Annotated in this window: 40 protein-coding genes and 1 tRNA gene (1 of these 41 only partly in view); 10 read left to right on the forward strand and 31 right to left on the reverse strand. The window is 36.6% G+C overall.

The window, feature by feature from the left end:
* Positions 1-503 precede the first annotated feature (503 nt).
* Entirely contained in the window at positions 504-1,814 is a 1,311-nt protein-coding gene (locus tag ACUN8G_RS12870) for a TrpB-like pyridoxal phosphate-dependent enzyme (protein WP_437345346.1), read from the reverse strand.
* A gap of 244 nt (positions 1,815-2,058) precedes the next feature.
* Entirely contained in the window at positions 2,059-3,999 is a 1,941-nt protein-coding gene (locus ACUN8G_RS12875; protein ID WP_437345347.1) for a chemotaxis protein CheW, read from the reverse strand.
* Between the two features lie 225 nt (positions 4,000-4,224).
* Here ACUN8G_RS12875 and ACUN8G_RS12880 point away from each other — a divergent pair, with 225 nt between their 5' ends.
* Together ACUN8G_RS12880 and ACUN8G_RS12885 are read left to right on the forward strand one after the other, a co-directional pair.
* The gene (locus tag ACUN8G_RS12880; protein WP_437345348.1) at positions 4,225-6,513 is read left to right on the forward strand and encodes a glycosyltransferase family 4 protein; all 2,289 of its coding nucleotides are present in this window, start codon (positions 4,225-4,227) and stop codon (positions 6,511-6,513) included.
* Between the two features lie 15 nt (positions 6,514-6,528).
* Positions 6,529-7,497 carry a glycoside hydrolase family 130 protein gene (locus ACUN8G_RS12885; protein ID WP_437345349.1) on the forward strand — a complete coding sequence of 323 codons (969 nt, stop codon included), beginning with the start codon at positions 6,529-6,531 and terminating at the stop codon, positions 7,495-7,497.
* A 107-nt stretch (positions 7,498-7,604) separates the two neighbouring features.
* On the opposite strand, the gene ACUN8G_RS12890 is transcribed toward ACUN8G_RS12885, so the two are convergent.
* Entirely contained in the window at positions 7,605-8,024 is a 420-nt protein-coding gene (locus tag ACUN8G_RS12890) for an archease (protein ID WP_437345350.1), read from the reverse strand.
* Position 8,025: 1 nt separating this feature from the next.
* Positions 8,026-8,481 (reverse strand): hypothetical protein, encoded by a 456-nt coding sequence (locus ACUN8G_RS12895; RefSeq protein WP_437345351.1) that lies wholly within the window; start codon positions 8,479-8,481, stop codon positions 8,026-8,028.
* 122 nt (positions 8,482-8,603) lie between these two features.
* On the opposite strand from ACUN8G_RS12895, the gene ACUN8G_RS12900 reads away from it, so the two are divergent.
* Entirely contained in the window at positions 8,604-10,112 is a 1,509-nt protein-coding gene (locus tag ACUN8G_RS12900) for an NTP transferase domain-containing protein (protein ID WP_437345352.1), read from the forward strand.
* Between the two features lie 39 nt (positions 10,113-10,151).
* Here the strand turns inward: ACUN8G_RS12900 and rpsT are convergent, their stop codons facing one another.
* Positions 10,152-10,418 carry a 30S ribosomal protein S20 gene (gene rpsT, locus ACUN8G_RS12905; protein ID WP_437345353.1) on the reverse strand — a complete coding sequence of 89 codons (267 nt, stop codon included), beginning with the start codon at positions 10,416-10,418 and terminating at the stop codon, positions 10,152-10,154.
* 133 nt (positions 10,419-10,551) lie between these two features.
* Between rpsT and queE the strand changes: the two genes are divergently transcribed.
* Both queE and ACUN8G_RS12915 read left to right on the forward strand, forming a co-directional pair.
* A complete protein-coding gene (queE, locus tag ACUN8G_RS12910) occupies positions 10,552-11,190 on the forward strand; it encodes a 7-carboxy-7-deazaguanine synthase QueE (protein ID WP_437345354.1) in 639 nt (212 codons plus the stop codon).
* Positions 11,190-11,606, forward strand: a complete 417-nt coding sequence (locus ACUN8G_RS12915; RefSeq protein ID WP_437345355.1) for a 6-pyruvoyl trahydropterin synthase family protein — start codon at positions 11,190-11,192, stop codon at positions 11,604-11,606. The genes queE and ACUN8G_RS12915 overlap by 1 nt, the downstream gene beginning before the upstream one ends.
* On the opposite strand, the gene ACUN8G_RS12920 is transcribed toward ACUN8G_RS12915, so the two are convergent.
* From ACUN8G_RS12920 to ACUN8G_RS12940, 5 genes are read right to left on the reverse strand one after another with little or no spacing between them, the layout of a single operon-like run.
* Positions 11,592-12,335 (reverse strand): SIR2 family NAD-dependent protein deacylase, encoded by a 744-nt coding sequence (locus tag ACUN8G_RS12920; RefSeq protein ID WP_437345786.1) that lies wholly within the window; start codon positions 12,333-12,335, stop codon positions 11,592-11,594. The genes ACUN8G_RS12915 and ACUN8G_RS12920 overlap by 15 nt on opposite strands.
* A 16-nt stretch (positions 12,336-12,351) precedes the next feature.
* Positions 12,352-13,125: a tetratricopeptide repeat protein gene (locus tag ACUN8G_RS12925; protein ID WP_437345356.1), complete on the reverse strand. Its 774-nt coding sequence runs from the start codon at positions 13,123-13,125 to the stop codon at positions 12,352-12,354.
* 15 nt (positions 13,126-13,140) lie between these two features.
* The gene (locus tag ACUN8G_RS12930; protein ID WP_437345357.1) at positions 13,141-14,145 is read right to left on the reverse strand and encodes a 3'-5' exoribonuclease YhaM family protein; all 1,005 of its coding nucleotides are present in this window, start codon (positions 14,143-14,145) and stop codon (positions 13,141-13,143) included.
* 5 nt (positions 14,146-14,150) lie between these two features.
* Positions 14,151-14,663: a UpxY family transcription antiterminator gene (locus ACUN8G_RS12935; protein ID WP_437345358.1), complete on the reverse strand. Its 513-nt coding sequence runs from the start codon at positions 14,661-14,663 to the stop codon at positions 14,151-14,153.
* A gap of 9 nt (positions 14,664-14,672) precedes the next feature.
* A complete protein-coding gene (locus tag ACUN8G_RS12940) occupies positions 14,673-16,157 on the reverse strand; it encodes a hybrid sensor histidine kinase/response regulator (protein ID WP_437345359.1) in 1,485 nt (494 codons plus the stop codon).
* A 114-nt stretch (positions 16,158-16,271) separates the two neighbouring features.
* Between ACUN8G_RS12940 and ACUN8G_RS12945 the strand changes: the two genes are divergently transcribed.
* Together ACUN8G_RS12945 and ACUN8G_RS12950 are read left to right on the forward strand one after the other, a co-directional pair.
* The gene (locus ACUN8G_RS12945) at positions 16,272-18,536 is read left to right on the forward strand and encodes a TonB-dependent receptor (protein WP_445480947.1); all 2,265 of its coding nucleotides are present in this window, start codon (positions 16,272-16,274) and stop codon (positions 18,534-18,536) included.
* 61 nt (positions 18,537-18,597) lie between these two features.
* On the forward strand, positions 18,598-20,469 hold the full coding sequence (locus ACUN8G_RS12950; RefSeq protein WP_437345361.1) for a pectate lyase family protein: 1,872 nt from the start codon (positions 18,598-18,600) through the stop codon (positions 20,467-20,469).
* Between the two features lie 25 nt (positions 20,470-20,494).
* Here the strand turns inward: ACUN8G_RS12950 and ACUN8G_RS12955 are convergent, their stop codons facing one another.
* From ACUN8G_RS12955 to ACUN8G_RS12995, 9 genes are all read right to left on the reverse strand, one after another.
* On the reverse strand, positions 20,495-21,148 hold the full coding sequence (locus ACUN8G_RS12955; protein ID WP_437345362.1) for a hypothetical protein: 654 nt from the start codon (positions 21,146-21,148) through the stop codon (positions 20,495-20,497).
* Between the two features lie 89 nt (positions 21,149-21,237).
* On the reverse strand, positions 21,238-22,353 hold the full coding sequence (locus ACUN8G_RS12960; RefSeq protein ID WP_437345363.1) for a DUF6544 family protein: 1,116 nt from the start codon (positions 22,351-22,353) through the stop codon (positions 21,238-21,240).
* A 157-nt stretch (positions 22,354-22,510) separates the two neighbouring features.
* Entirely contained in the window at positions 22,511-24,349 is a 1,839-nt protein-coding gene (locus tag ACUN8G_RS12965; protein ID WP_437345364.1) for a glycoside hydrolase family 2 protein, read from the reverse strand.
* 255 nt (positions 24,350-24,604) lie between these two features.
* Positions 24,605-27,382, reverse strand: a complete 2,778-nt coding sequence (locus ACUN8G_RS12970; protein WP_437345365.1) for a DUF8487 domain-containing protein — start codon at positions 27,380-27,382, stop codon at positions 24,605-24,607.
* 40 nt (positions 27,383-27,422) lie between these two features.
* Positions 27,423-28,646, reverse strand: coding sequence for a dicarboxylate/amino acid:cation symporter (locus tag ACUN8G_RS12975; protein WP_437345366.1), 1,224 nt, complete (start codon positions 28,644-28,646; stop codon positions 27,423-27,425).
* A 551-nt stretch (positions 28,647-29,197) separates the two neighbouring features.
* Positions 29,198-29,488, reverse strand: coding sequence for a GIY-YIG nuclease family protein (locus ACUN8G_RS12980; RefSeq protein ID WP_437345367.1), 291 nt, complete (start codon positions 29,486-29,488; stop codon positions 29,198-29,200).
* Positions 29,489-29,841: 353 nt separating this feature from the next.
* Complete coding sequence (locus ACUN8G_RS12985; protein WP_437345368.1) at positions 29,842-30,582, reverse strand: DUF5131 family protein; 741 nt, start codon at positions 30,580-30,582, stop codon at positions 29,842-29,844.
* A 111-nt stretch (positions 30,583-30,693) separates the two neighbouring features.
* Positions 30,694-31,476 carry a three-Cys-motif partner protein TcmP gene (tcmP, locus tag ACUN8G_RS12990; protein WP_437345369.1) on the reverse strand — a complete coding sequence of 261 codons (783 nt, stop codon included), beginning with the start codon at positions 31,474-31,476 and terminating at the stop codon, positions 30,694-30,696.
* 366 nt (positions 31,477-31,842) lie between these two features.
* Positions 31,843-33,492, reverse strand: a complete 1,650-nt coding sequence (locus ACUN8G_RS12995) for an ATP-binding protein (RefSeq protein WP_437345370.1) — start codon at positions 33,490-33,492, stop codon at positions 31,843-31,845.
* Positions 33,493-33,852: 360 nt separating this feature from the next.
* Between ACUN8G_RS12995 and ACUN8G_RS13000 the strand changes: the two genes are divergently transcribed.
* Positions 33,853-34,059: a hypothetical protein gene (locus tag ACUN8G_RS13000; RefSeq protein ID WP_445480948.1), complete on the forward strand. Its 207-nt coding sequence runs from the start codon at positions 33,853-33,855 to the stop codon at positions 34,057-34,059.
* Positions 34,060-34,337: 278 nt separating this feature from the next.
* On the opposite strand, the gene ACUN8G_RS13005 is transcribed toward ACUN8G_RS13000, so the two are convergent.
* The 7 genes from ACUN8G_RS13005 to ACUN8G_RS13035 all read right to left on the reverse strand — a co-directional run bounded on the left by ACUN8G_RS13005 (position 34,338) and on the right by ACUN8G_RS13035 (position 47,337).
* Positions 34,338-35,465 (reverse strand): hypothetical protein, encoded by a 1,128-nt coding sequence (locus ACUN8G_RS13005; RefSeq protein ID WP_445480949.1) that lies wholly within the window; start codon positions 35,463-35,465, stop codon positions 34,338-34,340.
* Positions 35,466-35,478: 13 nt separating this feature from the next.
* Positions 35,479-39,117 carry an Eco57I restriction-modification methylase domain-containing protein gene (locus ACUN8G_RS13010; protein ID WP_437345372.1) on the reverse strand — a complete coding sequence of 1,213 codons (3,639 nt, stop codon included), beginning with the start codon at positions 39,115-39,117 and terminating at the stop codon, positions 35,479-35,481.
* Between the two features lie 386 nt (positions 39,118-39,503).
* A complete protein-coding gene (locus ACUN8G_RS13015) occupies positions 39,504-40,805 on the reverse strand; it encodes a helicase-related protein (RefSeq protein ID WP_437345373.1) in 1,302 nt (433 codons plus the stop codon).
* Positions 40,806-41,045: 240 nt separating this feature from the next.
* Positions 41,046-42,884: an SNF2-related protein gene (locus ACUN8G_RS13020; protein WP_437345374.1), complete on the reverse strand. Its 1,839-nt coding sequence runs from the start codon at positions 42,882-42,884 to the stop codon at positions 41,046-41,048.
* Between the two features lie 391 nt (positions 42,885-43,275).
* Positions 43,276-43,347: transfer RNA gene (locus ACUN8G_RS13025), tRNA-Lys, on the reverse strand.
* A gap of 183 nt (positions 43,348-43,530) precedes the next feature.
* Entirely contained in the window at positions 43,531-44,565 is a 1,035-nt protein-coding gene (locus tag ACUN8G_RS13030) for an NHL repeat-containing protein (protein WP_437345375.1), read from the reverse strand.
* A 30-nt stretch (positions 44,566-44,595) separates the two neighbouring features.
* The gene (locus ACUN8G_RS13035; protein WP_437345376.1) at positions 44,596-47,337 is read right to left on the reverse strand and encodes a TonB-dependent receptor; all 2,742 of its coding nucleotides are present in this window, start codon (positions 47,335-47,337) and stop codon (positions 44,596-44,598) included.
* A gap of 429 nt (positions 47,338-47,766) precedes the next feature.
* Between ACUN8G_RS13035 and ACUN8G_RS13040 the strand changes: the two genes are divergently transcribed.
* Positions 47,767-49,110: a sigma-54-dependent transcriptional regulator gene (locus tag ACUN8G_RS13040; protein ID WP_437345377.1), complete on the forward strand. Its 1,344-nt coding sequence runs from the start codon at positions 47,767-47,769 to the stop codon at positions 49,108-49,110.
* A gap of 1 nt (position 49,111) precedes the next feature.
* Positions 49,112-50,194, forward strand: coding sequence for an ATP-binding protein (locus ACUN8G_RS13045; RefSeq protein ID WP_437345378.1), 1,083 nt, complete (start codon positions 49,112-49,114; stop codon positions 50,192-50,194).
* On the opposite strand, the gene ACUN8G_RS13050 is transcribed toward ACUN8G_RS13045, so the two are convergent.
* The 5 genes in view from ACUN8G_RS13050 to ACUN8G_RS13070 are tightly spaced (at most 31 nt apart) and all read right to left on the reverse strand, a layout consistent with a single transcriptional unit that may run on beyond the window.
* Positions 50,191-50,865, reverse strand: coding sequence for a response regulator transcription factor (locus tag ACUN8G_RS13050; RefSeq protein WP_437345379.1), 675 nt, complete (start codon positions 50,863-50,865; stop codon positions 50,191-50,193). The genes ACUN8G_RS13045 and ACUN8G_RS13050 overlap by 4 nt on opposite strands.
* A complete protein-coding gene (locus ACUN8G_RS13055; RefSeq protein ID WP_437345380.1) occupies positions 50,866-54,315 on the reverse strand; it encodes a response regulator in 3,450 nt (1,149 codons plus the stop codon).
* 31 nt (positions 54,316-54,346) lie between these two features.
* The gene (locus ACUN8G_RS13060; RefSeq protein ID WP_437345381.1) at positions 54,347-55,594 is read right to left on the reverse strand and encodes a type II secretion system protein GspD; all 1,248 of its coding nucleotides are present in this window, start codon (positions 55,592-55,594) and stop codon (positions 54,347-54,349) included.
* A 1-nt stretch (position 55,595) separates the two neighbouring features.
* Positions 55,596-56,483, reverse strand: a complete 888-nt coding sequence (locus ACUN8G_RS13065; protein WP_437345382.1) for a hypothetical protein — start codon at positions 56,481-56,483, stop codon at positions 55,596-55,598.
* Positions 56,480-57,671: the 3' portion of a hypothetical protein gene (locus ACUN8G_RS13070; RefSeq protein WP_437345383.1), read on the reverse strand. Its footprint extends 362 nt past the window's final position; 1,192 of the gene's 1,554 nt are visible here — the last part of the coding sequence; its start codon lies off the right edge, out of view; the stop codon is at positions 56,480-56,482. The genes ACUN8G_RS13065 and ACUN8G_RS13070 overlap by 4 nt, the downstream gene beginning before the upstream one ends.

A 57,671-nucleotide genomic window follows, 5' to 3' on the forward strand; every position in this document is an offset into this window, starting at 1 on the left:
TTCGACAGGCTCAGCAACCGCAGATTTCTAAACTCGTTGAGTAGAACGAAGTTCGTATCGAAACGAGCTCAGGCGGTCGTTTCGATATGTTCTTCTATTGAAGAACACTCAACGACCGCAGGATGCAGCTGCTCGTCGAGTAACACGAAGTGCATATCGTAACGAGTTCGTAGCGGTTGCTTCGACAAGCTCAGCAACCGCTGCGTGAGTCAAATTGCACTTTATTAAAACTACATGAGATTGCTTCGTCCGCCTTCAGCGGGATTCGCAATGACAGAATGAGTCATCCAGTCTTTGCGAGCGAACGGAGTGAGCGAAGCAAACTCAAACAAATGCTTCTTTAGATTACTTTGTCATCCCCCCGCCTATGGCGGGGGGACTCCTCGTAATGACATTTACTGAATTGTCTTTGTGAGACAATGATGTAAACTATTTAAATCCCTCGTCTTTGCAAATTAACAATTCAACTAATTCGTTTTGCGTTCATAAACGAAATTAATTCCTCAGGCACCGTTCAATTTATTTTCCAGATACAGCTCGTATGCGCCGAGATCAAGAAATCCATGACCAGATAAATTGAACAATATTGTTTTAGCCTCGCCTGTTTCTTTACATCTTAACGCCTGTTCAACAACTTCTTTGACGGCATGAGAACTTTCGGGAGCCGGTACAATTCCTTCTGTTTGTGCAAAGATTTGTGCAGCTTTGAACACTTCGAGCTGTTCGTAAGCAGAAGCTGAAATAATTCCTTGATTATAAAGTAGGGAAATCGAAGGTGCCATGCCGTGATATCTAAGTCCGCCTGCATGAATTTTAGGTGGTATAAAATCATGACCCAGAGTATACATTTTCAACAAAGGTGTCATTCCCGCTTCGTCACCGAAGTCGTACTCGTACTTGCCTTTCGTTAAAGATGGGCACGATGCAGGTTCAACTGCAATAACTTCGAGATTCTTTTTAGCACCACTGAGTTTATCCTTAACAAACGGGAATGCTATACCGGCAAAGTTACTACCACCACCGGCACATCCAATAACGATATCGGGATAGTCGTCAACCATTTCCATTTGTAATTTGGCTTCTTCACCGATAATGGTTTGATGCAACAAAACATGATTCAATACGCTGCCCAGACTGTAATTAGTATCGTCACGCTGCACTGCAACTTCAATTGCTTCGCTTATTGCAATACCAAGCGATCCTGGTGAATCAGGGTCGGCTTCGAGCACTTTTCTACCGGCGTTTGTTAAATTTGTCGGACTTGCATGAACAGTAGCACCGAACAATTTCATGAATGTTCTTCGATACGGCTTTTGGTTATAACTAACTTTCACCATAAAGACCTCACATTCCAGTCCAAAGTGTTTACAAGCCATCGAAAGAGCGCTGCCCCATTGTCCAGCACCAGTTTCAGTTACCAGCTTTTTAATACCTGCTTTCTTATTGTAATAAGCCTGCGCATAAGAAGTATTTGTTTTATGACTGCCAGTCGGATTTGCACCTTCATACTTAAAGTAAATCTTTGCAGGCGTGTCAAGTACTTTTTCGAGATTTGCCGCACGAATTAAAGGCGTAGGTCTACTAATTCGATATAAATCTCTCACTTCATCGGGAATTTCGATATACCTTTCGGTAGATACTTCCTGCATAATTAAGTCCATTGGGAAAATAGCCGATAAATCCTCCGGTCCGGCAGGTTGTTTTGTAACAGGATTTAAAGGTGGATCCATTGGCACTGGTAAATCTGCAAGAATATTGTAATAATGGGTGGGCATTTTCGATTGCTCGAGAAAAACAATTTTGTTGTCCGACATTTTTTAACCTCCGTTTAATTTAGTGTAGAATAAAAATCCATATAACAAAAAAGCCGTGAACGGTTCTACCATCCACGGCTTTAATGACATAAAAATATTTAAAGTCCTAGGACGGCAGAGAAGAATATCTCCACCACCACCAGAACAAATTAACAAAAGCGATATTTAAATTTAGTTTCATTTGACTGCAAAGATAAATTTTAACCGATCAATAGTCAATAAAAAATAAAGCGTGTGAACTTCTTCATCCTGCCTTCTGATATTTCTCTGGCTTTAGGATTATTCCCATGTTGAGAAGTATAAAGATTGCTGACTCAGTTTTAGCCAGCGCCATTATATACTCGTCGCTGTTGCCATTGCCAAAGTCGGGAGCATTTTCGATTTCTGAAGCTTTTACATCGTAGACCGCCTCTACTTCGTCGACTATCAAACCGACTCTTATCAATAAGCCATCGACTTCATCTTCGACAATTATAATTCGTGTTTTATCGTCGTATTCTTTTTCAGGCATGTTAAGTTTTAATCTCAAATCGATTACAGGAACTATATTTCCTCTTAAATTAATTACGCCTTTTACATAAGACGATGTATTTGGGACAGGAGTAATCGGGAAAAGGCGAATTATTTCGATAATTTTCAGAATCTCAATACCGTAATGTTCATTTCCAAGTGTGAAACGGAGATATTTACCTTCCATATTAAGTACCGCTTTGGTTTTACTATCTCTTTGGCCTGAATTGCCCTTAACGAGGAGGGCTTTTGCTTTCGATGCCAGGTCGATTTCGCTTACATAACTTCTTGCCGCTGCCTTGTCGCTACCGTTGCATACTTGATCGGCAAACCGTTTATCGACAAATTTATTCAAGTCGATAATCGACCCGATTCCCATTTTATCGTGCATGTAATGTTGAATAAAATCGAGGTCCTGAACAACCGGATATAAATTATTTGTTTTGATCCCTTTCGGCTCGGTCAGTACATTTTTGAGAATGGGCACTTTCAAGCCGAGTTCTTTTTTCGGATCCAGGAATTCAACCGCAATTTCTGCTGCCGTCGAAGGTTTTTGTTCGATAAACTTGCCGCTGTAGACGAGCATTTCAGTAAACTCTTTCACAGCTTCCGGATAATTATTGATCAATTCTTCCTGAAATGTAACCACGCAGCAGGGGTGATTTTCCCACAGTTCGCTCGATAGAAATTGAAGTTCGGCAATTCCAGAAGCAATGGCTTTTGTACCGAGCGGCTCGGCAACTAAATAACCACTTGCATCGGGATTGCCTGCCAGAAATTCGGGCATCTTAATGGGTGCCACTACTTCGAATTCCACATCAACACCTTTTTGTCCCGTCACGCCCGGATTCAGTCCAATATTCTTGAAGAAAATATGCCCCAGCATATTATGAATCGACATAGTATGAGGAATATAGAAAGACTTTCCACGAAAGAAATCCGCACCGTGACTTTCCTCTTCTCCCGTCTTATTCCTTACACAGCAACTTCCGTTTTTATGTGCGAATAATACTAATTTTAATGGCACACCGTAATTATATAGATCCATTGCAAGCGGCGCCAGTATGAAGGCAACATCAGCAGAACCTTCTTCGAGCGCTTTTGCAACTGCATTCCACGAGGGCATACATTCTGTTTCCAGCTCAAAATGCTTTGGATTTAATTCCCCCTTCTTAATTAAATGCTTCATTACCCCGAGTGTGAGATGGTCTGTAATCTGAATATGGATTGCTTTAATTCTCACCTTTCCATTGCTTGTCAGGCGGGACTCTTTCTTTTTATTTTTATCTTCGGTTTTTATTCCGAAGGCTTCGTTTATCTTTTCCTGAAGTTCATCCTTATTAAAAGGTTTAGAGATAAAACTGCTAACTCCAGCTTCGTTGGCTTTTTCGACCTCTTTTTTTTCGCCTCTTCCTGTAGCCATCAAAAATGGGATTTTTGAAGTAGATTGGTTTTCTCTAACCCACTTCAGCAATTCAAAACCATCCATCTGTGGCATATTCCAGTCGCTTATAATCAAGTCGACTTCCGGATTATCCTTGAGATACTCAACGGCATGGACACCGTTTTCTGCTTCTACAATATTTACATATCCGAGTGAATTTAATGTTTTGATTTCCATTTGCCGCATAACGCCGGCATCTTCGACAAGGAGGATTCTGATATTTTTATCCATAGACTACCCTAAATTGAGAATTTTCCGCATTTAACTCTTATAACTAATTCAATCTGCTTTTATTATCGGATGGCTGGCAATTTTTTTTAATCGATTGATCTCAGCAGTCATTTAAATTTTATCAGAGATTTTTCAGGAACCTAAAATTATACTCAATTTTAAAAAAAACCGACATTTCATTTTTATTTACCGACAGGAATTATTTCACAAACGAAGGGGTACTCTATGTTAGGACAGCATAATATCAACAAAATTGCATTTGTCGGTAATTATCTCCCCCGACAATGCGGCATTGCCACTTTTACTTATGACCTGTACAATTCTATTTCTGAACAACACCTTTATGCTGGTAGATTTGTGGTAGCTATTAGTGATCGAGATAAGAAATTTGATTATCCACCTGAAGTTCGCTTTGAAATAATTAAACAGGACATCGATACCTACAGGAAGGCAGCAGACTTTTTAAATTACAACAATGTTGATGTCGTTTCTGTCCAGCATGAATTTGGTATTTTTGGAGGCAACGCCGGCAGTCATGTTCTTGCATTGATTCGCGATCTTAAGATGCCGGTTGTAACCACTCTTCATACAATACTTTCAGAACCAAGTGTCGAACAGCGGCGTGTAATGGAAGAGTTGATTGCTTATTCCTCTCGTCTCGTTACTATGACAGAAAAGGGTAAAAAGTTTTTAGAAGAAATTTATAATGTGCCTGTAGATAAAATTGATTTGATTCCACACGGTATACCCGACATGCCATTTGTAGACCCGAATTTCTATAAAGATCGTTTTGGAGTTGAAGGTAAATACGTACTTCTGACATTTGGACTTCTTTCGCCTGGCAAAGGTATCGAATACGTCCTGAAAGCATTGCCTAAAGTAATTTCGAAATTTCCCAATCTCGTTTATATTATTCTCGGTGCAACTCATCCAAACATTATAAAAGAACAGGGTGAATCGTATAGAATGAGTCTTGAAAGATTGGCTTACGACCTGGGTATAAAAAATCATGTTATTTTCTATAATCGTTTTGTCGACGCCGAAGAACTTAAAGAATTTATTGGTGCCGCCGACATTTATATTACACCTTACTTAAATAAAAATCAGATTACTTCCGGTACTTTATCCTATTCTTTTGGCTGCGGCAAAGCTGTAATCTCAACTCCATACTGGCATGCGGAGGAATTGCTGGCAGACAATCGCGGTATACTTGTACCTTTTGCTGATGACGAAGCAATTGCCAGTGAAATAATTAAATTACTCGAGGACGAACCACTTCGGCATTCGATTCGCAAAAGGGCTTATATGCTGGGTCGCGAAATGGTATGGAGCAATATCGCACATTATTATTTGAATTCTTTCCAGAAAGCAAGAAGACAAAGGGCAATAAAATCGAACGGATATTTCCCCGTAAAAACCTTGAGTGAAAAACGAATGGAATTGCCCTCATTTAATTTTAATCATCTAATAAATCTATCTGACAGTACAGGAATTTTTCAGCATGCTTATTATACGTTCCCGCGCTTTGAAGATGGATATTGCCTCGATGACAATTCGCGCGCATATTTATTGACAGTTCTACTCGATGAACTCGGCATAGCTGACGAACAGATTTATAGACTTGCTTCAAGTTATGCTTCTTTCATCAATTTCGCTTACAACCCGGATAAAAAACGCTTTCGAAATTTTATGGACTTCAGTCGCAAATGGCTTGAAGAAATAGGTTCTGACGACGCACAGGGAAGAACCATCTGGGCTTTGGGCGCAAGTGTTGGTAGATCCACTAAAAATTATTTCAAGGTTTGGGCGCACCAATTATTTAACGAATCGATCAATTCAATTACAGAGCTTACTTCGCCGCGAGCATGGGCTTTTGCTCTACTTGGAATCAACGATTATTTGAATAAAATGAGCGGCGATAGACTGGTTTTAAATATTCGTGAAATACTGGTAGATAAACTCGTCACTCTCTATAAAAACTGCGCCGACGAAAACTGGAAATGGTTTGAAAATATACTCGCTTATGACAATGCACGACTATCACAAGCTTTAATATTGAGTGGACATGCAATGAACAATTCCGAGACGAAAAATATCGGTCTTGAATCTCTAAGGTGGCTGATGGAAATTCAAACCAGGGAGAAAGGATATTTAAGACCGATTGGCTCAGAAGGCTGGTACACAAAGAATGGCAAGAAAGCCAATTTTGATCAGCAGCCTGTTTCAGCTTACGATGCAGTTTCGGCTTGTGCCGATGCGTATCGTATAACCGGTGATGAATACTGGTACAATATGGCAAAAACAAGTTTTGAATGGTTTCTCGGAAGGAATGACCTGGGTTTGCCACTATATGACCCAAATTCCGGCGGATGCTACGACGCCCTTCATGTAGATCGTATTAATCTTAATCAAGGTGCTGAATCTACATTGTCGTTTCTTTTATCTCTTACGGAAATTTACAGAATTGAAAACATGATAAAAACATTTGAAAGCATTAATTCTTTTCATAAATAAAAAAGGGAGCTCGTTATGAGAAAGTCCAGAAAAGAATTATTTAAACGTTTTCCCGATAACCCAATTATTACAGTTAATGATTTGCCGTATGAAGCAAATTCAGTTTTTAATTGTGGTGTTACAAAAGCAGGCGACGAAATTATTCTTTTAATGCGAGTTGAAGACAGAAGGGGAATTTCGCATTTGACTGTAGCCCGCAGTAAAGATGGGATATCGAACTGGAAAATTGATGATAAACCGTCAATTGCACCTGAACCCGAAAAATTTCCAGAAGAAATATGGGGCATCGAAGACCCACGAATAACATACATCGACGAATTGAAAAAATACGCCATTACATACACAGCATATTCAAATGGGGGACCGTTAGTTTCGCTGGCAATGACGGAAGATTTCAAAACCTTTGAAAAATACGGTGCAATTCTTCCGCCCGAAGATAAAGACGCCGCTTTATTTCCCATAAAATTCAACAACAGATGGATTATGATTCATCGCCCCATAATTTCAACACCTCAGTCGGCTGCGCATATGTGGATATCGTATTCTCCCGATTTAATTCACTGGGGCGAGCATCGAATATTAATCAAAGCCCGTGAAGGCGCCTGGTGGGATGCAAATAAAATTGGACTTTCGCCCCCGCCACTTTTGATCCCCGAAGGATGGCTGGTTATGTATCACGGCGTAAAGAAAAATGCCAGCGGGTCACTTTATAGATTAGGCCTTTTATTACTCGATAAAGATAATCCCACAAAAGTTCTTAAACGAAGCGACGAATGGATTTTTGGTCCGCTTGAACCATACGAAACTAAAGGAGATGTGGACAATGTTGTGTTTCCCTGCGGATGGTATTCCGATGGAAAGACTCTCTATATCTATTACGGCGCTGCAGACACTTCAATTGCCCTTGCTACTGCCGATATGAACGAAGTGCGCGAATACGTTTCAAAACTTCCTGAAGCTGAATCGCCAAAGAGGTGGGGATAATTACCCCCCCCTCCTTAATTTCTTCTTTTAATTCTGAATTTTCTTTTCAAATTTTTCGATCGATATCTTTTGGTGAAAGCCTATCATTTATCCGTGTAAACAAATTTTTAGATGTCGAAAACTATAATCGTTCTAAAAATGTCTCCCGCTTTTTCGATTTTAAGATTATGAAAAGTTACGGCTTTAATTTCAATTTTAATCCGTTCAGGTTCAATCGGTCCACCTTTCAGAGAAGCTATCAGTTTAATTCCACTATCTTCTTCGATTATATCCAGAAACGGAATATCCCGACAAAACCATTTTTTTGTAAAGAGAAAATAATTCAGTTCACTTAAGAATTCGACGAGTAAAACTTCATTGGATTGTGCAGAAAGTCGAATTTCTTTTTCCTGATCGGTCGATACTCCATACGATTCAACTACAGTTTCTTTCCATACTTCGTAAGCTGTCAGGAAAATTTCTGTAATAGAATTTCCCGAAACTTCCGCAGCTATATCAGCCGTATGTTCAATAAATTTATACGGCATATCAATTCAGATAGTAACGTCCGCCGATAGCCAGATCGAGTCCCAAACTCGTAGATGGGAAAAGATTAAATACGGGTACAAATTCGAAGAAAAGATCGATTGGAATTTTATCGCTCTGGAATACCAATCCTGCCACTCCTCTTGCGCCGAATGAATTATCAGCCCCATCGACAAATCTCATTCTCAATCCAAAACCGTAATAGAAAGGAATTGAGTATCTCGACTCGAAAACGTCGTTAATATGATACAAATAATCTGCATGGAGCGAAACGGCTGTTTTTTCTCTGGCGAATGAATAAGCAATTCCTCCGTCAACTGCAGTCGACTGGGTAAGCCAGTATTTTCCATTTATCCCTGTCGGTTCCCCAATCATAATTCCAATTCCAAATCCCTCTTTCTGTGCATGAGAATTAGATATCATGAAACAGAGAAGCAGAATTGCCAGTAATTTTTTCATATAAACCCCACTGATGATTTGCAAAATTTAATACAAAAATAGTAAAAGAAATTAATTCCTTCGATAGTTTTTACTATTTTCATTAATCGAAAATTACAAAATTAACCAGTCAGAGGTTTTAGATGTCCGTCAATAATAATTTCAAGGAATTAACAGATGAATATTCGGATTCATTTGACAATACAAAAAAAGAAACAGCAATTATACTTGCTGCAGGGCATGGAAAAAGAATCAAATCGAAAGTCTCCAAAATGTTACATAAAATATGGGAAGTTCCTACAGTAGAGCGGGTTTACAATGCCTGTCAGCGCGGACTTCAAAATGCTAACACAATTCTTGTAGTCGGCATAAAAGCTGACGACGTAATTAAAACAATAGGGAAAAAAGAATCTTTAATTTATGCATATCAGGAACAGCAGCTGGGCACAGGCCACGCTGTCCAAATTGCGCTTGAAAAAATCGATGCCACTCAATACAATGGAAATGTTTTTATCTTTCCCGGCGACATGGGATTAATCGACGCTGAGACTGTTGAATTTTTCAGGAATAAATTCCTCGAATCCTCATCGGATATGATGGTATTAACTGGAATCTACGAAGGAGACATTGAGAAAAATTATTACGGCAGAATTGTGCGCGTTAAAGATAAAGATGCCGACGGCAATTCTTCTGTTAACGATAGAGGCAATGTTATTGAAATAATCGAATATAAAGATATTCTGAACTTAAGCGACACGGAACCTTATTTCACTTATTACAAAGGGAAAAAATATTCATTTACAAAACAAGAGCTCCTCGAAATAAGGGAATTCAATAGTGGTGTGTTCGCTTTTCGATTCAAACCGCTCTCGGAATTAATAAATAAAATATCGAGCGACAACGCCCAGAAAGAGATCTACCTGACAGACCTGATATCATTATTTAACCGGAATGGATACAGAGTTTCTGCCGTAACTCCAGAATCTCAGTATGTTCTTATGGGCTTCAACAATAAATCTGTTTTACGTGAGATGGACAATATTGCAAGAGAGCTGGCTTACAATAAACTGAAAGACATCGTAATGATTCACGACCCTGAAGACTTTTTTATCGACGATGCGGTTATCGATTATATACTCGAAATGGACAGGCAAGGAGAACCTCTCGATATTGAAATAGGAAAAGGTGCATATATTGGTAAAGGTGTAAAACCGAATTACAATGTTAAGTTCAACAAAAATTGTTTTTTGCTCGGCTCGATTGAACTCGGTAGGAATATTATTATTCACGATGGAGCGCATTTATCCTGTTTTGAAAATCAAAAGATAACAATCGGGGACAACACACAAATATTCTGGAACGACGTTATAAAAGGTCGGGTTAAAATCGGGAACAATTGTGCAATCGAATCTGGCGTTCGAATTACAGGCAGCGACGATTCTCCTGTCGTTATCGGGAACGATGTTACGATAAAAGGAACTACTTATATTTTTGGCACTGAAATCGGGGAGAATTTACTGATAGAACATTCCGTCTTAATAAACAAAACTGTAAAGAATCCCAATACCGATGGCTCGCTCTTTAAAGTGCGATTTTATATTCCAGAGGCGGAGGGGGTTAATGCGATTGAAGATAAAAAAGCCCACCTGTAGTGGAGGGCTTTAATCTGAAAATTCAAATTAAATAAGATTTTATTCGGCTTTGGCAGTCAATTTGTTAACAAATTTTGTCAAAGCGGCCTTTTTACGCGCAGCATTGTTTTTATGAATTCTTCCTCTGGCAGATTCTTTGTCGAGAGTCGAAACAGCTTCTTTCAAATTCTTTTCAGCTACTTCTACATTCTCGGAAGAATAGACTTTCTTAATCAACGTTTTTACTTTAGAAAGCGCGGCTTTATTCCTTTTTGTTCTTTTTTCTGTCTGACGTATTCTCTTAATTGCCGACTTATGATGAGCCATTAATCTGATTTCCTGATTTTATTAAAAAAAACGTTCGTAAATATATTTTCTTTTTCATTCTAAATCAACTCCAGAGTCCAGCTTTAATCTGACACGGGATATTATTATTTTGAGCAGTTAAAAAAAAAAGATTATGCTGAAGGTAAACGAAATATATTTTTCGATACAGGGCGAAAGCTCGCGGGCTGGAATTCCCTGCGTTTTTGTGCGTCTTACTTATTGTAATTTAAGATGTACATACTGCGATACCGAGTATGCTTTTTATGAAGGCGTTGAAATGAGTATCGAAGAAATTATCGAAAAAGTGAGTCAGTACAGCTGCAAATTAGTGGAAATCACAGGCGGGGAACCCCTCGTTCAGAAAGAATCACTCGATCTAATGAAAATATTATGCGATAAAGGTTACGAAGTAATGCTCGAAACCAGTGGCAGCTTACCCATCGACAAAGTAGACAGACGTGTTATGATTATCATGGATTTAAAATGCCCTTCGAGTAAAATGGAAAAGAAAAACCGTTATGAAAATATCAAATACCTCAAACCTGGCGACGAAGTTAAATTTGTCATCGGCGATCGAGAAGATTATGAATGGAGTCTGAAAAAAATTAAAGAATTTGAACTCGACCAGAAATGCGGCATTCTCTTTTCGGTCGTATTTGGAAAACTGGAGCCGGTCACGCTGGTAAACTGGATTCTGGAGGACAAGCTTAATGTCCGTTTTCAGCTTCAAATGCATAAATATATCTGGAAACCAGAAACTAAAGGTGTATAATGAAAATAGCAAAAGAATTCAAATGGGAAATGGGTCATCGTCTTCCTTTTCATAAAGGGAAATGCAGAAATCTACACGGTCACACATATCGCTGCATGGTTGAAATTGACGGCACAACGGATCAAAACGGCATGGTACTCGACTACTATGAATTAAAAAGAATAATCGACCCGATAATTGAAGAAATGGATCATTCTTTTATGGTCTGTTCAAAAGACACTGAATTAATGAATCTTTTAAGGTCTCTCGATAGCAAAACCGTGATTGTCGATTTTGATTCGACTGCCGAAAATATTTGTATTTATTTATTAGACAGAATAAAAAAAGCCGGACTTCCAGAGAATATTAATAAAGTGAAAGTCCGTGTGCTTGAAACCGAAAACAGTTATGCTGAAGAAGAATTAAGTTTGAGGTGATTTAATTTCGCTAACTGCTTCGACAATCAGCGGCAAAACAGTGCCTGCTTTTTCGAAAATCGAATAGTTCACCACGCTACTGATTTCTGTGGGTTCAATATTAATCTCAACAAGATATGAACCCGATTCTCTGGCGGTAAATGGTATATAAGCTGCAGGATAGACGACTGCGGAGGTACCCACAACAAAACAGATATCGCTCAAAGCTGCCGCCTCTTCGCCGCCTTTAAATTGATCCTGAGGTAGCATTTCGCCGAACCAGACAACATCTGGACGAATTAACCCACCGCATTTTTCGCACTTCGGAATACCACCCCGAAATTCTAATTCAGGCGAATTGTAAAAAGTCCTGCATTCGATACAGTAATTACGTTCGATATTTCCATGTAGTTCGAATATCTTCGATGAACCTGCTCTTCTGTGAAGATTATCGATATTTTGAGTAACTACAGTTACGTCGTAGTATTTTTCCAGCTGAGCAATAGCCAGATGAGCCGGATTCGGCTTTGTGCTGGATATAATTTCTTGACGGTGTTTGTACCAATCCCAAACTAATTTTGGATTTCTCAGAAAAGCGTCGAAGTTTGCCAGTTCTTCGGGTTTCATCTTATTCCAGATACCGTCCTGTCCGCGAAAAGTAGCGATGCCGCTTTCGGCAGAAATTCCAGCACCTGTAAAAAAAACTAACTTTTCGGCACTCCTTAGTTTCTCAATAAATTCTTCTTTCAATTCCTCGCGTTTCATATCATTTGTTTTTGATTTTGTTTAACAATTCTCTGGCTTCCTGCTTTCTGATAGCATCGTCTTCGTCTTCAATTGGACTTTCGAGAGCTTTATTTAACACTTTCCGAGCAGTTTCATAGTCATCTTCACGAATTAATGAGTGCGCATAATCGACATAAAACATTACGAAATTCGGTTTAAGTTCGATCGCCTTTTTATATTCTTTAATGGCAATTTCATTATCTGCCCAGCCGAGTCCGAGAACTGATCGGGCGGGTTTCCATTTTTCACTGGTTTTGGCATGCGTACGAGCCAGTACATAATGGGCAATTGCTTGAATGTCGTTGCCGCCGTTGCCCAATTGAATTGCTTTTTCGAGGTCAGCTTTGACGGAATTTACTACTGAGGCTACCGAAAATACTCCTTTATAAAGGGCAATTCTACCATTGGCAATAGCTCTTCTCAAGTAATTAACTGATTTATTAGGAGCAGCTTTAACAGCTTTCTCGGCATATTCGAGAGCTTTCTGAAACATTTTAAGTTGTTCGTCCTTTTGTTCATCTGTACTCGATGGCATGTGTTCCCCGATGTCCACATAAGCACGACTGATGCGCCAGAGTATTTCATAATTACCTGGCTCCAGCTTCTCGGCTCTATTGTAGAGCTCAAGTGCTTTTTGATTGTCAAACGATTTGTAATAAGAATCGCCTTTCGAAATCAGTTCATCGACAGTTTGAGCCATCTGGGCATAGAGAGGTAATAATAATAGAAGTAAAACGACATTTAGCTTTTTCATAACAACCCCGCCTTTTTATGGATGGTTACCTTCCTCGTTAATTTTGCCCTCGTCTGTTTCGTTTTTTTGGAGACCATCGGGAATATAGAGATTAGTTTCTGCCAGGTAAATATATTTAGTCCATTTTTTATCGCTCTCGCTTTCGGCAAGAATTGCATGCTTGTATGCATTAGCTTTTGCACTCAGTTCGTCAGACTGGTAGAGAACAATAGCTTCGAGTGTTTTGGGAACAACAGGCGATGCAAATTCGAGTTTGCCCTGATGACTCAAAATCAAATGGAGTATTTGATTCTTCAATTCTTCAGGGAAACCTTCAATTTTATCGATTGCTTTTTCCACCTCGATTGCTGCAATTGTTATATGCCCAAGCAGACTACCTTTATCCGTATATCCGAAAGCTTTTCGATAATCCAGCTCTTCTGTCTTGCCAATATCATGCAACAAAGCACCCGTAATCAAAAGGTCGCGATTTATTTCGGGATGAAAAGTTGCCATCAGATCACAAATTTTTACTATTTCAAGTGTATGTTCAAGCAGACCATGTAGATATGCATGATGCCACGATTTACCTGCCGGTGTCATTAAAAATCGTTCTTTGAGCTGGCCGTCGAAAATCGAATCAATTAATTTCTTCAAAAATTCATTTTGAATTGAGTCTGTCACGCGGTTAAATTCGTCGAGCATTTCATCGAGCGGCCTCTTAGATGCGGGCAAAAAATCTTCGAGCTGAACTTCGTCGGTTTCATTTGCAACCCTCAATCTCGTAATTTTTATTTGTTGTTCGCCGTTGTATTCTGAAATTGTACCCTGAATTTTAATAATTCTCCCCGGCTCAAGTTCATTTTTGATTTCGTCGAAATTTTCCCACATCACCGCTGGAAAAGTCATCGTTTTATCTTTGAGTTCCAGCGATAAATACGGTTGACCATTTTTCTTGGTTTTAAGTTCGACCTTCGAAATCAACAAAAAAGCAATAAATTCTTCATTGGGACTTACTTCGTTTATCCTTTTAATTTCCATAACTGTTACACCTGTTTAACCACGCAGTTTGCAGGAAGCTTTAAGAGTATTGAGCGTTTGAGAAGATCGACACTAACAGAAAGCCACTTTTCGTTGTTGTATTGAGTTACCTGCCCAATAATTCCTGTAAAAGGTCCTTCGATTATTTTAACTTTTGTGCCGATCTCAATTTTGTTGGACACAAAGACTTGTGGTTTTTCCTGCAGTAAAATTTTGATGTTATCGATTTGCCATTCAGGAATAATCGACGGCTTACCTTCGCTGCAAATTGTTCTGACGATAGAAGGTTGATGCAGCGCAATAAGTCGTTCTTTTTCATCGGCTTTAATAAAAATATAACTACGGAAGAGTGGTTCTTTAATAACCTTTTTACGGTCACTCCATTTACGAACAACTTCAATTACGGGAAGGTAATGCTCGATAAAGAGTTCATGAAGTTGTTGCTGGGCTTTAAATTCGTGCCTCGGTTTTGTATAGAGCGCAAACCAGTTTCGTTTGTGCGCGTCTCTTTCAATCATTTTATACCCTCATAAAAATAAAGAATCTTTAATTGTATTTTTAAACTCTTCTGGTTCAAGCGGTTTTATAAGAACCTTAAATACTCCCTGGCGTGTATATTTCCTGGCATTTTCATCGTCTTGTCCATTCATCATAATAATAAATGGAATATTTTTGTGTGCATCGTGTTTATAAACGGCTTCCACCAGTTGAAACCCTTTCATCAAAGGCATTTCGTGATTTGCAATAATAACGGCAGGAATTTCTTCCTTTAAAAACTTAATAACGTCGTAGCCATTTTTGACAAGTTTGATTTCGAATTGCGGAAGATTTTCATTAATCAACTTTGTAATGCAACTGATATCATCTGGATTGTTTTCAACAAGTAAAATTATATATTTGGCTTCGGGCACTGTAAAATGGAATTCGCTTCCTTTTCCTTCTTCAGAATAGAGCCAGACTTTTCCGTTGTGTTTATCGATTATTTCTTTCATGAGAGTAAGTCCAAGACCGCTCCCTTTTTCACCTTCGGTTCCGGCCAAAACAAATTTCTGATCGATACGGAACAATTTTGTCTGATTCTCTTCCGAGATGCCAAGTCCTTCGTCCTTAACAACAATTTCGATAATACCTTCTTTAAAACGCTGCGCCGTAATTTGAACTTCTTTACCTTTGTGAGAATATTTAATTGCATTACTAACCAGAATAACTACAGCCTGCGAGATTAACCGCTCGTCGGCGAACATATACAAACTGGGAGGTATATCAATATGTATTGAAATGTTCTTGCGTACGGCTTCGCCAGTAAGCGTTGCTATTGCGTTTGCAATTGTAGTTCTCACATTTAATCTCGAAGCTTCCACTTTTACTCTTCCGGTTTGAAGTCGCGACCAGTCGAGCAGGCAATTAATTAAATTCAATTCGCTCTTAGAAGCTTCGTAGATGTAACGAATATATTCGTTTCTTTCTTCTTCAGATAAATCCCTCTCGTTCAGAAGAATTTCAGAAAATCCCAGCAGGGTTGTAAATGGTGATTTCAAGTCGTGCGATATAATCGATATAAATTTGTCCTTATTCTCATTTATTTCTTTTAATCTCCTGTTTTCCGACAGTAGTTCTACTTCCTGCTTTTTAATTTCAGTAAGGTTGAACACGATAGAATCACGCCTGACTATATTGCCCTCGTTATCTCTTACCGAGCTGACAATTTCTTTCAGATAAAGTGTCGTACTGTTTTTGCTGAGGCAATGGTATTCGATTTCAAGTTTGTTCAATGAAGAATCGCCATCAAACTCGAGGAACCGATTTCTCAGGTACTCTGAATCTTCTTCGGCAACAAGTGATAGATGCCCTTCTTTCATTCTTTTCAATTCTTCAACTGTATAGCCTAAAATCAAATTTACGTTATCCGAATAAAATTCAATTTCGCCCTCTTTCCAGATGCAGATAAAAAAATCACGCGAATTTTTACTAATGTAATTGAGTGTCTCTATGTCCAGAGTGTCGCCTGTCATAAAAGTAATGCTTAATTTTGAAGCAAATATAAAAAATAATTGCAATTACTTCATTAAGTAACGGAACCTATTTTAATTTGAATGCGTTTATCAAAAAAAAAATTTAACGAAGTTATGAAAAATCTAATAATTATTTTATTCGTATTATCGTGTGGAATATTTGCACAAAACGGAAAAATTACCGGACGGGTTGTTGATAGAGACACAAAAGAACCTTTACCTGGAGTAAATATTGTATTAATCGGTACAAATAAAGGAGCTGCCAGCGATGCTGATGGTAATTTTGAGATAGGAAATCTCGAACCTGGCAGATATCAAATAAAAGCTTCTTTCATAGGCTATGAACCTATAACTAAGTCCGAAATAATCGTAACAAATGTCCGTCCTGCAGAATTATTGATTGAATTGAAACAAAAGGTAATCGAGATAGAAAGCGTTACAGTAAGCTCAGGTTACTTCAATTCAGATCCGTACGAATTAAATAGCACTGCAAATTTCAGTTACGAAGAAATTCGTCGGGCGCCGGGTGGTTTTGAAGATGTAATTCGAGCACTTTCTGTACTACCTGGAATTGCACAAGCAAGTCCGGGACGCAACGACCTGATAGTACGCGGTGGAGCTCCATCGGAAAATTTATATCTTGTAAACGGATATCCTGTTCAAAACATAAATCATTTCGGAAGTCAGGGCGCCACAGGTGGTCCTTTAAGTTATGTTAATCTTGATTTCGTCAGAGAAACAAACTTTTCGACAGGAGGCTTTTCTGTAGCATATGGCGACAAAATTTCATCTGTTTTGAGAATCGATTTAAGAGAGGGACGTACTGACCGTCTCGGTGGTAAAGCTACGATCTCTGCCACTCAGTTCGGACTCGACTTCGAAGGTCCTGTATCGGGAAATTCCAGTTTTATAATATCAGCCAGAAGAAGTTATCTCGACTTCATTTTCGACGCTGCGGGATTTAATTTTGTACCGGAGTACTATGACGCACTCGCTAAATACGACCATAAGATCGACAGCAAAAACTCGCTCAGTTTTTTGTTCTTAGGTGCTTTCGACAAAGTTAAATACAACAACAATAACTCCGACGATCTCTACGAAAACTCTCGTATACTCGGTTCGAATCAGAATGAGTATTTAACAGGGCTGTCTTACCGTCACATTTACGACAGAGGTTTTTACGATATATCTCTGAGCAGAAATTTTTTTGAGATCAACGCTTCTCAAAAGGATACGAACTTAACCCCAATTTTTCTAAACAACTCTATTGAAGGCGAAAACACGCTTAAGTTCGATGCTGTTTACAAATTGAACAATCGGTCTGAAATTAATCTCGGAGTTATATTAAAGTCGGTTAAATTCAAAACGGATATTTTTTTCCCGCAATTTGTAACTTCATACGGCGACACATTAAATGTGGGCGAACTGAAATTAAATGAACGTTATAGTAAGTACGCTGGTTACGTACAATATTCTACTACGGCGGGGATGTTTTTATTTAATGTCGGATTGAGAGCAGATTATTACAGCTTTTTAACCTCACGATTTTATCTTGCACCCCGCGTCTCTGTTTCTTACATGCTCGACCCAAGTCAGGCAATATCAATATCCGGTGGAGTTTACTATCAAAGCCCTTCGTATATATGGCTGGCAGGTTCAGAAGAAAACAAGAGCTTACGTGCAATCAGAGCAAACCAGTTGATTGCCGGTTACGAATTAAAATTAAGAGATGACATGCGATTAAAAGCAGAAGCATATTATAAATATTATAACGACTACCCGGTCAGTAAACTGCGACCTTATTTGATACTTACAAACACAGGAGCTGGCTTTGGTGGTAGTACCGATAATTTTTCTTCATTTGCTTTAGAAACGCTTGTCAGTTCAGGAAAAGGATTTGCAAGAGGCATCGAAGTCTCTATACAGAAGAAATCTTCCGATATTCCTCACTATGGTATATTAAGCGTAACGTGGAACGAATCTATTTTTACTGCACTCGATGGAGTTGAAAGACCCGGCAAATACGACCAGAAATGGATAATAAATCTAAGTGGTGGATATATCTTTAACTCAACTTTAGAAGGCTCGTTGAAATTCCGATTTGCCACTGGAAATCCTTATACGCCTTTTGAACCAGACGGCAAACAGTTAGTTGAAAAATATAATTCACTCAGATTCAAACCTTTTCACTCTCTCGATATAAGAGTCGACAAAAGATGGTATTTCGAAAACTTTGCATTAATTACTTATATCGACATTCAAAATATCTATAACAACAAAAGTTCAAATGAAATTAGCTGGGACGATAGAAAAAAGGAAGTCGATGTACAATCTTCTATTGGAATTTTACCCTCGATCGGTATCAGTCTTGAATTTTAAGTACTTGTTATAGTGATTTCTGCGAATTAAATTTAATCGTCCAATTAAATTTAATTCAGCAATGAAAAAGTTAATCCCGATATTTTTATTTCTAAGTTTTCAGTTGATATTTTCTCAGGAAACAATAATTCAGGAAAATGAAATCGGTTTTTGTTCAGTAGATGGTAAAATCGACAGTAGCGTTTCGGGTTATACAGGAGAAGGCTATGCAGATACGGACTTTGGCATTGGTAAAAGCATCAGCTGGCAAATTTATGTTTCGGAGAATAAAGAATATTCTTTCATCTGGCGTTATGCAGTTGGTGGCACCGACGATCGGAATGCTCGACTTGTAATCGATGGCAACGTAATTATTGATACAGTCTACTTCCCCACCACGGTCGACTGGAAAAACTGGCGGGAATCTGATACTCTAAAAGTTTTTCTCCTAAGCGGAAGTCACAAAATTCGAATTGAAGCATTAGCCGAAAAAGGGCTTGGCAATTACGATTATTTTAAGATCTTAGGTGGTGAAATTTTACCAGACAACTGTACGCCATCTTACACAGTAAACATAAATACAAATAACTTAGAGTGGGGAACTGTTTCGTATACACCCGTAAAAGACTATTACGATGCCGGTACAGAAATTACACTCACGGCACATCCAAACCCGGGCTATTTTCTCGATTGCTGGATGGGAACTCACACATCTAATGACTCGATATTTACATTTAAAATTGAGCAGAATGTCGAAGTTACTGCACGTTTCCTGCCTTCGGGAATTCAACAGGACACTAACTTAATCGGCTATGCCGGTATTCTGGACGACAGAGGAACCACGTTTACGTTAATCGGCGGGGCACTCGGGGATACAGTAACAGCTCGTTCGCTCGACGACCTGAAAAAATATCTTGGAAGCCCACAACCTTATTATGTCCAATTTGAAGGTATGCTCGAAGGAGAAGATGTTGTCACTGTTACTTCCGATAAAACATTAATTGGTACTGGAGTGGTAAATTATCTGAAAGGGATTGAACTTTCAATCAACAACGCGCGGAATGTTATTGTGAAGAATATTACAATTTCGCATGTAAAACCTCAGGATGCGCTGGAAATAAACGGGAAATCGCAAAATATATGGATTGACCATTGCGAATTTTTCTCCGATAGAAATCACGGTATCGATTATTACGATGGATTGCTCGACATTAAAAACGAATCTTCATTTATTACCGTCTCCTGGTCACACTTTCACGACCATTATAAAACCATACTTATTAGTTCGGGAGATGAACAATATGCCGACACAGTTATACGCGTGACCTTCCACCACAATTTATTTGATAATTGCGAGTCGAGACTTCCAAGTATTCGATTCGGTAGAGCTCATATTTTCAATAATTATTATAAGAATTGTAATACTGCAATCAATACAAGAATGGGTGCCTGGGTTAGAGTAGAAAACAATTATTTTGAAAATGTCGGCAAAGCAGTTATGTCCGATTACAGTGTAGAAAAAGGCTATGCATTACTTTTTAACAATTACCTCGTAAATTCAAGTATCCTTGCAGTCGATGGTTGCAACTATGAAGTACCATATAATTATACACCTGACGACCCCGAAATATTACCAGCTATAATTCAGAATTCTGTTATCACTGATATCGTTATGGAAAATCCATCTAATTTTGATATTGAATGTTATCCCAATCCATTTAATCCCTCAACGACAATAAAGTATTACCTGCCAGAAAATTCGTTTGTCGAATTAAAAGTTTATGATTTACTTGGTAGAGAGTTGAAAACGTTAATTAGCGAGCACCAAATCAAAGGGAATCACACCTATAGATTGTCGATGAACGAATTTGGTAAATCAGCTTCGTCACTTTATTTATGCAGACTTAATGCCGGCAAGTATTCAAAGACAATAAAACTCCTTTTGCTGAAATGATAGTTCGTTTAGCTTTTTCTACGCATTAATATTCGATGTAGTATGCAAGCAATCCAACAATAATTAATATAAGCCCAGTAAACAATTTATCGTGGTGTTCGAGGAATTCCCATTTAAGTTTATTCATTCCTTTTCCAACCAGATAAACGAGTAGCATCATAAAGAAGACAGTTACAAAAAAGTAGACTACCGATACGATAGCAATCCCGCTCCAGCCCATCCTTCCGGCACTTAAATAATATATTTCAATTTCAAGGCACGGCGAAAAGAACATGGCAATCATTAAAGTAAGCACAATTGATCTTTTATTCTTTTTCTTATCGATTATATGATCGATATCAATGTGATGATGTTTGTGAGGATGTTTGATAAATTTATGGCGATATTCGAGTGATAAGTAAATTAGTCCGAGAAATATCAACACAGCAGGAGCAAAAAAATGTGTAATCAGATGATACGATTCCGAAAGCTTGTATCCAACAATTCCCACAACAATACCGATGATTACAGTACTTAAAGTGTGGGAGAAACCCGTTACTGCAGTAATTTTAAGAGTTTCCTTCTGTGACCATTTTTCAGCTTTTCCTATTGTTACCAGTGGCAACCAGTGGCTCGGAATCAAAGCATGAGCCAGACTCAACAACAGACTTCCCAGAAAAATTTGTATGTAAGGATTCATCAATCACTATTTTTTTTGAACGTAATAATACACAATTAAATATTAACTCCGTCGGATTAGATGCAATGGACAGAATAAATATTCAAAAACTATTTTTCGGATGAGAATGATTTCACATTATAATCGACATTTTTAACATACATCTTAGCATAAATAAATTTTCCATCGGGTTCATGCCAGACAGCCTCGCCGTAGGACGCAAGTTTTACATCCCCAAAATTGCGATAATTTTTGACAGGAGTACTCCATTTGTAATTCCTGTATGTTTTACCATCACTCGATTCGTATCTGTCGCTGGATTCGAAATTAACGAGTTCACCTTTTGCATTGAAATAGAGTCGGGCTTTTATTTTACTACCAGCATTTTCAAAAACCGCATCTACAGTAAGCGAATCAATGGGAAACCATTTAATTTTTCTATCGATTAAAGCGCCCGGTGCAAGAAGGCAAAGGTCGTTGAACATAGTTACGGTTTCGCTTTTATTCATAATATCACCTTTTGCTTCGGCAACATTAAAAAATGACGCAAGCCTGATCCTCATAATAGCATTTGAATCGATATAAGTATGCAGGCCTTCGAAAGGAATGCCATAAAGTGAAGACCGAATTAAATAAATACGTGCCGGACTATCAATAAAATTGTATTGTACAGAAGTGTATTTAAGAAATTTCGAATCGGGTGAAGTTTTTATTTCCCCTTCGGTTACGGCTTTGAAATTGTAAACGCGCGGTTTTCCAACTACGCCCGTATATAACAAATATTTCTTTACAGGCAAAGGCAAATGTTCAATGTTGGAAGAAGTCACAATCAACTTTTGTCCGCTTGAAGAAATTCTTTTGAGTGCTTCTGTCTTGAATTCGGCTTTAAAACCGACTGGCAAACTATCTGCAGCAATCACAATTACTGGAACAATCAAAATAAGATTGACTAACGTGCCGTATTTTGCATCCCGCCAGTACTTGAAAATTAGAAACTGCGAAATTGCAATGCCCGCTGAACACACCACCCACCATAAATAAAAATCTTGCGAATATAATATCGCTGCAGACAGAAACAGAATTGTTGCTATTAACCATAACAATCCGTCCCGCTTCGAAATGTGACTCTTTAACTGCTCAACTTTTGCAAGATTAAAGGCTTTTATAAAACCGAATAGATGAATTATACCGTGGAAACTCAATATTATCAATACAAATGTGCGCATGTGATTTTTGTTCGTTGTTCTTAGTTCTTTGTTCGTTGTTCTTTGTTCTTTGTTCGTAGTTCGTTGTTCGTTGTTCTTTGTTCTTTGTTCTTTGTTCGTTGTTCGTTGTTCGTTGTTCGTTGTTCTTTGTTCTTTGTTCGTTGTTCTTGGTTTTTGGTTATTGGTTTTGAATTTTGTCGTAAAAGTTTTTCAGTATGAAAAAAGCTTTCTTTTTAATACCGGAGCTGGAAACCAGACCTTTTCTGTTCCAGAAATTCTGGTAAACTGGATGTTGTCTTCTCGGCGAGCGAAAATCCACAAGAATCCATGGAGTCATTCCTTTTATTTGTTTTTGTTTACTGATCATTTCAATTTGTTTTTTGTAGAAATAGGCTTGATGTTCTTCCGACCAGACAGTAAGGTTATCAGCGTTGTAACCCTGCAATGCGCCCGCACCTGTTTCGCTTATTAATACGGGTTTATCGTAACCGAATACCCAATTAATTTTGCTGCACTTGTCGGGTTTGCCGTCGTACCATCCAATATATTCATTGAACGACAACACGTCGAGATATTTTCCAAGTGGATCGTCAACAACGTAAGTAAATGGTTCGTTATCTCGACGATGAACTTCGAGCGCGGCAGATATCAATCTACTGCCGTCGAGTTCTCTGGCTCTTTCTGCAAGTTTACTCATAAATCGAATTCGCTCTTCAGTTACGGGCGTTTCGTTACCCATCGACCAGATGATTACATTTGCGCGGTTTCTATCCCTGACGATCATCTCTTCGAGCTGGCTCATTGCATTCTGGAAAGTAGATTCGTTTTCCCATTGAATTGTCCAGTAGACCGGAATTTCTTCCCATACGAGGAGTCCTAACTTTTCAGCTGTTCTAACCATATACTCGTTATGAGGATAGTGAGCCAGGCGTACGTAATTACAATTGAGCTCCTTTGCCCAGTTGAGCAGCATCAGGGCTTCGGCTTCGCTATATGCCCTGCCAGTTTTTAACGGATTCTCTTCGTGTATACATATGCCTCGTAAAAATATCGACTTGCCGTTCAACAATATGTCAGTACCTTTAACGGCAATTGTACGGAATCCAATTTTATCTTTCAGCGTATCAGTTTCCGTCTCGATTTTCACATCATAAATAAATGGATTTTCGGGACTCCATAAATTCAGGTTTTTTACGCGTATCTTAAATTCAGCATATCCATTTTCATCGGTTTTGAATTTATGCTTAACACTTGCCTCTGCGATTGTGATAATTCCGTTTTGCTCAAATTTGCTTCCGTCGAGTTGTACAAAACCTTCAATCAGTTCGGGATCGCTATTATTCAATTGCAATTTGAAATCACGAATAAACGTATCGTTGGTTTCTATCAGATAAACGTCACGAGTTATTCCTCCGTAGTTCCACCAGTCGGTATTGACTGTTGGCACTCCGTCCATTCTCCTTTTATTATCAACTTTTACAACGACAAAATTACTGCCTTCATTTAACAGTTCGGTCACTTCAAAATTAAACGGGGTAAAACCACCGATATGAACGCCGAGTTTTTTGCCGTTTAAATAAACGTGCGCTTCATAATTGACAGCACAAAAGTAGAGAAAATATCGTTTGCCAGCTTTTTTCTTTATTTGAAAATCTCTTTTGAACCAGACCGTTCCTTCATAAAGTTTAAGTTCGTTTACCTGAGAATTCCAGTCGCCGGGGATTGTCATCGCAGGAGCTAAATCGAAATCATATTCGACCCGATCAGTTTTATCGACTGGTTTTCTGTTCGAATAAAATCCGCCTGTACGATCGCCTATTTCATCGTACGGCTGACGCCTGTAATTATAAAAGCCGTTTTCATACGGGTCGATAATATAATTCCATCTTCCATTCAGTGAAGTCAATTCTCTGTTGATTACATTCGTAATTAGATCGGTTTTGCAGGTATTTTTATTCTGTGAATGCATCGAAGAAAATAAAAGGAAAACAAGCAGAAGGGTTGCAAAGCGCTTCATCTAATCCTCTTTTCTTTTTATGTAAAAATGACGAATGTTAATATAACCAATTTATCTTTTAATTAAGTTAATATGAGTCGGATTGACCCTCGTTCTTTTCAAGGAATAGAAGACAATAGCAATTGATTGATTAATCATTTTTATCTTAAAGAAGAAGTCAATGAATAATTGACTTATCTTCTGTCCTCGAGTGAATTTATAACAAATCAACAATATAAAACAACGCAGAAAGTATGTTGCTCCAGATAATATTTTTCAGAATAATTCTTTCAATTGTCTTTCATCAATACGATACGATGGATTGAACTTATCCGACTGCATATAATTCAGAATCGATTTGTAAAGATTGTACGCTTCGGGATAATCTTTAATTTTATTTAGATTCGACATGCACACAAGCAATGAACCATTGCCAACTTTAAATTCGAAAATAAGTCCAAGCCTGTAGTTCCGTTCGAGGTTATCAATCATACTAACAATTGGTTTATAATCCGTAAGTTTATTCAAAATCAAAGGACGAGAGGCTTTTATTATCGAGAACCACTGCCAGTTGGTGTGAAAATCTGTCGGGAAGTTATTGAATAATGGATGATCTGGATCGGTAAGAATTCCGAGAGTGCCAGGGGATACAGGTCGTTTGTTCATTTCGCTAATTTGTTTAAACATGCCGTAATTCCAGAAATCGGGGATGAATAAACCTTCAACGCTTTTTTCTTTGATCAATTTATGATCTGGAAAGAGAAGTACTTTTTTTCCTCTTCGAAGTTCTGCACTAATTTTATCGTCGATCCTATCAGTAACTATAATATCTTTTAAATTTAGTTCGACTTTATCTGATGGATAAACCCACAGGGGATATTCATTTTTGTAATGACCGTAATTCAATTTCAGATTCAGTTTTACTGGTGTTTCTGAAAATAATTTTGTTTTGATTTTTCCAGCGTCTGAAAGTTTACCCGGAGTTGTTTTGTAATTTTTTACTTTGCCCGATGCAATGACTTCTTTTCCATTTGTCAATTCCCACTCAACATTTTCGATAATTTCCTTATTCGAATAGTTTGCAATTTTTATATTTGCCAGGAAACTTTCATTCGATCGCCAGCAATATTTCGGGAATTCAGCCAGCAGCACAACATCGTTACAGGATTGTTTCCAGTTATCGATTGACACCACATTTTTGCTTTCCATAAATGCATCAAGGATTCCAACAAGAGCAGTTCCCTGTCCAGGAAAATCCTGTAAATCGAGCAACTGGAAACCCGCAAGATCTTTAGTTCTCAATGCAGCTTCAATTTCTGCTTTGTAACAGATAGCTGACCATGCACCCGAGGCTTTTTGAAAATCTTTATCCATGCCCGCCAATCCATTTTGAATCATTCTCTTGCGGAAAACTTCTAAATTCCACGGCTTTAACACACCTGTATATTTTATTATCTCATTGTAATCAGGATAAATTTGATACTGCCCAACTTCGTGACTTATTACAGGAATACTGATTTGACTTACGGGATAGTCAAAATTAATTTGTGTTGATGGATAAAAACTATTGAGAATTCCGCCGTCTTTAGAATCGGCAAATGCCTGTGATAGTCGTAAGTGTGTAAGAGTAGTATCATGCAAATAAGGAGTCCTGGCGCCGATATAATAGTCGGAAATTTCATCTGGTGCTCGATATCCTATATTGTTATTTGCTCCCGTTGTGTAGAGCAAGCTGGAGTTAATAGATTTTAATTCAGAAATAATCATTGCAATGCGGTCGTGACCCGCCCAGATTTCATTACCGGCTCCTAACATAACAAAAGATGGGTGATTGGCGTAACTTCTGAGTATTCCGATCCCTTCAGCTTTAAGTTTTGATGCAATCGAATCCGACTCGAGCCCTCCCCAGAATGGAAGTTCAGCTTGAAGATAAATTCCGATGCGGTCGGCTGCTTCGAATGCCGCTTCAGGCGGGCAGTAGCTGTGAAATCTGTAATGATTGATACCGTAGGCTTTTGCAATCTTGAATACTCTCATCCAGCTTTCGACATCTGTCGGAGTAAAACCTGTCAACGGAAATACAGCCGCTTCATGTTTTCCCCTCAAAAATGTTTTCCGTCCATTTATCGAAAATTGTTTTCTTTCAGCCCTAAATTCACGCATGCCAAACTTCACAGTTTTACTATCGATTATTTTTTTACTCTTAATCAAAACAGTCAATTCATAAAGCGGCTGATTATATTCATCCCATAATAATGGAGCATCTTCAAAAATATATTCAAGGCGAATTACTGAATCTGCAGGCATTTTATATTCAACTGATTTTTGTCCATCTTTAACTCCATTATTAACTATAGCAACATTCAATTCAATATCGACTGTTGATAGTTTTAAACCATTTTCGAGTCCAATAATAACCTCTGCTTTGTTTTTATTAATTTCAGGTTGAACGCGTAATTCCTTTATAAAAGTTTTTTCACATGATTCGATATAAATTTTACCGATAATTCCATTCCAGTTGGTTTGAGTATCGTCACTGTAGATATGGACATTTCCGTAAGGAGTCAATTTCAGATCGTTATCAATTCTCAAAGTGATGAAATGAGTTCCAGGTGTAAGAACATTCGAGATGTCGTAATGCTGAGGTGACTGCAGCAGGAATGAATTACCGATGTATTTATCGTCAATCCAGAGCATAGAAGGTTTGGTTCTTTCGAGCATCAGTTCAATATGTTTGCCTTTGAAATTTTCAGGTACAATAATTTTTTTGCGATACCAGGCGGCACCTTCATATTTGAATTCCCTGTTCAGGTGTAGAGTTGTCGTATCAGTATTAAGAAAGCCTTTTTTATTCGAGTCTGTTGTACCGGGAAGCGAAATGGAATCGATCAAATTTCTGTCGTACCATTTTTTTTCAATGCCAGCATTTTCAGGGTCGAGCTGGAATTGCCATACTCCCGATAGATCGATTTCGTCTCTAACGAATATTTTTTCATTGCTACATGATAAAAGAAGAAAAACAAAACTAATTGCCATATAGAACTTCTTTTTCATTTCAGTGCCTTGCGTTAATAAAAAAATAAAAATGAAACAACTAACTATCAGAACGAACTAATATCTCTTTACGGCTCAAATTATTTACAACCACGGCGCCGCACGAGTCGCTCCATACATTTACAGTCGTACGCACCATATCGAGTAACCTATCGACAGCAAGAACCAATCCGACCCCTTCAAGCGGAAGACCAACAGCTTTAAGAATAACTGTAATCATAACAAATCCCGCCATTGGAATTGCAGCCGCACCAATCGAAGCCAGTATGGTTGTCACTAAGACAATTGCTAACTGAACAAAAGTCAGTTCAATACCGTAAGCCTGTGCGATAAAAATAACCGCAACGGCTTCGTAAAGCGCCGTGCCGTCCATATTGACTGTAGCTCCGATGGGCAGCACAAAATTGGCTACTTTAGGTTCGACTTTATCGTTATTGATTACGCAGTCCATTGTAATTGGCAGAGTTGCCATTGACGAACTTGTAAAAAATGCAGTTTCAATAGCGAGTAGCATATTCTTAAAATGGAGCCATGGATTCATATTACCGAAGAGCGAGAGGATAAGCGGTAGAGTAATAATCGAGTGAATAAGGAGTCCACTTAAAACCGTAAAGAAATATTTCATCAATCCAATAATTGCATCGAATCCAGTTTCGGCAACAATACCTGCAACGATACCAAATACACCAATGGGAGCCAGCCAGACAATCCAGCGTACCATTTCCATCATAACATTGAATCCGCCCTGGAAAAAATCGTTGAAAAACGTACGGTATTTATCCTCGAATTGCATAATAACTAAAGCAAATAATATCATAAAAAAGATCACCTGTATTACATTTCCTTCAGCCATAGCTTTGAATGGATTTGTAGGTATTATATTGATCAGAATATCGATAATGCTTCCCTCAGTAGCAGGTATATTATCCACTTCAGCAGAAACCAGATTGGTTATATTTGAGCCGGGTTTTACAAGTAAAACCAGAATTTGACCGGTCAAGATAGCAAGAGCAGTAGTAATCAAATAATATGAAAAAGTTTTAATACCGAGCCTCTTTAATTCCTTTCCTGATTCGATATTCAGAATTCCACTGGCAATTGAAAAGATAATGATTGGCATGACAATCATTTTTAAGGTATTGATAAAAATTGTCGCCATTGGATTGGCAAGAGGTAATATGCTTTCCTTAAATATATAACCGAACAAAATACCGAAAGCAAAACCTATAAAAATCCAGAAAGTAAGGGACTTTAAAAACTTCATAAATACCCCGATATTTTTAATAAATACAATTGATAAAGAAGCGAACTATCGATTATAGTCCACATCGAAAAATTGTAATAATAATATAATAAAAAGAGATTGACGGGCATATTTAAAAGCAGCAACAAGTTGGGACAGGAGTGGTTAATTTCTTTTTACTACAGAGGATATAAAATAAGGCAGATATGATTTCTTTAGCTTCTACAATTTTTTTCTTGAAATCGAATAAATTGAACAACACATGGAAGATCTTCTAATGACGGTTGCTTCGATACGTTCTTCTATCGAAGAATTACACTGCAACCGAGGACGTAATCGCTCGTCGAGTAACGAAGTGTACCGAGACGAGCATTAGCGGTCGTTTCGATACATTTCATTACTCAACGACCGCGGGGTGTTCCGCTCGTTGAGCGATGCATTGAGTTTATCGAAATGTAGCACGAAGTGCGTATCGAAACGAGCGCTGGCGGTTGCTTCGATACGCTTCGCTACTCAGCAACCGCGGGATGATTTCCGCTCGTCGAGTAACGAAGTGTACCGAGACGAGCGATTTATTTCTTTTTTCCATGCTTTTTTGCAAGCACAGATAAATCCTCAAAACGACCTTCTATAAGAGCTTCTTTCTTCTTCCTGCTCCATCCCTGAATTTGTTTTTCTCTGTAATATGCCTCATCTATTCGTTCGTACTCTTCGTAATACACCAACTCTACAGGAAGTCTCTTCTTTGTGTAATTTGCTCCTTCACCATTTTGGTGCTGCCATAGTCTGCGTTCCAAATCATTTGTACTGCCTGTGTAATATGACCCATCGGAACAACGAAGGATGTATACATATCCTTTCATGGCTACAATCCTCATTGTTATGGCGGTTGCTTCGACAAGCTCAGCAACCGAAATATCTTCCGCTCGTTGAGTAGCACGAAGTGCGTATCGAAACGAGCGCTGGCGGTTGCTTCGATACGTTCTTCTATCGAAGAACTACTCAGCAACCGAGGACGTAATCGCTCGTTGAGCGAAGCATTGAGTTTATCGAAATGTAGAACGAAGTGCGTACCGAAACGAGCGTCAATTCATCCTATGCGTTTCCTCTGGAATCGGTGATTATTTTCTTTTTTTATCACTAAAACAGAGATATTTATTTAGTAATAATTTTTTACTAATCATTAAGATGCCCATGTAACTATACGCAAGACTATCTATCTCTGGGTCACACTCAATGGATATTCATTCCATACTTTCCCTTTGAATAACCTACCATTGGCTTTCTTGCTTCGTTTTACTTCATCTGCGCCCCAACTACCCCATTGCTTAAAGAAAAATGCAACACCCTGTTCTTTACATTGTTCAAATAATTCGTTCACCCATGCTGATTTAATTGCCCTGGCTTTTTTTCCAGATTCGCCACCCACAATTGCCCAATGAATATCTTTTAAATTTACTTTACCTACGGAACCAATAAGCGGTTCAAATGAAATAAATCTGATTGAAGCTTTTACTTCTCTTAGTGTATCTATCCTTTTTTTATAAGTTGCATTTTCAACACTTACCCCAAGCCAAACATTGTTGGGAACATTTCGATTTGAAAAATATTCCAGCATTAGTGTATCTCGCTTAGTAAGTATTTGATAAATGTGTTGTGGTGTTTTTTTTATTACTTCAAATATCATATCAAGATATTCAAATGGCATTTGTTCGTGGAATAAATCACTCATTGAATTAACAAAAAATTTTGTTGGCTTTTTAATCTTTAGCGGTTCTTCCAGACGATGCGGTAATATCTTAAAAGTAAATCCATCTTTGTAATCTTCAACGCCCATTGCCTTTAATCGTCTGGAAAAAATTTCTGCATAGCAGAATTTACAACCAGCAGAAATTTTATCACACCCAATGCTTGGATTCCAGACTTTTTCAGTCCATTCGATCTTTGTTGTTTTCATTTATTTCTCTTCTTAATTATTTGCTTTGCAATATTTAATGCTGTTTCATTGTTTGATGCAAAAACAAAATGATAAATAGGTAAATTCCGCGTGTTATTCAATATCAAAGGTTTATCCGTAACGAATCTCCAAATCTTTTTTCAAATTTTCTATATAAAGTTCAGCAATTTTATGAATAGAGTCATTTGTTTTTTTAATCTTTTCTTCATCACCAAATAAAGTTTCAACGGTCTCTACATCATAAAATCTATCTCGGATTTCATCTTCTGTTAGCCCAAAGTAGGACTGTAGTTTCTTTGAAAATATCAACTTCCCTTTTTTATCTAGAAATCTATTTATTATTACACCAGATGGTATTAAAATCCAAAGATCAACTCTTTTATCTTTAAGCTTTTCAATACTCGACCAGTTAATTTGCATACCGAATGGATCTAACAAGACAAGAGCAGCACTCGTTTGATTCAGAATTTCAGAGAGTTTAATCAACTGATTATTTACATCATCGGGAATAAAATAACAATTGTTTAAAATCAAATTCAAGAATGAGAGTTTATTTTTCAATTTTTCAATTGCTCTGAGATCATTATCTACAAGATAGTAATAATCGAATTTTTGACTTATACTGAGTACTCTTTCTGCCGAACCTTTATAAACTGCTAAATCTTCTTTTACAAGGTATTCAGAAAATAACTGTCTTTGTTCTTCTGACATTGAAATTCTTTCTCCACTCCCGGCAAAGCCATCAAAATAAATTGTTATAGGCCAGCCATTGTATTTTCTCTTTTGTGCATTCATTATAGTTAGATAAGCAGACACATAATTTTCAAACGCTTCAAGTTTCTTTTCCGTCCAATTTCCTCCCCAAATTGATTTTGGTTCATTTACTTGATTCATTTCTACCCTCTATTTTATTTAGTACTTCTTCATTCTTTTTATCCTCCATTAAATCGCATAAATTGAACATCACATGGAGGATCTGCTAATGCGGTTGCTTCGACAGGCTCAGCAACCGCGGGTAGTGTTTTCTATAATTTATTATTTCAACTAAGTATTAAAACTTTAAACAGTAATTATTATTTTATCAATAAAAAGATTTTTTTCGAAAATTATCATGACAATGAGCTGAAAGTAAGTGAATTGGATTTTTTATTTTTGTGTCAATAAAAATTGTCATTTTTTTCCCCATACTTCTGTCAATAAAAATCCTTATAAAATAATATGTTACCTTTTTTCCCATTTTATAACCAAAAAAATAAGCATTTATTTCCCCCAATTTTCGTCAATAAAATATCTGCGGAATTTTTTACTTCCTGAAGATTTAATTTCTCCATTTTTAACAAAATTATATAAACAAGTTCTTAAATTTCTAATTGAAATTTCTTTACCAATTCGATTATGTATTTCCTTAATAGTTGAATGAGGATAATTTTTTAAATCCTCAATTATGAGTGCTTTTAAACGATGAGGCTCGATGTTTATTAAATTGGTTTTTTCTAAATCTGTATTTTTAAGTACTACGGGATTTATGAAATATTTCATTCCTTTTGTTTTGCCTATTGTCTTTATAATCTCATATTTAATTAATCTGCCCAACCAGTTCCTAATTTGTTTATCATCTCTACTCTGTATTGCACGAGCAAATTCTGTAGCTATAATACTTTGTTTCTGGGCAATAATACCAAGACAGATAATCTCTTTTTGATTAAGCAGATAAAACTGTTTTATTTTCTCAATTAATGTAATAACCTTTTGATCCTGAATAGCACTAAATATTCTTACTACGACTCTATCATCTTTTTCTTCTACCTCTGGAAGCTTTTTGGCTTCACTTAAAAGAATTTCATATATCTTATCATAACCACTCCCTTCTCTTTCCATCAGATTAAGGTCATAAAAAATTTTTGAAAGATGCTCGTTTCTTCTCACAGATTGATGTAATATATTTTGAGGTGTTACTCCCAAAGGCAATAATCCTGGATTATGAATTTCCAGTCTATCTGGATATAAATTGATAAAAATATCGCCTCTTGTAGTATATGGTTTGTGGACAATAGCATTTGCAAGCAATTCTCTTATTACATTTTCATTATAGTTATAAATAATAGTTCTACCAAATATGCCCTCAGAGATTTCAACCCCTTCTCTCCACTCCTCTATCTTTATCCAAATATCATGGATGAGCTCTTTGGGATTATAAGAAAAATCGTCCCAGACTAATTTTTTTATTTTATTACCATTGATATCGTATTTTATAAATTGTACGACTGGAGCATATAGCAAATTACTTCTTTGATTTTGATTACCCAGCCATAAAATACCTAAATTTGTTAAATATCCATCTTCATTTATAAAATGATAATACAGTAACAATTCTTCTATAGATTTTTGTTTTACAAAATCACTAACACGAAACGATTGTTTTACGTCCTCTACAAAATGTTTAAGTTTATTCTGGTCGCATTGGTGCAATTTTATTTTTTGAACAACCTTTGTTTCCCAGATAAAAGCAGATTTGTCGGTAAAAAGTCGTGAAAGTTCATCAGGCAAGACTGGTTTGCATTGGTCTGATACGCGTATATAATATCTTCCATCTGTTGTGGATGCAATAGTTGACTGGGAAGGTAGAACCTGTATCTTCAACCATTCTCCTCCATTTTCGGATTTTTGAATAGTTACATCAATACCAACATTAACCGTGAGTTCGCTAATTCTTTTCCGAATGTTTTCCGGTAAATCTTGGGGAATTTTTTGATTACTCGGTGGATAATCCTGATTATTTTCAATTCCTATAGCAATAACACCTCCCTTTGCATTTGCAAAAGCGACGCATTCTTTTGCAATCGATAAATAATCAGGATTGATTGACTGAAATAATTTTAGTGATTTTTTTTCGTAGTTAATGTTTTCCATTTCCAGATTGAAATTGCTTGTATAAATATATTGTTTTTTTATGAAAGCAAGTTTATTAAATTTTGGTTGTTTCTTGTTTTGGATGGCGGTTGCTTCGACAGGCTCAGCAACCGCTGCGTGAAATAGATCGCCTTTTTAAACTACAAGAGATTGCTTCGTACCACCAATAGCAGGACTCACAATGACATTATGAGTCAGCTCGTCTCTGCGAGGAATAATCCGCAGGTGAATGACAAAGCAAACTTCAAAATGCTTCTTTAGATTACTTCGTCATCCCCCCGCCACAGGCGGGGTGATTCCTCGTAATGACACTTACTGAATCGTCCTTGCGAGCGAACGAAGTGAGCGAAGCAAACTCTAATGAATCTTAAAAATTCACTTTCACTTAAAAGCGGTTGCTTCGACAAGCTCAGCAACCGAAATATCTTCCGCTCGTTGAGTAGCACGAAGTGCGTATCGAAACGAGCGCTGGCGGTTGCTTCGATACGTTCTTCTATCGAAGAACTACTCAGCAACCGAGGACGTAATCGCTCGTCGAGTAACGAAGTGTACCGGGACGAGCATTAGCGGTCGTTTCGATACATTTCATTACTCAACGACCGCAGGATTTCATCGCTCGTTGAGCGAAGCATTGATTTATCAAAGTGTAGCCGCTTGTAAAAAACGTACCGGGTCGAGCGGGCTTTATGGTGCGGTCGTTTCGACAAGCTCAACGACCGGGGCCTATCCCTCCACAATCTTTATCTACTAATCTGTCAAATCGTACAAATTATACACAATGGGTTTATCTTTCTTTCACACTTGCTTTTATCTATCTAGTGAGTTTCCATTATTAAGCCAATATCTTATGCACCAGTTCCTTTAAAAGACTTAATTAAGCTAATAATCTGACTAATGATTTTTTCATATACCGTAATCGGAATACCATTTTCTACTTTATCATTTATGGTATTGGGACTAAAATATTTTTCTACTAATTTTTCTTTAATTTCTTGTTTTTTCTTTTCATCAAATAATTCAATAAAAGGATTAATAGCAGCCAAATCTAACTCCATCTTTTTATTATAAATTTCTTGATCTCTATGAATCTTTGATTGATTAGCAGCATATTGAGCAGGATAAATGAAAAGAAGAGTTGATAATATCCTTAATAATGAAATGTGCCAATCATAATGTCCAATATTCAATACAGTAAACGCCATATAACCAACAGCTACCGTCATAAATACAACTGTTATTCTTCTCCACACATTTGCTTGTTTTCTATGATACTCCGCAGTTTCTTGATAGTCACCTGTAACACTAATATTACCAATTATGTTTACTATTTTCTTTGCACTCTCAAGTTTATTTGATAGTTCATTCAATAATCTATTACTCTGTTCTATGACTTTATTTTTTTCTTCTACTATTTCTTTACTTAAAGAAGATTTTAATTGATTAAACTCATTTTGAAATCCTGCAGATAATTGATTTATTTGTTGCTGTTGTTGACTAAATCTTTGATCAATCTGTGTAACTAGTTGATTAAAGGAACTAATTTTATTTTTAATATCATTAAATTTGTTTTGCATTTCTTTTAATTCAGATGTTACTAAATTTCTAAAGTCTGTTACAATCTTTGATAAATTATCTCTTTTAGGTATTATAAAAGGAAGAGAATTTATAGATGGTATTGCATTTATTAAACTATTCTTCGCATTATTAATATGTCCATAATTTTTGTTTACCAAAAAATTATTTATATCGTTAAGGGCTTGTTGAAAGTATGTTTGAATGGTATTAAGCGTATTTTTAATCGTGAATTCGACGTAAACGATACTCATTCTTGCTTCAAAATATTCAATTATAGATATAATTAAATCTCTATCCTCTATTGGTATTTGTGAAGCATCATCAGAACCTAAGCGGCTTCTTATCTGATCAATTACCATAAAAACTTGATGATTATTTATATTTTGGTTTGTACCCATACCTCCACCCTTTTTATTTCTTCTCAATAATCTTTATTTCTTCTTCTGTTAAATCGTATAAACGGTACACCAGCTGGTCTATCTCGCGTTCCCATGCGGTGGTGTCTGTATTTGGGTTGGCTTTCTTAGCCTGAAGAATTTTGTCTACCAGCGCCTCTATCTGCGAAACTATCGGCTGATTGGAGGCGGTGATGGAGGGAATTTTATGTGGCTCTAGAGCTTGAACACTGATAATTACATCACCAGTACCAGTTTTTGGTGAATTCTCTAATAGTTGCTTTATAGATAATCTTGAATTTAAATAACCACATAAAAACTTAATATTTTTACCAGTCATTATAACATTACTATCAATTGTATACATACTTTTATTGTCATAAGAAAATCTAATTACTGAACCGATCCTTTTCCATACCACCTTCTCCTTCTCAAATTTACCAAGATATTCATCATTGGGATTATTATCCAGTTCCAGCCAATGATGTTGTCCAGGAAAATCCTGATTTTTTTGTTTTTCATTTCTTGAATACCTGCATTGACCTCTGTCTTTTAATTGAATCTCAAATTTTTTTAAATGGTTGTAGATTGCAGGATATTCATTTGGAATAATTTTATAACTATTATATTTAGCAATAATCACCCACAGCCCTGCCCATTCGTAGTAGTAGCGTTTTATATCGCGCCCTCTTAAAATTGGTTTGATAATGGCTTCGGTGCGTTCCCTTTCGGCCACATCTTTACAATTATCAAGTATCTCATTGCGCTTTTCGGTGGTGATGATAAAGGCTTCGTTTAAGCCGGTTACAATTCCACGGTAAATATTCACATCCCAATCCCTTAGGGGCTTGCCCTTCCGCTCAATTTTTTCTTTGAGCCTTTGCTCAGCGCTGTTGCCTATGAACCAGGCATCTTTAGTAAGTTTATTTAAGATTACGCCACGCTCATTGAGTTGTTTAGCTATGTCAGCATTATTATTTTCTTTTTGTAAAGTAACTGCCAATAGTTTGTTATCATTGTTTGCTTTTTGTATCAACAGGATGTTTGTATCAACGGTGGCATTTTCAAAAACACCGGGACCTAAATCAATTAACAGTATGGGATTTAATCTTGAGAAGAACTTTCTTAAAACTTCTCCGTAACCCGCACGCATCCATTTGTTAGAAGTGATGTAACACAAAAATCCAGATTCTTTTAATAGATTAATTCCTTTTTCATAAAAAAGACAATAAATATCTCCAGTCCTATCAAATGTTTTATAATTCTGATTTTTGTATAAGTCGGCATATTTTAATTTTGATTTGTCACTAATCGATTTTTGCAATTGAACATACGGCGGATTCCCAATCACGATATAAAATCCCTCACTTCGATCCTGTTCGGTATAAACTTTTACTCCAAACATCCACTCGGGGTCAAACCAATCTGCGTGAGTGTTCTGATCGAATGGGTCCCATTTAGTTATTTTTTCTGTAATGTCATTTGGAAAGCCGTTATGTTCTAATGCAATTTTTAATTCCGCTCTTAACTGCCTCTCTTTTTTCTGGAGTTCATATTTTTCTTTCCGGCTGTTTGTGTAAAAAATTTCTTCTCTAACTTTGAATAAATTCTTTTCCAGTTTTTCAATTTCATTTGAAGTTAGTTTCATTTGTTCCGAACGTTCCAGTCCAATTAATGTATTAGCAGCAACAAATTTTGTTTCGAGATTGGGCAGGGCACGAATGTCGCGGTTTTCTTTTGTGTCATCAATTTCCTGTTCAACGAGGAGTGAAATGAAAAATCTCAGTTTGCTTATTTGAATTGCTATCTCCTGTATGTCAACTCCGTAAATGCAATTTTCAATCAGACCTAATTTTCTTATATAATCAATCGACTTGTTCTGTAGAGATACTTCAGTTTCGTGTCGAATTTCTGCAGGCACTTTCTCGAGCATTTTTTTCTTCCATATCTCATTCTGAGGATCGAGCTTATGCAATGCAAGAACGAGTTTATGCAGAACTCCCATAGGAAAAGCACCGCTGCCGCAGGCAGGATCCAGCACTTTTAGATTTTCTATTGCATCAATTAAAAATTCTTTTTCTTCTGCTGTAAATTCGGGTTGAGTATCGTCATACGAAAATAGCTTTTTGAGTTCAGCTGTAAATTGCTCTTCTTTGTTTATCCATCTGCCTCTTAATAATTCTTCCTCAAGTTTCAGTTGACCAACAATTACACTATTGCCAAACATATCGGCCTGGTCTGTTCCAAGTGGCAAATAACTTTTTGCACGTTCAATTACCTTGTTTTTCAAATAAGCAATTAAAGATTCATCAACCATATACTCGACAATTTCTCGCGGTGTGTAATAACTACCGGTGGATTTTCGTGCTGTGGTTGCTGTTTCGGGGACATAGGCAGCTAAAAGATTCTCAAAAACTTTACCTAAAAGTTCAGGGTCTAATGCAACATCCTGGTCAACCGGAGTATTCTCGTCGATTGTAAAGTTATATTGCTTAAAAATGGAGAATAATCCTTTGACTTTTTTGTTATTAGCTTTTTCAATGTAGTTAGAGAGGTTTATTTCTCTTTCCGTTTCAAGAAAGAAGAGTTCATCCGGTACTTTAAGTCGGGTTTCATTTTTTGGATTATCCGAGAAGCAATCGATTCTTATTTCTTTTCCATCAACTTTTTTATCAAGCGATTCAAACAAACCACCATTAAGAAAAGGTACTTTTTCAAATTGCTTCAGGAATAGTTCTTTATTTTTAATAAATCTTTTGTAACGGTAATAACCTTGCTCAAGATACGCATCGCTTACAAAGCCACGTTTTTCTGCCTCGTCAACAAAAATTCTGCTATTTGGGTCATCGCTTTTCATTTTTGTATTAAGTGTGGCAAAAAACAAATTTTGAAGTATGGCTTTGTAGTAAGTACTGCCGGTTTTATCCTTGTAGTTTATAATTTCATCAATTACAGATTTTTCAAAGAGTGAAGGAGGAATAAGTCTTTTCTCTTTCATAAACCAGATGAAAATCATTCTGGTGATAAGTCGGATGAGACTCTTTGCATTTCTGTTTTCCCTGTCTTTGTCTTCATCATCAGGAAATTCGACAAGATCCATAGCCCAGAAAAACCAGTTCGCAATTTCTGTGTAAAATTCTTTTGTAACTTTCTCTACGCTGAATGCATCTATTATTTTATCGAGGGTTGAAAAGTCGGCAGAGGTTATTTGATTGATAAATGTTTTGTTCGCCTGCTCTTTACTGACAAAGTAAGTGTATCTTTTGAAATTGTTCCAGTCTCTTTTTCCCGTTGCGAGGGGAATTGCGTAGATTAAAGAAAAACGGAAATCACTTTTATCATCGTAAAAAATAAAAAAGCCACCGATGTAACTGTTGAGATTTTTCAGGATTTTTTTACCTAATGCGTATTGTGCTTTTTTGCCGGAGCGTTCGGAGAGTTCTTTGCTTACTTTAACAGTAACAACTATCATTTTGTCATGATTCTCTAATGTGAACTCACCTAAATGTAAACAGTCGATGAAATTTTCATCGTTATACTGCGGAAGGGATCTATTAATTTGTCGAAATGTTCTTGCCTTTTCTCTTAAGAGGTGAACAATATATTCAGGGTCAAAATTGGTTGTAAGGTTGCTTATGATTTCTTTGATGCTCATAAATTACTCCCTCGTTGCTTGGATCTTTTTTAACCGCTAAGGGCGCTAAGAAACGCAAAGATCATTGTGTCAGAGCATTCTTTGCGCAACCTTTGCGTTCTCTGCGGTTTAATTTTTCAGTCTTTCATTTCTTCCTTTTTCTTTGCCCATTTAATCAATGTTTTTAACCGCTAAGGGCGCCAAGAATCGCAAAGGTCACTGTGTCAAAGCGTTCTTTGCGCATACTTTGCGTTCTCTGCGGTTTAATTTCTCAGTCTTTCATTTCTTCCTTTTTCTTTGCCCATTTAATCAATGTTTTTAACCGCTAAGGGCGCCAAGAATCGCAAAGGTCACTGTGTCAGAGTGTTCTTTGCGCATACTTTGCGTTCTCTGCGGTTTAATTACCTTCACTGAGATTTATTCAAGATTGCCACTATTACTTCTTTTTCTTTCGATGATATTCTTTGTTTTTCTTTTGATAAATAATCTTCGCCTAACTCAGCTTCCAATTGGTTTATTTCTTCTATTATGCTTTTGAAATCCATAACTTCAGTTTTAAGATTGGCAATTCTTCTTAATGTATATTCAGACAAAGTTCCGTAGTCAATAATATCTTCTCTTAACATGCGCAGGAATTTTTTATGAGGTAACAACTCAGCAGACTCGTTAGTGCGGATAAGGAAGTCAAGTTTACCGAGTGCTTTATTTTCAATGCTAAACATTGAAGCTCCATTACTGGATGTATTTTCATAATTTTTAACTCTCTCATACATTTCCCAGAATTCATCGTCAATTTCAATTGGTTTTTCCTCCGGTTCGCATTTAATTTTTTCGAGTATCTCTTCAAACGAAGAATCAGAAATATCCATTTTCCCATCAACTTTCCTTAAAAGTCTTATGTACACTCTGCTTTTACGGAAGCAAACAATCATTTCGTCTTCATTAGAAGTTTTAGTTACTTTTACTCGACTTGGAAATTGGTCGATTGTTGAAATTACTTCTGGGTATTTCTCTTTAATTTCCTGATAAAGATTAAGAATTTTTGTATGGAAGCTTTCCTCTTCGCTTTCGTCAGGAGTTTGCATTAATTTTTGATAAAGCTTTGAAGGTGTAGGTTCTTCGTCGATATCAAATATTTTTGAATCTTCTCCTAAGGTATTGTGTATCATAAACATCTTATTCTGTGCAATTTCTCGGGAGCGAACCAGTTCGGCACCCTTTTCGGTCGGGAAGAAGTTAACGATATAGATTTTATCAAATACTTTTTTGCTTATGCGATTAATTCTTCCAAGTCTTTGAATTACTTTAACGGGATTCCAGGGAATATCATAATTAACAATCATTCCTGCGCGATTAAGGTTAAAACCTTCGCTCAGTTTATCCGTTGAAAGTAAAATGTCATAATCATTGTATTGTACACTCGCCGATGCATCAAAATTCTTATTCACCTCTGAAATTTTCGAATCGCTTATTGAGCCTGTAACAACTAGCGTTCTTTCAGCAAGTTGCGGCTTTAACTTTTTCATTTTTTCATAAACATAAATTACAGTATCGGCGTATTCAGAAAAAATTACAATCTTTCTTTTGGGTTCATGTGGCGATGGTACCTCATTCAATTCTTTTTCGATATTTTTAAGCAGACAGGAAACCTTGGGGTCATTATCAATCAAATTTAGATTTGAAAGTCTGTCAAGAATTTCATCAAACAATTGAATATCTGATTGAATATCCGCAATAAATTTTTTTGCATGTTTGAACTTTTCGATCTGGTAGATCTTATATTTTTTCGGGTAAGTTTCTTTTTTAAGAATTTCTGGATACTCTTTTAATTTATCTTCAATTTCATCCGGTGTCCATTCGACAATTCTTTCAATTAATTCTCTGTCTAAAATATATTTCCCTTTTTCTGGATCGTCATTTCCTGTTTTAGTTATAAATTCAAGTACAGTTTAGTTAATATGTTTGAAGTTCTTGATACTTTGCACGAATGCGCCGAAAGAGCTTTCAAATCTCTTAACAAGGAGTCTGCGCATAATATCGAATAAGTTACGCTGTTGTAACAACTCACGATTTTTTTCTTTATCCTTGTCATCGGACGATCTGGTGTCAACACCTTCCTCATAAACAAAAGGCAGATAAATAGCGCCTTTGAATTTCCCACCGTAATCAGGGTCTTCAAAATAATTAGTCATTATTTCATCATAAAAACTTGATTGCTCGTCGGTCAATTCATAAAACCATTCAATCGGTGGTTCGACTTTAGATAAATCTTTAACCTCATTTTTGTAGAAAGGATTTTTCAATAAATCCAATCGATTTCTTCTAATAGTTATTGGTTCAATTACATCGCGAATTTGTTTAGCCAGCGAATGTGATTTCCTTTTAACTCTTCTTAGGTCAATTTCACTTTCGTCAAATAATAATCTGTAATAACTCTTAGCCCTATTTAATTTACGTTTATCTTTCGAATTATAATTTTTTGTAATATAGGCAAGTCTATCGAATAAAGTATTTATTGTTCTAAATGTAGAGATGATGTTGTTTTCAAGCGTGATTGACGATTGTTTGGGAATAATGAAGAGATTGAGCATAGCCAGAATATCTTCCGGTTTATTATTGAAAGGTGTGGCAGTAAGTAGAATTACCTTTTTATTTCTGCAAATATTTTTTAGAAGTTCATAACTTTGAGTATCGGGATTTCTGAAGCGATGTGCTTCATCGACAATAATAACTTCAATGTCATCATTGTTTTTCACAAAATCTAAAACTTCTTCAAGGTCACCAATTGAGCGAGCCTCCCAATCATAAAGCTGAAATTCATTTAAATATTTCCGCCAGCCTTCAGTTTTATTATCATCGCCAATTAAACCAGGCGGACACAACACAAGTCCTCTTGCTCTCAACTGTTTAGCAATCATGCAGGCAATTACAGATTTACCGAGTCCTACTACATCTGCAACCAGTACCCCGCCATGCTGCTCGATGATCGAAAGAGCAATTTCAACAGCATCATTTTGATATTTATAGTTTTTGTACCCTTTTTTACTTAATAATTCTTTGAGAGAGGACGATAAAGATTTATGCTGGAAAGAATCGAGATATGATTTTAAAACGAATACATACGCTTCGAATGGTTTTATTTTTCTGATATGAGTTTCGTTTTCAATAGTTTTGATCAATCTTTCTTTAATATCTTCCTGTTCTGTAATTTTAACTGCGGTATTCCATAAATCATCAAAGTATTTTTCAGCTTCTTCAAAGCCGTAATCGCTAATTTCAACATTAAATTCGTTTTGCTCAGAAAGACCCGCCCGGGTTAGATTGCTGCTGCCTGTAATAAATAATTTTGACTTACCAACCTGTCCTTCCTCCAACTTAAATAAATACAATTTTGAGTGGTTCGGCCGATAGGTTTTTCTTATAATCAATCTATTGTCGGCAATTAATTTCAGGAAAAAAGTCGATTGTTCATAGAACTCCTTGACATCAAAGGCATCATTATTAATTGATTTTTTAACTGAACTAAAGAAATTTTCTATTTTTTCCTCATCAGATAATTTTTCGTCCTCTGAGTGCTCAATTAAACGATAATTGATCTTATCGACATCAAGTCCAACGAGCACTTTAATTGTCACTTTTGGATTTTCTTTTAGTCCATTATACAATTCTCTGATGCCAGAGAAATAAAAAAAACCTATCAGAAATTTTAATTCGTCGCTCTTTGCGAGTAATTCGATAAGTCTTGTTTTTAATTGCTTTTGCTGACTATTCGTTATGAAATTGCTCATTGAGTTAACAGAGAAGGATTTTTACTTAAAATATTTTTTGTAAAATAATGAATTATCATAACTATACAAAGCATAAAGAATTAAACTCAGATATCCCGAATAACAAAAGCAGGTTTAAATTGAAAGCCCTCAAAACAGAGTGCATCGATTTTTAATACTTCAAAAAATTATCTCTTGCCATAATACCGTCTACAAGGAATTAAAGAGCAGATAAGATCAGCTATGGTTACTTAACAATGCCCCGTTACTCTCTGCATATAATAAATGAAGGTTCTATTTTACTTCATTTTTGAATTACAATAGTTCTGTAGATGAATCGTCTGGAATTAATCAGCAATTTTAAAAATAAAAAAGCCTTGCAACAGATTTAAGTTACAAGGCATTAAGGGAGTGAGCGCGGGTGGGCTCGAACCACCGACCCTCTGCTTAAAAGGCAGATGCTCTACCCCTGAGCTACGCGCCCCGAAAAAATGAACGTAAATATTAGATAATTAGTACTAATTGAGATGCAAATATATCGTTTCTGGCAATAAATTCCAAATTTATGGCTTATATAGTTCGATGTGAATTGGGCTTCTTAGTCGAAGTCTTGCAATGAATGCGATATTACTAAAAAATAAGTTTACAAAGGCAATTAACTGATTATTTAGTTGCATTCGATATGCAATAATTGCTCAATAGTTTTCCAATTAAATATGGAAACATTACCGTCATCATTAACTGCAAGGAAAGCTCCTTTCGATAATTTTCCGATTGGAGTACTTGTATACCAGATACCATCTGTATTTGTTGTATTTGTTCCGATAAAAGAGCCAATATAATTAAAATTAGCTCTATCAAATATCAAGAACCTATTATTTTTCTTTGACTGATTCGTGATTATCCATTTACCCCTTTTATCATCACATTTTACTAAAAATATTCCTTCAATCTGGCCATCAAATAAGCCATCACCCATTACATTTCCAGTAAAATTACCCTCGAGGTCGTACACCTTTATAGTAGACTGGGTTGTATCCTCTTCGGCAATCAATAAGAGATTGTTTTCAACGTCGGCATGGATAGACTCAACAACATGCAGTACACCTTTTGCTGTGGTATCGCCAAAAGCTTTTTCAAATCTCCACTTCATATTATTATTTACAATAGTCACTGTATAAATATGAACTCTCTTATTAAGTAAATTACGAGGGGGGATTTTTTCACCGTCTAAATTGTAATTATCTGTAACATACAATCTGTAATTAAAATCATTTGTTTTATATACGAAAATTCCATAAGGTTTTTTTAACAATGAATCACCCAGAGTACCAATCGATTTGAATTCTGGCAGTTGAAAAATCTGTACTCGATGATTGTCTCTTTCTACTACAAAGGCCAAGCTATCGATTACAAAGATGCCATTAGGTCTATCCATCTGGCCTGGTTTGTCGCCTTTAGTACCAATTCTTTTAATGTTTTTACCTGTTTCAGCGTCATCAACTATTAGACAATCAGAGGACTTGGCAGTGGATATAATCCATTTCTCTCCGTTTTTACCCGCCCAGAAGGCTGGCGAGTCGACATTATCTGTTGTATCACGTTTAGTTTGAATATATTCTTTAACTATTACAGGATCTATTGTAGATGAGCATTTTAATGTAAAGAGATTCAGACTAATGAGTAATATAATCTTTTTCATTATTCCACACTTTAATCTGTTTTAACAATTTTATAAGTCAAATTTAATACCTGCAGTAAAATGGATATTATAGTATTCAGCTTGATATGTCCTTGAACTTTCGCCTGCATAATATCGTAAGGGTTGATTTAACAGGTTATTTACTTCAAAAAACAGTCGTAACTGAGGCATAATTCGGTAATAACCATTAAAATCTAAGTAAGTAACTTCATCATAATACCTTTCAAGTCCAGGTGTTAAATCTAATTCATCCGGGTCTAAATAAGGTGCAGTGTAGTTAAATGCAACTCCCAGTGCCATTTTTTCATCTTGATAAGTTAGAGCTAAATTGAGAGTATGCGGAGCCGTCCCTGGTAAAGCAATGTCTTTATCTCCATCGACCTGTTCGCTAAGCATTGGATTATCGGCTTTTGAATATATGTAAGTATAATTTGAATAAAAGTTGAGATTATTTAATAATCCGGGTAAGAAATCCAAGCGTTTTTGTAAACTAAACTCAAAACCAAAGAGTGTAGCACTAGCACCGTTACGAGGCTGGAAAATTTCATAAACATTACCTGATACAGGGTCGAAATAATCATCCTGGTTATAGATATAAATAAAATCTTTAATACTTTTATAGAAAACTCCGCCTGAAATTATGCCCACATCTTCAAAATAATTTTCAAGCATCAAGTCGAAATTCATAGAACGAGTAGGTTTCAGTGCAGGATTACCAACTTCTAATTCATTATCTTCTGTAATAATATTTCTATAGGGCACCAGGTCATAATAGTTTGGACGTGCAATTGTATTTGTCCATGCTGCTCTTAGTATTAGATTTGGCGATAAGTTAAACTTAATATGAACTCCTGGTAAGAAATTGGTATACGAATCGCTTCCATAAGTTTTATTAATTTCTTCAGTCTCTTCGTTAAACTCATTTCCTGCGTAATCAAGAGAAGTATTTTCCACTCTAAAGCCTGCAATAATTTTTAAATTTTTATCGACGTTTTGTTCAAGCATGGCATAGGCAGCAAATATTTTTTCTTTCGCATTAAAATTTTGGGGTGCATATTCTGCTGGTACATCTTCTTTCTCGAAAAGAGTCTGGTCATTCAAATCTAGGCTGCCTAAAAATTCTTCTGTTGCAAATTTACCAATCTTATAAGGACCTGCCAGGAAGTTATTATCAGTATAATCCTTCACGGGTACATTGGCTAAAGTTTCGAAGCTATTAATGGGTGTATATGAGAAGAAGTTATTATCTCTCAATTTATCTTTCTTTGAATATTTGGCACCAAATTTCAGAGTATTTTTATTAATTCCTTGTGAAATTGGCAGTTCTAAGTCTATTTTCGCTGAATAATTTTTTTCTTCCGTAAACTGGCGTTCTTCTGTTAGCTCGTCAAATTCCCAATTATTCAAGTCCTCTGGTAACGAGGAATTATAATTTATAATAGGCTTTTCCGGGTTTGATATATCATAAAATTGTTCAATATTTTTCACCTGGAATGATATATATCTTTCATTAGGTCTTTCCTCCGATGCTGAAGAATAGTAAGTCGCCCAGTTGATTTTAAGCGAGGTCAAAAGAACATGTTCGCCTTTTAACGATATCGTAAATGTTCTCTGGTCTTCTAATCTTGCATTATTATTCCTATTGTTGTTAATGCCACCTTTTGTTTGTTTTACAATTCTGTCTTTATCGAGACGATACCTTAAACGATATCTATTTTCCCAATCGTTTCTTTGATTATACATTGTTTTTAGATATATATTATCAGTTGGAGATAGTTGATAATCAAATGATGCTGCAAGGCTTTGTCGTAATCTTCTAATCTTATATGCTCTTACTTCCCATTCAGAGGGAAAAATATTTCCATCATCATTTTCCCACGTCCCTTCTGTATTGTCCGAGCCTAAATTGTGGTCAAATAAAGAGCCACTTAGCACCACACCCAATTTGTTATTTATGTATCTATTAGCGAATACAAGAGCACCATTCCAGATCGGTTTTTCTGATAGGAAATTATAACCACTCGCCAAAGTACTACTTAATCTTAAAAGTGAGGATGGTGCACGCGTAACCAGATTTACAGCTCCCCCTATTGCATCGGCGTCCATATCTGGAGTAATAGCTTTGTTAATCTGGATTGTTTGAACCATATCTGATGGAATTAAATCGACCTGCACATTTCTTATTTCTGCCTCTGCAGATGGTACTCTTTCTCCATTAATCATAATAGAGTTTAAGCGTGGTTCTGTTCCTCTTATATTAACATAACGTGCTTCTCCTTGATCATAATTAACAGTAATTGAAGCAACTCTTTTTAATGCATCGCCTATATTCTGATCCGGAAAACGTCCTATCTGATCCGTCGAGATAATATTTGTAATGTTATCGTTGGTTCTTTGTTGATTAAGCGCTCTTGCCTGCCCTTCTATTCTTTCTCCTAATACTACCACTTCACCAGCTTCAACTATTCCAGGCTTTAATTTAATTTCAACAAATGTTGTTCGGTTAGCTATAATTTCTACCTTTTCTTCTTTTGCTTGATATCCAAGATAAGACACCCTTAAGCTATATTTCCCCTTTTCTAAATTTAATATCGTAAAGTTTCCGTTGTTATCCGTCGTGCTACCGATGGATAATTCTTTAATATAAACATTTGCCCCTATCAACGTATGCCCTTCTGTATCCATTACCTTACCAGCTAATTTACCGACCTGGGCAAAAACTAAACTTGCCCAAAAATTAATCAAGAAAAATGGTATAACTATTTTTTTCATTTCTCCTCCATAAATGGATTTGTTTAATTCGAAATCTAATCCGCAATCATTAAATTTATATTAACCCAATATTAAAATAATGTTAAGATGACTTTGCTATTTTTTGTTCTATCATTTGTATTTTTAGTGAAATGTTTTCACTATACGTAATTGTGGAGTTACAAATATTTTACTTATGATATGATAGTTCTGAAATTGCAAGCTCTTAGATTATTATCTTATGTTCATTGTTTAGAATAAGTGCTTCAATTACTATAAAAATTAAAACAGATGTTTAATGAATTGCCTTCGGGGCATTGGACTTTTCGTTTTGAATTGATTTAAGATGAAACTGGGCGGGATAAGCGAAATTAGAATACGAGAATACCACAAATGGTTTTATCCCCGATTTTTTTTATATTGTTAACAATTTATTTAACGATTGCAAAGATGAAAGACGCCAAAATACTAATTGCTGACGACGACGAAACTTTGTGCTATCTCTTAAAAGAAGAATTGGTTAACGAAGGTTACCGCGTCGACGTTGTTTACGACGGTAAATATGCTATCGAAAAGTTAAAATCGATTCCATACGATATTCTTCTACTCGACCTCGAGATGAAAGAAGTTCATGGCGAAACCGTACTCGAATATGTTATCGAAAATCACCCTTCAACACAGATTATCGTATTGACCGCAAAATCCGACGTACGGACAGCCATCGATTGCATCAAAAAGGGAGCTTATGATTTTATTACCAAACCCTACGAATTTGGTCAGCTCTGCGTAACCATCGAACGCGCTATGGAGCATAAAGACTTAATTGTCAAAAATAAAATTCTATCTTCGAAAGTTAATCAGGCATATACAGGTGCAATTATAGGCGAAAGTGAGGCAATTAAGGAAGTAATCCGTCTGGCTGAAAAAGCAGCTCGCTCGGATTCGAATATTTTACTCGAAGGCGAAACCGGTACAGGCAAGGAATTATTTGCGGAGTTTATCCATAAAAATTCAGATAGAGCTTCAAAACCATTTGTCGCAATTAACTGTGCTTCGTTGCCCGACCAGTTAATCGAAAGTGAATTGTTTGGTTATGAAAAAGGCGCTTTTACAGACGCAAAATCTTCAAAACAGGGTCTGGTTGAAATTGCCAACGGCGGTACTCTCTTTCTCGACGAAATTGGCGAATTGAGTCTTACACTTCAACCCAAATTCCTCAGATTCCTTGAAAACGGAGAATTCCGTAGAATCGGTGGGGTTACAAATTTAAAATCGAATGTGCGGGTTATCGGAGCAACTAACAAAAACCTGATGGAAGAAGCTGAAAATAAGAACTTCAGACGCGACCTCCTCTTCCGTTTAAATGTAATCACGCTTACAATTCCACCGCTTCGACAGCGTCAGAATGATGTTCTCCTTTTAGCAGAGTATTTCCTGAGAAAAAAGTCTCCTGTAAGATCACTCAAAAAGTTATCCGAAAGCGCTCAAAAGGCACTTCTAAATTACAGCTTCCCCGGCAATGTGCGTGAGCTTGAACATATGATCGAAAGGGCAATTATTTTTTCGGACGGAAATATTATTCAACCGAAAGATTTAAACATCCCTAAAGATGAATTCGATTTCACTAAATTTTCTGAAAAAGATGGAGAATTCCTTACGCTCGAAGAACTTGAAAAAATTCATATCAAAAATGCGCTGGACAAATTTCAATGGAATCGGGAAAATACAGCCCGTGCTCTTGGAATAAGTCAAAAAACTCTCTATTCGAAGATTATCAAGTACAAATTGAAATAAAATGAATAGACGGAATTTATCGACATCTCATCTGACACACGATCTGAATAATATTATCACTCGGATTCTAAACAGTCTCGAACTCCTCAAGAAGAAAGTGGCAAACTATGATGAAGTCGAGCCGATTATCAACAGCATCGAAAGCAGTGCCTTTATGGCTACTGAAATAATGGAAGACATGCAAGCCGATTCTAAGGGTAAGCCACATCACAAAAAGAAAATCGACGTCAATAAATTAATCGAAATTCTGGTTTCTACAGTTAGCCTTAGCCAAAGAAATAAAGTCAAATTCAATCTCAAACTTCAACCCGACCTGTACCCCCTCGAAGGGCGCTATTCCGATTTTTACAGAATTTTTCTGAATCTCATCGTAAATGCAATAGAGGCAATTAATAACCGGGGAACCATTACAATAACAACTTCCAATATCAATATAACCGATCGTTCTGGTTCATCGGATTTATTCAACACTCAGCCTTACATACAAATAAAAATATCCGATAACGGCACGGGTATCGATCCAGAAATAATTCCTTTTATTTTCGACGAAAATTTTTCGACCAAGTCGAAAGTTAAAAATAGAGGCTTCGGACTGTCGATAGTAAAACAAATAGTCGATAGTTACGAAGGCGTAATCAAAGTCTGGAGCGAGAAAGGTAAGGGAAGTGAATTTTTACTTACATTCCCATCACTGGGGCATCCGAAAGAAAAAACTACCGAAAAAGCAAAACAGATCCTTTTAGTGGAAGACGAGGAAATTTTACTGGAATTGCTGACCGAATTACTCGAATCGTACGGGTATAAAATTACTGCTGTTTCAGACGGTAAAGGAATGTTTAAAAAGTACGACCCGGCCAATCCTCCCGACCTTTTGATTATTGACCAGAAACTGCCCGATATCGAAGGGATCGAATGCATAAAAAAATTAAGAACTATGAACAAAACAATTCCAATCATACTTGCTTCAGGTTCTCAAACCGATTACAGCTTAGAACCAGGAATAAACGAGATTGTCAGCAAAATAATTCATAAACCCTATAACTTCGATGAAATCCTTTCGATGGTAAAGGAATTAATTGGTTAGTTTTTGCTCTCGTCTGATTTTAAATCGATTATATTCAGATCGTTTACATATGGTGTAATTACGGGTTTTTTAATTGAGCCGAGTTTTTCAAGTACTGCAACTATATCGCGTGCAGCATTTTCAATAAATTCGATTCTTTTAAGAATAGCCTCCTTAGAAAAATTTTCTTTCGACAATTCACGCCTAATTGCAGCAGTGGAGAGATTTATCAAAGTCAGAGGCTGTTTGATTTCATGATTCGCCGTTACGACTGTAGCAGCATACGTTTTGATTTTTTCTATTTCAATCAGGAACTTATTTGTTTCGCTGAAGCGAAGAGCTGATTTAATTCGTGCCACAAGTTCGGTACGATTAAACGGTTTTTTAATATAATCGAACGCCCCAGCCTGCAAGCCTTCTTTCAGATTCTCAGCTTCTGTAAGCGCTGTCAAAAGTATTATCGGAATTTGTTTGGTCTCTTCGGTATTGGTTAAAGTTTTGCATACGTCGTAACCGGACATACCAGGCATCATAATATCAAGAAGTATCAAATCGGGTTTTTCTTCGATCGCTTTTTTAATGCCCATCTTTCCATCATATGCTTTGATCACTTCAAAGCCTTCCTGTTCGAGCCTGTCCTGAAGTAAGAATACATTATCTGGATAATCGTCAATAACCAAGATCTTTTTCATTTATACGCTCTTGCCTTGAAGAATGTTTTTTATTTTAGCCGCAAGCAGAGAGAATTCGACAGGTTTTGTAACCAGATCGTCAAAACCGTTTTTTTCGATAACCTCTTTGTTTTCGAGCATTGCATAAGCCGTTAGAGCAATTACAGGTATTGAGGCAGTTCTGTTTTCTGTTCTAATTTTTTTAATAGTTTCAAAACCGTCCATCATCGGCATCATTATATCAAGAAAAATTAAATCAGGCTCAACATGATTCAACGTCAGAAGGCATTCCATTCCATTGTGAGCAAAGATGGCATTGCAGCCCAGCTGCTTGACAAATTCCCCGATTGTAAAAAGTGTGTCCTGATCATCGTCAACTATCAAGACAGTCGGCTTGTTTTTTTTGACCACAGTTTCTTCTGCCGGTTTTGGGGTTTCGTCGGTTTCGATTAATTTTTCTTTGAGAAACTCATTATCAATTTTTATTCTATCACGGATTACTTTGAGTATATCGAGAGGATGATTTTTTTCCCGTAGCGCAATTGAGTTCATTACACGCGTCAACTCTTCGGCATTCATACTATCATATCTTTCGGGGAGTATTAATATAATCATTGTATTTCGCGTAAAGACGTTATGCCGTATCATTGCAGTAAACAAAATTGCATCGGCAACAAACGACTCAACATCGATAAGAAAAATTTGTGTCGAGTTAAAGTCAATAGCGCTCATTGCCGCTTCGAGACCCGACCTGTATTCAAAATTTGACAAACTTTCACTTTTCAGTGAATCATAAATTTCTTTCTTTTTATCCACCCAGAAAATTGTTTCGGCTTTATTGCCGAGATAGCTTTCCACATCGTTTATCAACTTTTCCAGCCTTTGCCGCGACACCGGTTTTACAACAAAATCGTATATGTTGGGTATCCAGCCAACTTTTTGATCTTCCAGAACGGTAAGTATTATTACAGGAGTATTCGCGTACATTCCCGTCTTCAGTTTATAGAGCGTTTCCCATTCTCTTCCACGATCGTCAATATTTCCGATAATAAATACGTCGGGTTTTTGTTTTGTCTTTGGATCAGACAGATTTTCTGTTTTTAACTCCATCACTTCGTAATTATACGAGGCAAGATAATCGGCAATTAATTTGTATGTATTTTGATTCGATGTAATTATAACTGCACATTTTTTCAGGTCGGAATCTTTTGTTTGGAAAGTCTCGACTTCAGAATCGAAAGTTTCGATAATTATATTATTCAGGAGGAAAGAAAACCGCGAACCTTCTCCGGCTTTCGACTCAAGTTCAATTTTCGAGCCCATCAATTCCAGGAAATGTTTTGCTATCGATAGTCCGAGACCAGCTCCGCCGTATTTACGCGAAGTGTTCGTCTCGATTCTTCCGAATTCTTCAAATATCTTTTCTTTATTTTCTTCAGTAATGCCCACGCCTGTATCTTCAACTGCAAATGCGAGTGAAGTCTCGTCCATCTGTTCTACTTTCAATCTTACATATCCTTCTTCGGTAAATTTAAATGCGTTGAACAGTAAATTAGAAAGAATCTGTTCAAGTTTAGAACGATCAGCCTCGACCATGAAATCGATATTTTTCGGCAGCTCGAGAATAAATTTCAACTTTTTTTCTGCCGCCATCTGTTCGACGTCCTGGATAATATCTTCGATCAAATCGGAAAGTAAGAATCTTTCTTTGTTCAGTTCGAGTTTACCAGCATCCACTTTAGAAAAGTCGAGAATATTATTAATCAGTCGTAAAAGTTTTTTCCCGTTTCTTAAAATAACTTTTAACTTTCTGCTGCTTTTTTCGGAATTAATTTCTTTTAGCATTAATTCTGTCAAACCGAGTATCGAGATCAGAGGCGTTCTCAATTCGTGCGACATATTAGCAAGAAAGCGTGATTTTATATTGTAAAGCTCCACAGCTTTTTTTCTTTCTTCTTCGAGTTCTTCTGCTTTTGCCTTTAATTCCAGATGGAGCTGTTTGAGTTCTTTATTTTGCAATTGGTATTCTTCGTTCAAGCGCCTTAATTCGCCAACCAGATTTTCGAGTTGTTGAAGCGACCGAGCATTGACAAGACCTACAGCCAGTTGCTCCTGAATATTATTCAAATAAAGCTTGATATCGCTGGCAGGTAATTTTTCCGACGCCAGTTCCAGTACGGCTACTGTTTTATTATTATAAATTATTGGGTATAAGAGCAGATAACGAATTTTAATACTACTAAGTCCCGTTCTGATTACAGGGTGATTTTCTTCAAAAGTCAGTTCAATTATTTCCTTTTTATCGATAGTTTGTTTAAGATAGGCCTCCGGCTTTTCTATCGAGTTGCCCTCGATGCCGTAAGAGGCACCGGTTATTAATTTATTTTTATCTATTACGTAAATTATTCCGAAACTAATTTGAGTCGTTTTAATAATCTTGTTTAGTGCGGCGTCGCATATTTCATCGAGTGAAGGATTTTTATTGATCAGTTTAATAAATTCTGTGTATTCTCTTTCGGTCTTTTCTTTTTCGTTAATAACGTCGAGCATCTTATTAAATGCTTGGCCGAGTTTGCCAATTTCGTCTTTTGTAATAATTCGCGCTCGGTGATTTAAATCTCCTCTGGCAGTAATTTCAGCAGCTTCATCGAGTATCGAAATCTGTTTTCTGAATTTATAGGTAAAAATCAATACTATTATAAATGTGAAGGCTCCCCCAGAGACGATAACAAGAATAACAACATTCTTGAGAGTATTTCTGAAATTTACACCTTCTTCGAATGTGTCGAAGGTAAGAAACGAGAATTTTCCCGAAGGAATTACAATTTGTGTGGGTGTATAAATCGATGCGCTGAAATCTATTTCGTCTGATTCTATGCTGAAAATATCATAGTTGTTCTTGTATTTAAGGTTGTCAATTGCTTGCTCAAGATAGTTCACTATACTTTCATTCTTCAAAGGATTTGATACTTCCATTACTTTATTATTGACCACAAATGCAATTTCCGAACGAATCTTTTCGCTTATTTTCGTCAGGAAATCCGAGTCGATTATCATACCATAATAATAAAAATTATCTTGAGAATTCAGATAGCCGAGGACTATTCTTGGATTGTTATTAATGAATTCTTTGAAGTCCAGTCTACTCAGATCGAGCTTGTACTTTTTTTTTGATTTAAACGACTGCAGATCTATAATTGAATTATCTTTTAAAGTAAATAAAAAATCGATTCCAAGTGAATCAATGTCAACTGAATTACTATTATTAATAATTCTTTTTATGTCGTATTCATTTTGCTGTAAATAATTTTCGAAGAGGAAAATGAAGTCGTTGGTTGAATTAAGTATCAATTGCGATTTAAAGCGTGTAAAAAGCCTCTCAGTTAAAGAATAGTAGATAGTTGACGAGGCACCAATTGTAATGAGTACAATTACAAGCGATATTAATATCAGCTTGGCATTTAGTTTCATCTTTTCCCGACATAGTTATTATAGAGCCATATTATTTATCTTCGTATTCTTTTTCTCTTTGGGATTCCTGCATATATTGTTTTATTTCGTCGGTATTCTTTTTCAATTGTTCTTTCAAAACGCCTTTGCTCTTCTTGTCGGAAATTCTGTCTTTAAGCGACGGCAGTATATCGGCTTTAATAAGCATAATAATTTCTTTTGTTGTTAAACTTTTCTGCTCGTAACCGAATATATATCTCAATCCCAGAACCCACCAGGGGAGATCTTTCAGGATTGGGACGCCGCGTCTGTCCGAAGTCTCTTCGTTAACGTAGAGTCCTCCGATAGCAGTTTCTTCACCGTCGAGCAGAAGCACACTTGTTTCTGCAGTTGTCTTACGAATTTCGGTTGTAATCGTTCCTGGATTAGCCGAGCTTCTTTCAACTTTCAGCTTTAGGTAAACATAATCTATTCCGTCTTCTGTATAGATATAAGGAGTAACTTCGATAATTGTTCCGGTTGAGTAGAATCGGTCAATAATATTCCCTGCAAAATCGCGTTCTTTAATTGAAATATCCGAGCCAACCTGCGTCCTGCCTTTAACTCCGTTTACAGTGCTAACAGTAGGACGTGAAATTATTTTCCCGAGATTTTCTGTTTCGAAAAATCTAAACAAAGCCGTTGCGTCTCCTTCAAATTCACCCATTGTAAACTGTGATTTAGTTTCGATACCGAATTCGGGCGGTTGCTGCTGCACTTGAGTTGTTGTGGTTGAAGATTGCTCCTGTTGTTCCTGTAATGTTACCAATTTACCACCAATTGATAAGCCGCTTCTCGACAGAAGGAATTCCCAGTTGATTCCTCGTTCTCTCATATCGGCTACATTTGCCTCGAAAAGAAGTGCAGAAATTTTAACTTCCCTTTCGTCGACGGGGGCATAAATTTCTTTTGAAAGTTCAGCTTTAGCGTCGTCTTTTTTCTTGACAATTATTGTCGATTCGGTCTCCTCAAACATTAAATTATTGTACTGAACTATGATTAACAATGCTTTTTTGTACTGAATATTTTTCAGTTCTATTCCGATTGGTTGATTGATTTCTACAGTTGATACGATTTTTTTACCAGTAATTTTCTGGCTGACTGCGCTCAGCACTTCAATTGCCTGATTAAATGTAATATTCTCCGAAAGTGTAACAAGTTCTTCAGGGTTGACATAACCTTTTAATTTCTCCTGCAAATCTATTTGTGCATGCAGCAACGCTGAAATCAACATGACCGATATAAAAATTAACCTTTTCATTTTATTTACTCTTTTTATTTTCTTTTTCGAGTTTTAGAGTAACCGTTTCGACAATGCCGCCTTTATTGAGGATAAAGTTGACCTGATTGTTATCGTAGTCGATCTTTGTAAGATAACCGAGATAAACTTTGTCACCTTCCCATAATAGATAAGTATTTCCGCTTGCATCTGAAAGGAACGCCCCATCGGGAATTAATGCCAGCAGCGAAGCCGATTGTACATCCAGCAGTCCATCTACATTCGGTGGAATTTCATTGCGTATCAAAGGATAAAATATATCATATACTGGATTTGGTGTTAAACTATTTTCAGCATAATCTTTAACATAAAAGCGATCGTCATTCGAAAAATAGACATTCACTGTAAATTTATACGAAACGAGATAATGCGGAATCCCATCCTTATCCACCTGGACATTGTTTGCCATGTTGAGATCACTAATTTTCTTTAACATCTTGCTCTCTTCGATTGCATAAATCAATCGATTTAAATCATTGAAGGTGGCAACTCCACTTAATTTATATACATAATAATTGAGTTGACTTCCAGTCTCAGTTCTGTCATATTCGATATTAACGTATGAATAAGGCGAAAATGTGAATGATATTTTATTAACAAAATCATAGAAATCCGACTGCGACAGATTGAACGGAACATTATATTTTCTATTCGATAAAATTGAATCGAGTTTTGCAACTTTATCTTTCAAGAGGACCAGTTGTTGTTCAAGTGTTTCAGTATCGAGCTGAAAGAGTGTCAGATCTTTAATTTTTTTCTGTCTATCCTCAATTTTCCCTTTTAGATAAACATAGTTAAACAATGAGCCAACAGCTACAACACCTATGAAAATTGCAAGAATTATAACCGTATTTTTTACTTTGAGGCTCATTGAATTGAACTCTTCTTTTCATTGAGTTTAAGATTAATTATGAATGAGAAAGCCGACTTTTCCCGGATTGTTTCCGAATTAATATTTTTTATAACTGCAGTCGGATAGTTTTGTGCAAATTCTGTAAGTACACTTCTTGAAAGAGAAAAGCCATAAATGATTATATCGCCTTGATTAGGATTTTCGAATTTCGATATCCAGAAATTTCTTCTCCGTTCCATAAAATCCGAAATTGCTAAAAGATTTTCGTTCCAGATGCCGGCATTTACTGTAGCAGAATCGAGTATCGACTGGGTTGCGTCAAAATTGTTGATTCGATTTTGAAGAGGAGTAATTTGTTCGATCAATGCTTGATTTTGCATCTGTTTCTGGTTTAGTCGAGCAATTTCTAAATCGAATTCATTAATTTTTTGCAGATTAGATAGACTTTCAAATGTAAAGAAAAAAGTAGCGGCAAATAGCAATGGCATTACAGCATAACTGTGCCACCCAAACTGAAGAAACTTTTGATTTTCCTGAATATAACGCGGCAGTATATTAATTCCGACGTGCTTTTTCTCAAGTTCGTCAAAATATTCGACGGCTGCAGAAATTGGGATGGAGTAGAGTGCCAGCTCTTTCTGAACCTCTTCACTTAACTCGGAAATATCGATATCCTCAAATTTCATTTCACTTACATTTGCTTCTGGAAATGTACCATAAAAAGAGAGAATAAGATTTTCGGAACGGTCTTCTCCGCACAAAATAATATTGTCGAGTTTTGTTATACCACCATTTTCCATTTCGAGCAAAATTTTTGAAAAGTAAACATCGTATGTATGCAAATTTGTGAGGCCTACGTCGAGAGTTGCTCCGATGTGCTTTAATTTATTTCCTTCGAGGAAAATCAATTTACTGGTTTCCCTTCCAATATAAATTATCAGCGTATTGTCCTCAGGGAAAAAGTTTCCGTTTTTTGCCACATAATATGCCAGCGATAATTCAGCCGGCTTAATTGCTGGAATTTTTAAATAACGCCTCTTATTAAAGTTTGCCAGGCGATTAATAAGATTAACGGCCGGAATCTCTCCTTCGAGAAATACGCTAAGTAAAGTCTTCTCGTCAAATTCTGTGTAACCAAGCATGTCAGGGCTTACTTTTACGCCTTTCGAATTCTCTATATCGGAAATAATTGCCTGTAATAACTTC

It is taken from the genome of Melioribacter sulfuriphilus (assembly GCF_052656625.1).

Coding starts and splice junctions, on each gene's coding strand:
- ACUN8G_RS12930 (WP_437345357.1), bottom strand. CDS start 14,145: ATGGAAATTAAAAGGATAAACGAAGTAAGTCCCAATGAAGAATTTATT.
- ACUN8G_RS12945 (WP_445480947.1), top strand. CDS start 16,272: ATGAAAAATCTAATAATTATTTTATTCGTATTATCGTGTGGAATATTT.
- ACUN8G_RS13035 (WP_437345376.1), bottom strand. CDS start 47,337: ATGAAAAAAATAGTTATACCATTTTTCTTGATTAATTTTTGGGCAAGT.
- ACUN8G_RS13000 (WP_445480948.1), top strand. CDS start 33,853: ATGAATCTTAAAAATTCACTTTCACTTAAAAGCGGTTGCTTCGACAAG.
- ACUN8G_RS13060 (WP_437345381.1), bottom strand. CDS start 55,594: ATGAAAAGGTTAATTTTTATATCGGTCATGTTGATTTCAGCGTTGCTG.
- ACUN8G_RS12915 (WP_437345355.1), top strand. CDS start 11,190: ATGAAAATAGCAAAAGAATTCAAATGGGAAATGGGTCATCGTCTTCCT.
- ACUN8G_RS12985 (WP_437345368.1), bottom strand. CDS start 30,582: ATGAAAACAACAAAGATCGAATGGACTGAAAAAGTCTGGAATCCAAGC.
- ACUN8G_RS12925 (WP_437345356.1), bottom strand. CDS start 13,125: ATGAAAAAGCTAAATGTCGTTTTACTTCTATTATTATTACCTCTCTAT.
- ACUN8G_RS12895 (WP_437345351.1), bottom strand. CDS start 8,481: ATGAAAAAATTACTGGCAATTCTGCTTCTCTGTTTCATGATATCTAAT.
- ACUN8G_RS13040 (WP_437345377.1), top strand. CDS start 47,767: ATGAAAGACGCCAAAATACTAATTGCTGACGACGACGAAACTTTGTGC.
- ACUN8G_RS12890 (WP_437345350.1), bottom strand. CDS start 8,024: ATGCCGTATAAATTTATTGAACATACGGCTGATATAGCTGCGGAAGTT.
- tcmP (WP_437345369.1), bottom strand. CDS start 31,476: ATGAATCAAGTAAATGAACCAAAATCAATTTGGGGAGGAAATTGGACG.
- ACUN8G_RS12955 (WP_437345362.1), bottom strand. CDS start 21,148: ATGAATCCTTACATACAAATTTTTCTGGGAAGTCTGTTGTTGAGTCTG.
- rpsT (WP_437345353.1), bottom strand. CDS start 10,418: ATGGCTCATCATAAGTCGGCAATTAAGAGAATACGTCAGACAGAAAAA.
- ACUN8G_RS12995 (WP_437345370.1), bottom strand. CDS start 33,492: ATGGAAAACATTAACTACGAAAAAAAATCACTAAAATTATTTCAGTCA.
- ACUN8G_RS12950 (WP_437345361.1), top strand. CDS start 18,598: ATGAAAAAGTTAATCCCGATATTTTTATTTCTAAGTTTTCAGTTGATA.
- ACUN8G_RS13045 (WP_437345378.1), top strand. CDS start 49,112: ATGAATAGACGGAATTTATCGACATCTCATCTGACACACGATCTGAAT.
- ACUN8G_RS12970 (WP_437345365.1), bottom strand. CDS start 27,382: ATGAAAAAGAAGTTCTATATGGCAATTAGTTTTGTTTTTCTTCTTTTA.
- ACUN8G_RS12885 (WP_437345349.1), top strand. CDS start 6,529: ATGAGAAAGTCCAGAAAAGAATTATTTAAACGTTTTCCCGATAACCCA.
- ACUN8G_RS12880 (WP_437345348.1), top strand. CDS start 4,225: ATGTTAGGACAGCATAATATCAACAAAATTGCATTTGTCGGTAATTAT.
- queE (WP_437345354.1), top strand. CDS start 10,552: ATGCTGAAGGTAAACGAAATATATTTTTCGATACAGGGCGAAAGCTCG.
- ACUN8G_RS12875 (WP_437345347.1), bottom strand. CDS start 3,999: ATGGATAAAAATATCAGAATCCTCCTTGTCGAAGATGCCGGCGTTATG.
- ACUN8G_RS13050 (WP_437345379.1), bottom strand. CDS start 50,865: ATGAAAAAGATCTTGGTTATTGACGATTATCCAGATAATGTATTCTTA.
- ACUN8G_RS12980 (WP_437345367.1), bottom strand. CDS start 29,488: ATGAAAGGATATGTATACATCCTTCGTTGTTCCGATGGGTCATATTAC.
- ACUN8G_RS13010 (WP_437345372.1), bottom strand. CDS start 39,117: ATGAGCATCAAAGAAATCATAAGCAACCTTACAACCAATTTTGACCCT.
- ACUN8G_RS12960 (WP_437345363.1), bottom strand. CDS start 22,353: ATGCGCACATTTGTATTGATAATATTGAGTTTCCACGGTATAATTCAT.
- ACUN8G_RS13030 (WP_437345375.1), bottom strand. CDS start 44,565: ATGAAAAAGATTATATTACTCATTAGTCTGAATCTCTTTACATTAAAA.
- ACUN8G_RS12965 (WP_437345364.1), bottom strand. CDS start 24,349: ATGAAGCGCTTTGCAACCCTTCTGCTTGTTTTCCTTTTATTTTCTTCG.
- ACUN8G_RS12870 (WP_437345346.1), bottom strand. CDS start 1,814: ATGTCGGACAACAAAATTGTTTTTCTCGAGCAATCGAAAATGCCCACC.
- ACUN8G_RS13055 (WP_437345380.1), bottom strand. CDS start 54,315: ATGAAACTAAATGCCAAGCTGATATTAATATCGCTTGTAATTGTACTC.
- ACUN8G_RS12935 (WP_437345358.1), bottom strand. CDS start 14,663: ATGATTGAAAGAGACGCGCACAAACGAAACTGGTTTGCGCTCTATACA.
- ACUN8G_RS12975 (WP_437345366.1), bottom strand. CDS start 28,646: ATGAAGTTTTTAAAGTCCCTTACTTTCTGGATTTTTATAGGTTTTGCT.
- ACUN8G_RS13065 (WP_437345382.1), bottom strand. CDS start 56,483: ATGAGCCTCAAAGTAAAAAATACGGTTATAATTCTTGCAATTTTCATA.
- ACUN8G_RS13005 (WP_445480949.1), bottom strand. CDS start 35,465: ATGGGTACAAACCAAAATATAAATAATCATCAAGTTTTTATGGTAATT.
- ACUN8G_RS13020 (WP_437345374.1), bottom strand. CDS start 42,884: ATGAGCAATTTCATAACGAATAGTCAGCAAAAGCAATTAAAAACAAGA.
- ACUN8G_RS12900 (WP_437345352.1), top strand. CDS start 8,604: ATGTCCGTCAATAATAATTTCAAGGAATTAACAGATGAATATTCGGAT.
- ACUN8G_RS12940 (WP_437345359.1), bottom strand. CDS start 16,157: ATGACAGGCGACACTCTGGACATAGAGACACTCAATTACATTAGTAAA.